We start from the raw sequence: 57,671 nt of genomic DNA on the forward strand, positions 1-57,671 counted from the left end.
AACAAATGGGGAGGTTATTGACGATGACGAAGACTTCTAAAGAACAACCTGAAAAGTTAATTACCAAAAAAGAATTGAATAGTGTTTTCTGGCGGTCTTTCCAAATGGAATTTTCTTGGAACTACGAGCGTCAGATGAATATGGCGTATGTATTTGCGATGATTCCGATTTTGAAGAAATTGTATCCAAAAAAGTCTGATATGGCACATGCATTGAAACGTCATTTAGCTTTTTTCAATACTACTCCCCATATTGTAACGTTGATTTTAGGGATCAATACGGCGATGGAAGAAGAAAATGTACTAGATGAACATTTTGACGAAAGCACGATCGATAGTATTAAAACATCTTTGATGGGACCGTTAGCTGGTTTAGGAGATTCGTTTTTCTGGGGAACATTACGTTTGATTGCAACTGGAGTTGGAACTTCGTTGGCTTTGCAAGGGAATATTTTAGGCCCCATTTTATTCTTGCTGATTTTTAACGTACCACATATTATTTTACGCTATCTCTTTACTGGTTGGGGGTACAAATTAGGGACTGGATTTCTGAAACGGATTCAAGCCAATGGCATGATGGAAAGTTTGACTTTAGGGGCTTCAATCATTGGTTTGATGGTAGTTGGTGCGATGACGGCTTCGATGATCGATATTTCGATCCCAGTCACAATTAGTGGTAGCGGTGAAACGGCTGTAACCGTACAAAGTATTTTTGATGACATTATGCCTAAATTATTGCCTTTAGCGACATTTGGAGTAGTTTTCTATCTTTTGAAAAAAGAAGTAAAACCTCTGGCAATTCTTGGTGGAATGGCAGTCGTTGGAATTTTAGGTTCCTTGATTGGAATTTTTTAAGTGAAAAGTAGAGTGAGGTGAGATTCAGTGGAAACGATGTTGGATTATATCAATGAAGAACAAGAAACGTTAGAAACGATTATCCATTCATTTGATATCACACAAATCAAGGTGAAAAATGTTAAACACTGTTTGATTTTAGCAACAGGTTCTTCTTATAACGCTTGTTTAGCTGCAAAATATTATATAGAGCAAACAGCACCTGTATATGTTCAAATTGAAGAAACCTTTAATTTTCTCCACTATGGGAAAATCGATCCAAGTATTGACTTGATCATCGCGGTTTCGCAAAGTGGTAAAAGTGCATCAACCATTCAGGCAGTACAAAAGCTAACACAAACTAGAAAAATCAAAACGATTGCTCTAACTAGCAATACAAGTAGTCCAATCAGCCAAGTAGTGGATGAAGTGCTAGATTTAAATATGGGAATCGAGACGGTTGGGTTTGTTACAAAAGGTTATTCAGCAACTGTGTTGAATCTAATGTTATTAGGGTTACGTATTGCTTATCAAAGTGAGTCAATGGATCAAGAGATAGTAAAAAGTGAACTGTTGGCATTAAAGAAAGCGATCAGTCAAATCAATTTGGTGATCGGAAAAACGAGTGAATTTTGGTTGGAAAATCAAGCTGACTTAATTGCTGGCTCACGTTTTATTACGATTGGCTACGGACCAAATGTAGGGACGGCTAAGGAATTTGAAACGAAATTTACCGAAACGGTCCGTTTACCATCACAAGGATTTGAACTTGAAGCGTATATGCACGGACCTTATCTAGAAGCAAACTGTAACCATATGCTATTTTTTATTGAAAATGACAATGAACTGCATGAAAGAAGCCAAGCATTAAAGACTTACTTAAGTGAATATGTTGCTGCCTGTTACACGATTACAACGAGTGCAAAATCAGAGCCTAAAACACTAAGTCTATCTATTGAATCACCTGAAAAAATCACTCCACTTTTATTGGGGATTCCCTTCCAATATCTCGCGTATCAGATCGCTACAAATAAGGGAATCGATTTAAATAAAAGAATTTTTGATGATTTTGATCAAGTATTAAAAAGTAAAATTTAAGGAGCGTAAACAATGTTAAAATTTAACGAAACAAAGCAAATCGAAGATATCAAAGGAGCGTTAGCATTACGTCCGCAAGTTGAAAAAATGGTTGATGAAGTTTGGGAAAAAGGGTTTGATTCTATTTATTATCTTGGTATTGGCGGAACCTATGCGTCAGCGATGCAAGCAGTCACTTATATTAATGGGAAAAGTAATTTACCTGCTTATGTACAACATGCTGCTGAATACTATACAACAGGCAATCGTCGCTTAACCAAAGAGTCGATCGTTATCTTGTCTTCTGTAACGGGAACCACCCAAGAAGTTGTCAAAGCGGTAGAAGAAATTAAAACTGTTGGTGCAACATTGATTGGATTTATTGATGCAAAAGGGAGTATTTTAGCAGAGAAATGTGATTACGTAGTAACCTATCCAGCACCAGGAACGGAACAAATCAAATTCTTTATGCTAGCAGATCGATTGATGAAAAATAATGGCGAATTTGACGATTATGAAGAATATTATCAAGAACTAGAAGAACATCTTCCAGTTGGTTTGATTGAAGCAGAGAAAAAGGCAGATGACTTTGGGCTAAAATTTGCCCAAGCCCATCGTCACGATGAGATGCATTATTTCATTGGAGCTGGTAATCAATGGGGCGCAGTTTATTCTTATGCAATGTGTTACTGGGAAGAACAAAGCTGGTTGCCTTCAAAATCGATTCATGCAGCTGAATTTTTACACGGAACGTTAGAAATCGTAGAGGAAACAACTGCGGTAACATTATTTATTGGTGAGGACGAACAACGTCCATTGGCTGAACGAGTAGCAAATTTATTGCCACGTATCTGTGCTAACTATACGATTATTGATTCAAAGGATTACCCAATTGCAGGAATCAGTGAAAAATATCGTGGACGAGTTCTGTCATTCTTGTTGATGCATTGCGTAACACAACGAATTGATGCTCATGTTGAACAGTTGAATTGCCATCCGTTAGATATTAGACGTTATTATCGTCAGTTTGATTATTAAAATGGAAAAACGGAAATCAAGACAAAAGCATTTAGATCGGATAATAAGAAAGAGTTGCTTTTTACCACCGTCTATTCAGATTTAGTTTTGTCTCAGACTCTTTGTTGTATTTTGAAATATAAAAAGTTCTTCCTTTTTCACAATTCGTTTATGTTCCTATTTGGAGTCTTGAGTATCAAGCAAATGAGGTTACGTATGAAGTTTTAATTACTGCCACAGATAAAGGAAATGTAAAATTAGTTGGTGATAAACCATCTATAAATAATTTTCTGGATGACGAGCTTTCAAAAATAAATAGGCAGTACAAGAAAAAATATCGCCTAGGTATAGTAGCTTTTTTAATTTCCTTAATCCTTTTGATGACATATGGTCGAAATAATGAACCTGTTTTTTTGTTTCAATTATTACCCTATCATTATTTATTGGTATAATAGCATCTTGGATCTTCTTTGGTATACAAATCAAACTCGTCAAAAGAGCCTATTTTAAATCAAAAAAGAAATGTTCAGATGATTTAGACATCCGTAATGAGTATTCAAAATTAGTTGAAAAATATAAAAAATAGATAAAGTAGTCCAGTTAGTTTTACTAAGCAATTCATTTTATAATTCAAAAAACTAGTTTAATTTCCCTTCTTCTCACCTAAAATGTTTACATTTATCCAGTGATAGTGTACTATTTAAAGGTATGCATAACATAAATTCATGTATAAAATTAAGTTATTCGGAGGGAAACAAATGTCTGCGAAATGGGAAAAAAAAGGCACCAATGATGGTGTGTTAACTTTTTCAGTTGATCAAACTCTAATTGAAAAAGGCTTGAAACAAGCATTCGATAAAGTCAAAAAAAATCTTAACGTACCTGGTTTCCGTAAAGGAAAAGTATCACGTCAAGTATTTAACCGTATGTACGGCGAAGAAGCATTATATGAAGATGCTTTGAACGCAGTTTTACCAGAAGTCTATGAAGCAGCTATTAAAGAAGCTGGAATCGATCCAGTATCTCAACCTAAAATTGATGTTGAAAGCATGAACAAAGGTGAAGATTGGGTAGTAACTGCTGAAGTGACTGTAAAACCTGAAGTTAAATTAGGCGAATACAAAAACTTAACAGTAGAAAAACAAGACCGTGAAGTGACAGATGAAGATGTTGATGCGCGCATCCAACGTGAATTAGAATCACAAGCTGAACTTGTAATCAAAGAAGACGAAGCTGCTGTTGATGGCGATACTGTCGTAATCGACTTTGAAGGATTTAAAGACGGAGAAGCATTTGAAGGTGGAAAAGGCGAAAATTATTCACTTGAACTAGGCTCTAACTCTTTCATTCCAGGCTTTGAAGAACAATTAGTTGGCAAAAAAGCTGGCGAGGACGTGGAAGTAAAAGTAACCTTCCCAGAAGATTACCAAGCTGAAGACTTAGCTGGTAAAGAAGCTGTTTTCCAAGTGAAAGTTCATGAAGTAAAAGCAAAAGAATTACCAGAATTAGATGATGAATTTGCGAAAGACGTTGACGATTCAGTTGAATCATTAGACGAATTAAAAGAAAAATACCGTAAAGAATTAACAGAATCTAAAGAAGCTGCTGCAACAGAAGCAAAAGACGAAGCTGCTATCCGTCAAGCTGTTGACAATGCTGAAATCGTTGACCTTCCACATGTGATGGTACATGATGAAGTTCACCGTTCAATGGATGAATTCTTAAACAACATGCAACGTCAAGGAATTGCTCCAGATATGTACTATCAATTAACTGGAACAACAGAAGCTGACTTGCACAAACAATTTGAAGCAGAAGCAGAAGTTCGCACGAAAACAAACCTTGTGATCGAAGCGATTGCTAAAGCGGAAGACATCGAAGTATCTCAAGAAGATATGGACAATGAAATTAAAGAATTATCAGAACAATACAACATGCCGATCGATCAAGTGAAAAAAGTCTTGACAGAAGATATGTTGAAACATGATATCCGCATGAAACGTGCAGTAGAAGTGATTACTGAAACGGCAACTGAAAAATAAAAATTTTAAAAGACATTCCTGAGTGATTAGGAATGTCTTTTTTACTCTATTATAGAACAGAGTATGACTATGTTAAAATCAAATAGAGGTTAGTGTTTTATCAAGCCATGCAATTAGAGCTTGATAAACCTGAAGTCCTTCACTTTTAGTTATATCACCATCAAAATCATGAGGGAGATTTTCAACTTCTTCATACGTAACATTTAGGATTTTATTACTGGCAATACGTGATGATTCAACTGGCACATCTTGATCAGCTGAGCTATGAGCTAGAAATACAGGCGGGAGCTCAGTAAGTTCTGCTTCTGTTAGACTAAAGGTTTCTTTTTCACTAGGGGTGTTGACGAGATAACTTAACCAGTTACCAAATTGTCGACCAGATAAATAAAGTGAAAACCGCTCGTTGATAGAAATTTCTGTAATTGGTTTAGGATAAATCATTGCTTGGGCAGTCAGCGGAGCAACTTTAGGAAATTGATTGTAGTAACTGCTAGGTTGACTGAAAGCAGGATTCATCAAATCATAATAGCCATAAAAACTAATCAATCCTTTTTGCTCTGGTAAAGGGGAACGAGCTGACAATAAATAGCTAAGAAAACCACCAGCTGAACGTCCAAACAGAAAATAATCCGAATTTTTTAGTCCTAATGTTGTTTGATAATTTTTTAAGAACCAATCAATTGCTTCTTTTAAACAAGTAAGAATAGTTGGGAGCTTGACTTCAGGTGCTAAAGGGTAATCAATAGTCAATAAGTTGTAACCATTCTCCACTAAAAGCGCACAATAAATTTCTGGTAAATCATCTCTAGTTCCATAAAGAAGTCCACCACCATGAAAATAGAGAAGCGTAGCTTTACTAGAAGACTTATTTGGATTTGAGTAAAAGGTCATGGATAAATCTAAATCTTCTAGCTTACTGTAAAGAAATGTTTGTTTGATCATTAAATGTCCTCCTAATTTAAAAGCGAAGCAGGCTCATTCAGCTCTGACAGAAAAATAAGAAAATAGGTTTGTGACGTTCTTTGTCACAGACAAAGGTTATCTTTTTTCTGAAGATCTTCAATCCTTTAAGCTTTGCTGCTTGGAATTGGTGAGAGCCTGTGTTAGCTTGTTAGTCTAGATAATAGTATGAAACAACGTTTTGTTCAGTTGCATTAAACCAAGATTTTTTGTAACGATTAATCGTAGAAGCAATATCAACGCATAAGTTCGTTAAAAGTATAGTGAGATAATATAGCTTCAAATAGAAAAAATGACTGAGATATTTTTTATCTCACCAGCATTCTACCATTTTTCAAAAAGTAATCCTAGAAATCTAAATAATTTCACTAACTTATTTCCATTTTAACCCAAATAACCTCAGTCTTTATGTTTAATGCGCACAAAGATAGGAGTTAATTTGTGAAATGTGGATAGTGTATGAAAACGGGCAACCGCTTACAATGGTTATGATAATAAAAGAGGGAGATGTATCAAATGGATTTAAAAAAAGTTTTGCAAGAAAATATTGATCAGATATCTAATATTGGTAACGATCCAACAGGTGGAATGACACGTTTATTGTATTCTGACTCTTGGTTGGAAGCACAAAAAACTGTAAAAGAAAAATTAGAAGCAATAGGCATGACCGCTTCATTTGATGAAATCGGAAACCTCTTTGGTAGAGTTGAAGGTACAGAACATCCGGAAGAAACAATTTTATCTGGTTCTCACATTGATACTGTTGTTAACGGTGGAAACTTAGATGGTCAATTTGGGGTTATTGCAGCATATGTTGCAATCCAATATTTATTAGAAACACATGGTAAACCAAAACGTTCATTAGAAGTTATTTCAATGGCTGAAGAAGAAGGTAGCCGTTTCCCTACAGTTTTCTGGGGTAGTAAAAACTTTGTTGGTGAAGCGAAAAAAGCAGATGTTATTGATATCGCTGACTTTGAAGGTTTAAAATTTGTTGAAGAAATGAAACGTCAAGGATTTGATTTCAGAGATGAAAGCAAACCTGCTAGAGACGATATCAAAGCATTTGTAGAAATCCACATTGAACAAGGAACAGTCCTTGAAAAAGAGCAATTACAAATTGGTGTGGTCAATAACATTGCAGGTCAAAGACGTTATACGATCGTATTGAAAGGCGAAGCAAATCATGCTGGAACAACACCAATGGGGTATCGTAAAGATGCTGTTTATGGATTTGCTAAAATTTGTTCACAAGCAATTGATCGTGCATTAGAAGTTGGGGATCCGTTAGTGCTGACTTTCGGTAAAGTTGAACCAAAACCAAATACAGTAAACGTGGTTCCAGGAGAAGTGTTATTCACAATGGACTGTCGTCATACTGATAGCGGAGAATTACATGCGTTTACAAAAGAAATTGAAGAACTAATGAGAAGTATTGCTGCTGAACATGATCTAGAAATCGACATTGATTTGTGGATGGATGAAGCACCAGTTCCAATGAATAAAGATATTGTAACGGCAATCGAAACAGCAGCTAAAGCTGAAAATATGAAATACAAAGTAATGCATAGTGGAGCAGGTCATGATTCTCAAATCATCGCACCACATTTCCCAACAGCTATGATTTTTGTACCAAGTATCAACGGAATCAGTCATAATCCAGCTGAAGCAACAGATATAGATGATTTAGTGAACGGTGTCAAAGTCTTGGCGAGCGCATTATACGAGTTAGCATATAAATAAAAGAAAGTAGGATAAATAAAAATGGGTTATAAAAATAATCAAACAGGCTATCTTGATGGTTTATTATCATCTAGAGCTGTTATTAAAAAAAATAATTACGCTTTGATCCCACATGATGGATTAGTAAATAATGTAATTCCTGGTTTTGAAAATTGTGATTGCTCAATTTTAGGTTCGAAACAACTAGGAGCAAACTTCGTAGATTATATTATCACGATGCACAAAGATGGCAAAAACCAACGCGGATTTGGCGGAGAAGGTATTGAAACAATCGTTTATGTCATTGATGGTGTCTTGAAAGTCAACGATGGCAAAGAAACACATGAATTAACTAAAGGAGGCTATGCTTATCTTCCAGCTAGCACCTTAATGTATTTGGAAAATGGTCAAGACGCGGATACAGAAATTTTCTTGTATAAAAAACGCTATCAACCTTTAGAAGGTTATGAAGCACATAAAGTTGTCGGTAATGTAAACGACATGGAACCAATCGAATATGAAGGCATGAAAGACGTTCTTTTATGGGACTTTTTACCGAAAGATTTAGGTTTTGATATGAACTTCCATATCCTTTCATTTGAACCAGGAGCTAGTCATGGTTATATTGAAACACACTATCAAGAGCACGGTGCTTACTTACTTTCTGGACAAGGCATGTATAATTTAGATAACGAATGGATGCCAGTTGAAAAAGGGGACTATATTTTTATGAGTTCATACGTACAACAAGCAGCTTATGCTGTAGGACGAGACGAGCCTTTAATGTACGTTTATTCAAAAGATTGCAACCGAGATCCAGAAATTTAATTTGAAGAGGAAGTTTAAGAATGAATGAAACTGTTGTAGTGAAACCAGAAGAATTGCATGACCTGATCGAAAAAAAATTAACAAAAGCTGGTTTAAAGCCGGAACATGCAAAAGAAGTGGCGACACATTTGGTATTTGCGGATGCGTGTGGTATCCACTCACATGGCGCCGTTAGGGTAGAATATTATGCAGAACAAATCGATAAAGGCGGCGTAACGCTTGATCCAAAAATCGAATTTGAAGAGACTGGACCAAGTTCAGGAATCGTCCATGGTAAGAACGGTGCAGGTCAATTTGTTGCAGATGTTGGTCTAGGTTATGCGATTGATATGGCGAAAAAATCAGGAGTAGCGGCTGTTGGAATTTCTAAAATCAGCCATAGTGGAGCGTTATCTTATTATGTGAAAAAAGCTGCGCAACAAGATTTGATTGCGATCGCAATGTGCCAGTCAGACCCGATGGTTGTGCCATTTGGTGGAAAAGAAAATTATTTTGGAACAAACCCAATTGCTTTTGCAGCGCCTAGAAAAGGACATGAACCAGTTGTTTTTGATATGGCAACAACCGTTCAAGCCTGGGGCAAAGTGCTGGATGCTCGCTCTAAAAATAAAGATATACCAGATACTTGGGCAGTTGATAAAGACGGTAAACCAACAACTGATCCTCATAAAGTTAATGGATTGTTACCGATTGCAGGACCAAAAGGCTACGGTTTAATGATGATGGTAGATATTTTATCTGGTATGCTATTAGGCTTACCATTTGGGAAACACGTTTCTTCAATGTATGACGATATAAGCAAGGGACGTAATGTTGGTCAAATGTATATTTTGATCGATCCAAAACGTTTCACTGACTTAGAGATGTTCAAAGAATCTGTGGATGGTATGGTAGAAGAGTTACATGCTATTCCAGCGGCTGATGGATTTGAGCAAGTGTATTATCCAGGAGAAATCAATCAAATCAATTATGAAAAATCAATGACAGAGGGTATCGACATCGTTAAAGATATCTATGATTATTTAAAGAGTGATACACTTCATTTTGATCGCTATGAAAATACAAATGCGTTTGGTGAGAAGAAATAAAATTGTTTTGGAACCAAGTTACATCACAAAAGTGTTGTTGGTTTTTATGAGTATTAGTGAAGCGGAGGATCGTTGTCGTATGTTATCTGGCTACGTATACTAGCCACTAAGCTTTGTTTCGAACGCATCAATTCCTAAGAGCTAAAGCTCCAAGTATTGAAGGTCTTCGGAAAAAGATAAAATAAGCCTGTGACAAAAAGCGTCACAAACCTATTTTCTTATTTTTCTATCAGAGCTGAATGAGCCCGTTTCGCTTTAAAATAAGGAGGCGTTTTAAAATGAGAGTAAAAAAAGCGGATTTACATCAACTAATCAAAGATAAAATACAAAAGGCTGGGTTATCAGAGGAACATGCAGGAATCGTAAGTGATGTTTTAACATTTGCAGATGCAAGGGGAATTCATTCTCACGGTGCGATGCGCGTGGAATATTATTCAGAACGAATTGCAAAAGGCGGTATCACTAATGATCCTACTTTTTCTTTTAAGCAAACAGCTCCTAGTTGCGGTATGTTTGAAGGTGATAATGGTTCTGGTTTTGTCGCGGCAGAAAAAGCGATGGATTTAGCGATTGAAATGGCAAAGAAAAATGGCGTCGCCGTTGTTGGAGTCCGCAATATCTCTCATAGCGGAGCGCTTGCCTACTATGTAGAAAGAGCAGCAGAACAAGACATGGTAGCCCTTTCTGTTTGCCAATCTGATCCAATGGTTGTACCATTTGGAGGAAGTGAACCTTACTTTGGAACAAATCCAATCGCATTTGCGGCACCAAGTAATGATGACCGGGTGATTACCTTTGATATGGCTACAACTGTTCAGGCATGGGGAAAAATACTACATGCTCGCTCTAAAAAAGAAGCTATCCCAGATTCATGGGCAGTAGATGCCAAAGGGAATCCAACAACAGATTCTACAGCAGTGAATGCATTATTGCCAATTGCAGGCCCTAAAGGCTATGGTTTGATGATGATGGTTGATATTTTATCTGGTATTTTGCTAGGTGTGCCATTTGGCAAACATGTTTCTTCCATGTATCATGATTTATCTAAAGGCCGTGAATTAGGGCAGCTTCATATTGTGATCAATCCAGATTTCTTCATTGGTTTAGATGTGTTCAAAAAGAATATTTCAACAATGTTGGATGAGTTGAAAGAAATCAGTCCAAGTCCTGGTTTTACAGAAGTTAATTATCCAGGTGAACGAGGACGTGCACGTGAAAAAAATTATGAAGAAAATGGAATTGAAATCGTGGATGATATTTACGAATATTTGATCAGCGATGACATCCATTATGATCGTTACGATCATAAAAATAAGTTTGCGGAATAACTTTTTTACAAAATAAATTCTAACTATGCGGGTTAATCCGCTACACTTTTAAACAAACGGAGGAATTTCAATGCTGCACACAATTATTAAAGCAAATAGCTATCAAGATTCAATCGTCTTGATGCTGTTAACCAACAAGTTAAATACAATCGATGGCGTTCATAATGTTTCAGTTATGATGGGAACACCAGCAAATAAAGATATTTTTAAAACAGGCGGTCTATATACAGATGAGCTAGAGAAAGCTTCTTCAAATGACATGGTGATTGTATTGGACATTGAAGATGATTCATTGATCGATCAAGTCTTAACAGAAATCGATGTATTTTTAGAAGAGCAAACAAAAGGCGGCGGCGATAACTCGGGTGAAGAAGTTGTAAAAACGTGGGATAAAGCGTTTGAACTTGGCAAAGATGCTGGTGTAGTTGTTTTCTCTATCCCAGGTACCCATGCAGCACTTGAAATCGAAAAAGCTTTGGATGAAGGCAAACATGTCTTTTGTTTCAGTGATAATGTTGCGATCGAAGATGAAAAACGTCTAAAAGAAAAAGCGCATGATGCTGGTCTTTTATTAATGGGACCAGATTGTGGAACGGGCATTATTAACGGTATCCCTGTAGCATTTACAAATGCTGTTCGTAAAGGAAAAATCGGTGTGGTTGGTGCTTCTGGAACAGGTATTCAAGAAGTGACGACGATTATCCATAAATTAGGTGGCGGCGTAACAAATGCAATCGGTACTGGCGGACGTGATCTAAAAGCTGAAATCGGCGGAATCACTTTAAAAGACAGTATTATGACATTAGAGAAAGACCCTAATACAGAAGTGGTCGTTGTTATCTCTAAACCACCTGCACCTGAAGTTCGTGATGAAGTCTTAAATCTTTTGAGAAGTATCTCAAAACCTGCTGTAACGATTTTTCTAGGGGAAAAACCAACATCTCACGAAGAAAATCTTTATCGTGCTTATACATTAGAAGAAGCAGCGCAAACTGCTGTTCAATTATTAAATAAAGAAGCAGTCCAAGCTGTGAAAGAAACCTTAACAGTTCCGACACATTCTTTCAAACCAGAACAAAAATTCATTAAAGGATTATACTCTGGTGGAACACTTGCTTATGAAGCAGCAATGTTGATCAAAGAAGGATTATCCTTAACAGGTGATGAACATGCACCAGAAGGCTTTATCTTAAAAAATCAAGGACATGAAATCATTGATTTAGGGGATGACGTTTATACTCAAGGAAAACCTCACCCAATGATTGATCCAACAAAACGTAAAGAAATGTTAGAAGAAGCTGGGAAAGATCCTGAGACAGCAATCATCCTATTAGATGTTGTGCTAGGATATGGTTCGCATGCGAACATGGCGCAAGAATTGGCACCAACGATCAAAGAAATCAAGGCTAAAGCAATAGCTGATGGAAGAGAATTATTTGTGATTGGGACAATTGTTGGAACAGACGAAGATCCTCAAAATATTCATGAACAAGAAACGATTATGAAGGATGCTGGTGTGATTCTTTGTGATAGTAACGCTCAAGCAGTTCGCTTAGCTTTAGCTATTTTGGATCATCCATTGACTCAAACAGAGAAATCAATTGAAGCAACACCAGCAGTGACTCCAGTGGCAATCGAACCAACAGAAGCTATGTTAGCATTATTGACAAATCAAGGATTTATCAACGTTGGCTTGCGTAGCTTCTCTGAAGCAATCATCAATCATGGTGGGAAAGTAGTTCAGTATGATTGGCAACCTGTTGCAGGTGGAAATATCACATTGCAAAAAGCATTACAGTTCTTAAATAAAGTAGCATTAGCTAAATAAGGGAGAATAAATCAAATGGCATATAAAACAATCGATGAAGCAAACCAAGCGGTAGCAGCAAAAATCGTTGCTGGTTCTCCTTTCTTATTAGATGTAGTTCCAGCAAAATCAGTTATTCCAGAATTAAATGAAGGAAAAGTTTTACTTCATGCAGGACCTCCGATCACTTACGATAAAATGGTTGATCCGATTCAAGGAGCGTGTGTAGGTGCAGCATTATTTGAAGAATGGTGTGAAACCGAAGAAGAAGCAAGAAAAATGCTAGAATCTGGCGAAGTAAAATTAATTCCATGTCACCATGTAAATGCTGTTGGACCTATGGGTGGAATCACTTCTGCGAACATGGCCGTTTTAGTTGTTGAAAATAAAACGGATGGCAATCGTGCTTTTTGTACAATGAATGAAGGAATTGGTGCAGTATTACGTTTTGGTGCCTATTCTGATGAAGTAATCACTCGTTTAAGATGGATGAGAGACACGCTAGCACCCGTTTTAAGTGCAGCGTTGAAAACAAAAGAAGATGGCTTAAACATCAATGTATTAGTTGCTAAAGCAATTGCAATGGGGGATGAATTCCACCAACGTAATATTGCGGCGTCATTGGCTTTCTTAAAAGAAATGGCACCGATCATCGTTGGGTTGACTGAAATCGACCAAACAAAACGTGAAGAAGTTGTTCAATTTTTAGCAGATACAGATCAATTCTTCTTAAACATTATGATGGCGTCAGCTAAATCTGTTATGGATGGAGCAAGACAAATTCAAGAAGGAACAATCGTTACTGCAATGTGTAGAAATGGTCATGAATTTGGCATTCGTATTGCTGGCATGGGTGACGAGTGGTTTACAGGACCTGTTAACACACCTCAAGGTTTATACTTCTCAGGATTTAGCGAAGCAGATGCGGCTCCAGACATGGGAGATAGTGCTATCACTGAAACATTTGGTGTTGGTGGGATGGCCATGATTGCAGCTCCTGCTGTAACTCGTTTCGTTGGTTCAGGTGGCTTCTATGATGCCTTGAATACAAGTAATGAAATGACAGAAATTTGTATTGATACCAATCCTAACTTCCCAGTTCCAACTTGGGACTTTAAGGGAATTTGTTTAGGAATCGATGCACGAAAAGTTGTAGAAACAGGTATTCTTCCTGTTATTAATACAGGGATCGCAAATAAAAAAGCTGGTTTAGGTCAAATTGGAGCAGGAACGGTAACACCTCCGATCGATTGCTTTGAAAAAGCAGTTTTAGCTTATGCAAAAAAATTAGGTTTTACAGAATAATAGGTGAAGATAGTGTTTGTTAATGCGTGTTTTATTGATCAAGAGCTTTTTGATAATGATTTTGAAGAACAAAAATGGCATGTTCATAGCAAATATAAAAATAGCTTCAATATTCAAGATGAGAGGAAACAACAGTTAGTGGTCGTAACGACCACTAACTATCCTTTTATGCCAAATGGTATTTATCTGGAAGCAGCTGATTTTTCACAAATATTAGCAACGGTTGAAATAGGTGAGCAAATAACTTGGCAACAAAATAGTTTGCATTTTTCTAAGAATCATCTATTTTTGATGCATGGAAAACGCTATTCATCTGTCATGGAAACCATTGGTGAAATAGTAGATACAAGTCTTGAAAATTTATTTTTATGTTCCAATGTATTGATAAATGAAACAGGGAGCCAGCATACTTTAGCTGAATTTGTAGAAAGTAACAATCCATTTAGTGAAGCGATTCAACAATTGTGTTTAGAAGAGCGATCACAACTAGAATCAGGCTTAGAGTTTCTTTTAGGCAGAGGGTTAGGATTGACGCCATCAGGTGATGATATGATTGTTGGTCACCTTGCTGCAAGACTTTTATTAAGAAAAAAAAGCGCAATAGTAAACGGTCTACTTACTGAACTGTTATCAGAACAAACGCCGACAACAGATATCAGCAAGCATTATTTGTTATGCGCGCTATCGGGGCGTTTTAGTGAACCAGTGTTGAAATTAGTAGATGTATTAACAACCAATAGTACTAAAGAACAAATTGAAAAAGCAGTTAGAACAGTAATTAGCGTAGGACACACATCAGGTGTGGATCTATTAGCAGGCTTACTAACGACTATCAAATTTTTTGAGAGTAAATGAAGGAGGATTTTTATGGCAAATCGTGTCGTAATCGCATTGGGAGGCAATGCAATTTTAAAACCAAATCAAGAAGCAACACTTGAGGTACAATTAGAAAATGTTAAAGTCAGTGCAGAACTGATTGCAAAAATAGAAGAGATTAATTATGAAATCGTTTTAACTCACGGAAATGGACCACAAGTTGGGAATATTTTAAGACAAAATGAAGAAGCAAAAGATGTTGTTCCGCCATTTCCTTTAGATGTATGTAATGCTGAATCACAAGGTTTTATTGGGTACATGTTAGAACAAAGCTTGAAAAATTCATTGGAAAGAAAAGGATTGACGAGTAATGTTATCACGTTGTTAACTCAAACAGAAGTTTCAGCAGAAGATGAAGCCTTCCGCAATCCGAATAAACCAATTGGCATTTTTTATACAGAAGAAGAAGCAAAACAAATGGAACAAGAAAAAAATTGGGTGATGATGGAAGATGCTGGGCGTGGTTATCGTCGCGTGGTGCCTTCACCACAACCTAAAGCAATCCATGGAGTGGATGCTATCGTTAACTTGTTAAACCGCAATACAATCGTCATTGCAGGTGGCGGCGGTGGAATTCCTGTCGTTCGTGATCAAGATGGTTTGTTAAAAGGAATCGAAGCGGTGATCGATAAAGACCGTACAGGTAAAAAATTAGCAGAACAAGTGGATGCTAATGTCTTCATGATGTTGACTGATGTAAGCAACGTTTATATCAATTACGGGAAAGAGAATCAAGAAAAATTAGAAACGATTTCTGTAAAACAAGCACAACAATATATGGATGAAGGGCATTTTGCTGATGGTAGCATGGGACCAAAAATGGAAGCAGCTATTGGTTTTGCGTCACAAGGAAAAACAGCAATCATTTGTTCATTAGAAGAAGCTGACCAAGCTTTACTAGGTAGAGCTGGAACAAGAATTACAGGATAAAATTAGATAAAAACTAGAAGTTGAAAGACATGTTTACCACGTCTTTCAACTTCTAGTTTTTTATTGATGCTGATTTGATCGTTCGGACAATTCTAAGGCTAAACGTAAATTCAAACTATTTGTTGGATCTTGAATACTCTTTCCAAGTAATTTAGCACAATGATCGATTCGATATTTGATTGTATTACGATGTAAATACATTTCTTTAGCGGTTTTTGATATTTCACATTGAAAACTTAAATAACACTGCAATGTTTTTCGGAGTTCAATAAACGAATCTTCAACTGGATAAGCAAGTTCTTTCAGCGTTGTTTCACAGAAATAATGAATATCCTCAAGACTCATTTTTTCGAATAAACTCTTCATTCCTTTTGGGTGATAGCGATGTGTTAAAGAGCCGTTCGTCATTGTTAGCATTTCTTCATAAGCAGTTTTTGCTTCAATAAAAGAGTTGGCAATTTGTTCAACACTTTCGTATAAATTCCCTAAAGCGAATGTTAAAGTAATCGGCAGTTTTTTTGAAAGCTCTAATGATAATTCAGTTAGGATATTTTCTAAATCATCCACTTTACTTTGGATCAAAATAGCTAAGTGATTCGTATTTTTAACTTTAAATATACTGATGTGTTTGATTCTTGGTGGTAAAGTTTCCAGCAACCATTGAAAGGCGACATCACTTTCTTCTTGCTGATATTTTATCTTGGTTGCAGTTGTCGTTGTTTGGCTGCAAACAGCATAAACGACTTGATATTGTGTGCTTTTCTTTAAGCCGTAATTCGTACCTAGATCGAGCCAGTCACGTCTTGATTGGTGAGGCGTTTGCTGATATTCAATCAGCTGGGCTAAGAAATCACTTTTGAGAAAATCTAAAGATTCCTGAACTTTTTGATTTTTGTATAACATAAAAGACAACACTAAACAAGCTTGTTCAACAGCAAATTCTGACATTGGATAAGGAACCTGTTGTGGATTTAAAATTAGTAAATAGTGCGGAAAATAACTGTTTACAGTAACTGAAAACCCAGCAATTTGAAGCGACTCTTGATTCAAATCTTTGATCATAAAGGAAGCGTGACTATCTTCGTTCCAATTATCATATTTATTAACTAGTTGTTCAACATAATACTCTGCTGGTTTTGAAGTCTGCGTAAAGTGTTTTGAATGAGCAATCACCTTTCGATAAGGGCTTAATAAAATCACAGGAGTATTGATCATTTTACCGAAATCAGCAATAAAACGAGCGATGCTCACATCGTGAATCAGTAAATCAGAAAAACGTTTTTGGATATCTAAGGCATAACTTAATTGTTCTGTTTTGGTATCCCATAAATAATTTAGCAATTGATGTAATAAAGCTCCTAGAGGTTGCGTACTTGGCACCAAAACGATAGGAAAATCGATCTGATTTGCATAGTCTATAATCGCTGGGTCAATGGTTTCAATAAAACGACCAACTTTTATACCGATTCCTGCAGCTTCCTGTTCTTTTAAAGAATCAATCAAAGTGATCAGCTCTTTTTGATTATTTTTGTAAACCATTGCAGTAGTTAAAAGAAAAATTTTCTTTGGAATAAAATTGGCCACATCAGGCGTTTCAGAAATCTCGATACTTTCAACGATTGTATCAGCGTTTCTAGGATTTGTTAATAATTTTAGATCGGAAAATCTTGGTATTTTTAATAAATCTTCTAAAGTGGTCAATGGATTCCCTCCTAGTAGTAAAAGCAAAACAAATCAATTGATCCTATAGAAAAAAGAAAATTAATATTGAAACGTTCGTTATTTTCCTGTTCATTTATCTATTTTCGTAAGGATTGATTTGTGTAGCTAGATAAAGCGAAGTATAATGAGCTTGTGTAGTCTTGGTAGGAAAATTGGCTGTAATACTTTTTGTCTCATTCCATACTAGGCTATATTTCTCAACATATCTCTATTCTAAATGATAGCGCATGCAGATTCAAGAAGGGTTTGTATAGAATAACCGAAAATTCAAATTTTTTATTCAAAAGTGACAATGACTTTTTTAGATATAACGGTAGGATGAAATTAAAACGGAAAAGAGGGAATCGTTATGTTTTCAGAAATATCAGTACCAAGTAGAACCATCATGACTCCAGGACCAGTTGAGGCTCATCCTGTAGCATTAAGAGCGATGTCCGCTTCTATTTTAGGACAATTTGATCCAGCCTTTTTACAAATTATGGATGAAGTGAAAGAAATGATCAAGATTCCTTTCGGAACAAAAAATGAACAAGCCTTTGCAGTTGATGGAACATCTCGTTCTGGTTTAGAAGCTGCCTTGATTGCTCTGATTGAACCTGGGGATAAGGTCTTGATTCCTGTGTATGGTCGTTTCGCATATCTTTTAGGTGAAATTTGTGAACGTGCGAAAGCAGAAATTCACTATCTTGAAAAAGAGTGGGACGCACCTTTTGAACAAGAAACAGTAATCGAAGAAATCAAAAAAGTTCAACCGAAAATTGTTGCGATGGTTCATGGGGAGACCGCCAATGGACAAATGCAGTCAATGGAAAAAATTGGTCAACATTGTAAAGAGAATGACATTTTCTTCGTTGTAGATATGGTTGCAACGTATGGTGGTGTGCCTCTTGAAGTAGACGCTTGGGGCGTAGATATTGCAATTGCAGGCACACAAAAATGTGTGAGTGTCCCTTCAGGTTTATCATTGATTACTTATAATGATCGGGTAGAGAAAGTTCTTACTAGTCGTTATCAAAAAGAATTAGGATTAAGTAAAGATATCCGCAATAAAAATCATATCAGTAGTAATTATCTTGATTTAAGCCAGTTACAGCGTTATTGGAGTGAAGAACGAATCAATCATCATACAGAAGCCACAAGCATGATCTACGGGTTACATGAAGGCTTACGCATGATGATCAAAGAAGGTATGGAGAATGTTTATGCTCGCCATGCTCAAAATGATCAGGCTATTGTTGCAGGGATAAAAGCAATGGGACTAGGCTTTTATGGAGATTTAGCAACTAAAATGCCAACTGTTACACCAATTATGATTCCTGAAGGAATTGCTGGCGAGCAAGTTCGGGCTTTAATGTTAGACGAGTTTGGTGTTGAAATTGCCTCTTCTTTTGGAGCTTTACAAGGAAAAGTTTGGCGTATTGGGAATATGGGCTATAGTAGCAGAAAATCAAATGTTCTTCATGTACTATCAGCTTTAGAAGGTGCGCTTAATTATTATGGAGCAGACATTGCTAAGGGAGAAGCGGTCAAAGCAGCATTAACTATTTACAAAAAATAGAAAAAGAAATAAAATTGTTTGTGTGAAAGAACAAGTGATTGTTCGCTTTGCACAAACTTTTTAACAAGTTTGTGAAAAATAATGATGCGTGAAAGTTTGCTACCGCTTACAATTGTTAATGAATAAGAAGTTATTTAGTATAAGTTTGACGTGAAATTACACAAAGATTTTACTTATCAAATTTATAAAAAATAACATATGGAGGAAAAGACATGGATACAAAAAGTAAGGGTTCAGGAATGGATTATTGGAAAAAAATTGTTATTTTGTTATGTGCTGGTTGGGTAACAATCTGGGTATATCGTTCAGCGTTATCACCTGCATATCCGCAGATTAATGCGTCTCTTGGCGGAAATATCACTGATACAGCATTGGGATTTATTTCTACTTGTTATTTCTTTGGCTACGTAGCAATGCAGATTCCAGCAGGATTTTTGGTAGATAAGATTGGGAAGAAAAAAGTCTTGATTCCAGGCTTTATTGTGTTTGGATTAGCTGCTTTATTGATTTCTCAAGCAACAAATATTCAAATGATTTATATTGGTAGTGTTTTAGCAGGTTTAGGTTGCGGTTCTTTCTATGGATCAGCGTATTCTTTAACTTCTCAAAACATTCCTAAAGAAAAAAGAAGTTTTTCTACTGCTATTGTAAACAGTGGTTCAGCAGTTGGTTCAGGATTAGGGTTGATTTTATCTAGTTTCTTAGTTGTACAATTACAATTCCCTTGGCAAACAATGATGTATATCACAGTGGCCTTGATTGTTGTAATGCTGATAGCGTTTATTGCAATTATTCGTAATAATAAAGAAGATGCTGAATTTTTAGCACAATCTGAAGCAGCAGAAGCTGCTAAAATTACAGAAGAAGCACCTGTTGTTGAAAAAGAACATGTGTCAATCAAAAAATTATTTTCACCAAAAATGCTATTTGCTTATATTTTATACTTTGCTACTTGTTATGGTTATTATATGACGGTTACATGGTTGCCAAACTTTTTAGGAACTGAAAGAGGATTTGAAGGAGCTGCTATTGGATTTTCTGCATCATTGGTGGCCTTTGCTTCAATTCCAGGAGCATTGTTCTTTAGCCGTTTAGCTGATAAATATATGCATAAAAAAGTACAGTTTATTGTAATTTTAGAACTTTTAGCTGCAGCGATGTTATTGTTTACAGTGCAAGCTACTAATTCAACATTTTTATTGATTAGTTTGATTATGTACGGTTTCTTAGGAAAACTTGCAGTAGAGCCAATTATTATTTCATGGCTTGGTGAAAATGCACCTAAAGTAGGGATTGGTACGACACTTGGTGTATTCAACTTTTTCGGAATGATGTCGTCTGTTATTGCACCAACATTAACTGGTTCAATTTCTGATGCGACTGGATCAAAAGTAATGGGCTTTTATATTTCTGTTATATTATTAGTTGTAGGAACGATTCTATTTTTACTAGCTAATCTAAATAAAAAGAAAAGTGCGTAAGTTAAACAAAGAGTAAGTTATCAGTTGGTATCTTAAAGTGAGGAAGCCAATCATGAAAAAAATTCGCAACGTAAGTATGACAAATCAGGTAATGATTGCCACAGTATTCGGAGTTGTGGTAGGAATCATCTTCCAAGAAAAAGTGGAATCACTCAAAGTCATAGGAGATTTATTTCTGCGTTTGATTCAAATGTCTGTAGTCGTTTTGATTATGGGCGCGGTGATCGAAGCTGTCGGCAGCTTAGCAGCAAAAGAGCTTGGAAAAATTGGTTTGAAAGTATTTATATGGTTTATGGGATCAACAATCTTGGCTGCTGTTATAGGTGTTTTGTTTGGACTGCTGATACAACCAGGTAAAGGTATAAAGGTCAATGGCTTTGAGGCTGAAAATATTAAAGCGAGTACACAAAGTTTACAAGAGATCATCGTTGATTTTGTTCCGAAAAATATTATCGAAGCAATGGCCCAAGCGAATATGATACAAGTGATTATCTTTTCATTATTATTTGGTTTAGCTCTGAGTTTGATTAAGGATAAAGATAAAAATGCCATTTTACTGGATGTTGTTTCAGCTTTTAATAATGTGATTTTGAAAATGGTGACATTGATCATGAAAGTTGCCCCAATCGGTATTTTTTGTTTGATTGCTCCAGTTATTGGAACTACTGGCATTGGTGTGTTGATTACATTAATGAAATTTTTATTGACACTTGGGATCAGTGCATTCTTATTTTTGATTGTTTGGTTACTGATAACAGCATTATACTGTAAGGTCAGTGTGAAAAAACTAGCACAAAATATGTGGAGAATGTCAGTTGTTGCATTTACAACAACCTCCTCAGCGATTACGTTACCGATACAAATCGAAGATGGTCGAGATAAATTAGGAATCAGCGATCGTATTTCAAAATTAGTTATGCCTTTAGGGATGACATTAAACAGTAATGGTTTAGCGATGTTTTTATCACTGGCCATCGTAACGTTTGCTCAATTTTATAATATTCAAATGGGCATAGGAGAGTTAATAAAAGCCGTATTATTATCAACCTTAGCTTGCTTGGGAACTGTCGTTGTTCCTGGTGGAGGCTTGGTCGCCCTTGCGACGGTGATGCCTATGTTAGGTTTACCAACAGAAAGCATTGCGCTTTTGGCAGGAATTGACTGGTTTTCTGGTATGTTTCGAACAGTATTAAATGTTGATGCTGATACAACGGTAGCGTTGATTATTGCTGCGGATGAGAACGAGCTAGATTATGATGTATTTAATATGTAGCTAAGATAGTAGATAAAATGAAATACACCCTTGAAAATTGGATTTATTAGCTGATTTTCAAGGGTTATTTTACACTCATTGTCTTTTTAGCCAATAGACAGTTATGAGTTGTTTCTGGTTATATTTTGAATTAAAATCAATTTATATATATGTAAGCGCTTAAAAGGAGGCGAAATAATGGAAAACCAAGATTATCAAATAACAGAAGAAGAGCTTCAACGTTTTCGAGAACGTGGCTATAATGAAGATCTTCTTCCAAAATCGTTATCGAAGAGAATGATGGGTAAGCTGAATTATTTTACTTTATGGATGGGATCGGTTCATAATATTCCAAATTATACAGCGGTAGGAGGATTTTTATTTCTAGGACTTTCTCCAATCAATATTATGCTGGCTTTGGTAATCAGTGCATTAGCTGTTGCTTTGTTTATGACATTTAACGGTCGAGCAGGATCAAAATACGGCATTCCTTTTGCTATTCATTTACGTTCAACCTATGGAGATATCGGAGCAAAGTTGCCAGGATTTCTTAGAGGATGTGTGGCTGCGATTGCTTGGTTTGGCTTACAGAATTATACTGGTTCATTAGCTTTGCTGATTTTGATTGGTAAAATTTGGCCAGGATTTTTAACGCTTGGAGGAGATACGATGATCTTGGGGATTTCGATTCCTGGATTGATCGCGTTCACGTTATTTTGGCTTGTAAATATGCTGATCGGGTTTGGTGGAGGAAAGATTCTTAATAAGTTTACAGCAATCTTAAGTCCGATGATTTATATTGTTTTCGGTGGCATGGCAATTTGGGCGATCGGTGCAGCTGGTGGATTGGGGCCTATTTTATCGTATGATGTTGCGGGTGCAGCCCATAACCTATCACCAGTCTTTGTTTATTTTATGATTATTAACTCTGTGTTGGCAGTTTGGGCGGCACCTGGAGCTAGTGTTTCAGATTTTACTCAGAATGCAAAATCAACAAAAGATCAGATGATTGGGCAAACAGCTAGTTTTTTAGTTGGGTATGGGATATTTGCTTTTTCTAGTGTAGTGATTCTAATCGGTGGTTCGATTCGCTATGGAATTCAAGAGTGGAATATACTAAATATCGTTGATCGTTGGGATAATTCATTTGCAATTATTGTCGCAATGCTCGTATTCTTATTAACGACGGTTTCAACAAATGCGACAGGAAACATTATTCCAGCTGCTTACCAGTTATGTGCATTATTTCCTAAGAAAATCGACTATAAAAAGGGTGTCTTGCTTGCAAGTGTAATTAGTTTTCTAATTATGCCTTGGAAATTAATGGAAAATGCAGCGAGTATTTTTATTTTCTTAAATACGATCGGTGCAGTTTTAGGACCTGTTGCTGGAACAATGATTGCCAATTACTATTTTGTTCAGAAACAAAAGATTGATTTGAATCAGTTATACATGGATCCAAAGGTGGACAATAGCCAAAACATTTATAAAGGTTTGAATAAACCAGCGTATATTGCAACTATTGTGGCACTAGTCATTTGTTTAAGTGGTAATTTTATTCCTGCCTTAAAAATGATTTCAGACATTTCTTGGATTTCTGGATTTGTGTCGGCATTTATTTTATATTTAGTATTAAGAAAACTTTTTGATAAAAAATAATAAGCTTTGCGGGTTATTCTCTCCGAAAAAAGATGAAATCTGTCTGTGTCTAGAATGTTGCACATTATTTTTTATTTGGAATTAGAAGAATCCACTATGCTTTAAAATTTAGGAGGAAAGCAAATGAAACATGATTTAATAATCAAAAATGGTTTAGTGATTCTGGAGTCGGGAGAAGTTGAAACCGATGTTGCGGTGAAAAATGGTTTGATTGTAGCGATTGGAAGTGATCTTGGTGAAGCTGACAAAGTTATTGATGCAAAAGGCTTAGTCGTTAGTCCTGGAATGGTAGATGCTCATGTGCACATTACCGATCCAGGTGGCGGTTATCGTGATCAATGGGAAGGCTACATCACTGGAACTGCTTCATGTGCTAAAGGTGGTGTTACCTCATTTATGGAGATGCCTTTAAATCAAGTACCTGCGACAGTTGATGGTAAATCCTTGGAAATTAAATATACTGCTGGAAAAGGAAAATTAAAATCGGATGTTGGATCTTTTGGTGGTTTAGTACCATTCAATCTTACTGGTGGAATTCAAGAGTTAAATGATGGTGGCGTTGCGGCGTATAAATGTTTTATGGCGACTTGTGGTGATCGTAGCATCGATGGCGATTTTATGAATGTTGACGACTACTCACTTTATGAAGGGATGAAACAAGTTGCTAAAACTGGTAAAGTTCTGGCAATTCATGCAGAAAATGCTGCAATTACAGATAAATTAGGTGAAATTGCCTATAAAAATGGTGAAACAACGTTAAAAGCTTATGTTGCTAGTCGTCCTGTCTTTACAGAAGTTGAGCCAATTCGTAGAGCGATTCTATTTGCGAAAGAAACTGGCTGCCGTATTCATATTTGTCATATTGCTTGCCCAGAAGGTGTAGAGGAAGTAACCAAAGCAAGAAGAGCTGGTATAGATGTAACGTGTGAAACATGTACACATTATCTGTATTTTGATACGGATGAATTAGATGCGATTGGACCTGTAGTGAAATGTTCTCCGCCAATTCGTGACAAAGAAAATCAAAATGGTATGTGGAAAAAGATCTTGTCTGGAGAAATTGATTTTGTAACGTCTGATCATTCACCATGTACGCCTGATTTAAAAGACAAAGAAAATGCTTTTGAAGCGTGGGGAGGGATTTCTGGTGTTCAAAACAATGTAGATGTCCTTTTTGATGAAGGCGTTCAAAAAAGGGGAATGTCATTAAAACAATTTGCAGACATCATTGCTACCAATCCAGCCGATCGCTATGATTTAAATCAAAAAGGTCGAATCAGTATTGGGAAAGATGCTGATTTTGTATTGATTAAACCGAACGCACCATATACGTTAAAAGCAGAAGATTTGGAATACCGAAATAAAATCAGTCCTTATATTGGGCGTGAAATTGGTGCTCAAGTTGTACAAACCGTTCTAAGAGGTCACGTAATCTATGCAAAAGAATCAGGGGTTTCAACTGATTTTGTTGGTACATTTATCAAGAAATAAATAAATTAATAGAGTAGCTGGAAGATCAGACATAAAAATAATTATTTTTATTGTCTGATCTTTCTCGTATTTGGGATAGAAATAACTAAGCAAATGAGTTTAGTAGTTTAACCTGAAAAAGGAGAAAAGAATATGGATGAACTTAAAGGTAGAAATAGACAAACTCCTTATTGGAAGCAAATTATCTATATATTAACGATTGGCTGGATCGTTATTTGGATTTATCGCACAGTCTTAACCCCTATTTATCCAATTATTAGTGAATATTTCGGAGGTGCATCAGATGCGCAGTTAGGTCATATATCAAGTTTTTATTTTTTAGGTTATGTTTGTATGCAAATTCCGTCAGGCATATTAGTAGATAAAGTAGGTAAAAAGCAAATTTTGATTCCTGGTTTTCTATTGTTTGGCTTTGGTGCACTGATTGTTGGTTTGGCGCAAAATATTGGGATAGTATTTATCGGAAGTGTTATAGCTGGCTTAGGATGTGGTACTTATTATGGCGTAGCTTATTCATTAACTGCACAATATGTGCCTATCTCTAAAAGAAGTTTATCAACTGCGATCGTGAACAGTGGGACCGCTATTGGGAGCGGACTCGGGCTGATTTCTTCTAGCTATTTAGTTGGAACTGGAAAAGTACCATGGCAAGCGTTGATTTTCGCAACGATCCTGTTGATTATAATCGCTGTAGGCCTATTTTTACGCTATATTCGTTTTGAAAAAACAGGCAGGGTAGTAAATGTGAATAAAAATTTTGAAGGAAAAAAACAAGTGTCACTTAGTTCCTTGTTCAAACCTCGAATGATTTCAGCTTATATCTTATATTTTTCAACTTTATACACCTATTATTTGATCGATACATGGCTACCCAATTTTTTAGAAACAGAAAAAGGCTTTTCAGGAACTTCAGTAGGGCTAGCTTCATCGCTGGTATTTTTTACTGCAATACCAGGTGCGTTGATTTTTAGTCGTCTTGCAGATCGTATTCCAAAGAAAAAAATACAATTAATTATCCTGCTTGAACTGTTAGCTGCTAGTGTTTTGTTTGTAACGGTAGTTACAACGAACCAAACGATTTTAGTGATCGGTATTATGTCCTATGGTTTTTTTGGGAAGTTGGCTGTTGAACCGATCATCATTTCTTGGTTAGGGGAATCAGCACCTAAGGGAAGTGTTGCAACGATGTATGGAGTGTTTAATTTTTTCGGAATGTCTGCTTCAGTGATTGTTCCATCGTTAACTGGTAAAATTTCTGATCTTACTGGGTCAAAACTTTATGCGTTTTATTTAGCAATTATGATCATTGGTATCGGAACCCTTTTGTTTTATGTGATCAACCGAATAGTTGATAGTAAAAGTAAGGAGTAAATGAATATCGATAAATAAAAAGACACTTTATTTCTCTCAACGTTTTTCTGATTTGAAAGAAATAAAGTGTTTTTAAGTTTGATTGAAATCGTCATTTTTCTAGTATTTTTAGTAAAATATATTTTTTTAAGGTCTTTTTTCTTATAATAACTCAAAAAACGACCGCTTTTATGATTTCATAAGTATATTAGATGAAGTCTCTCTTTTTTTTCGTTATACTTAGTTTAAGGAATGAGGTGGAGCAAATGAAAAAAACAAAGAAAATCTATATGGTGACGGCTCGAGCGGGTCTTTCTTTAAAAGAGTTGAAACAAGATGTTTTTGATTGGGTAAGTTTTTTACGTATCGTTGCAATACCTGAAAGCTATCGCTTTGGTGATGAAGAAGTGCGTGCGTTTGACTTACAAATAATCACACATCAAATTCAGCAATTGACTGAAAAAGAAAATTTATGGATCAAAGTAAACGCTCAAGACGGCGAATTTCAGCTCCATGTCTCAAAATTAACACTTCATGAACGAACAATTTTGGATGGTGCTGTCTTTTTAGCCAATCAAGCCATGATCGAAAACTATTGCGATACTCGAATGGTTAAAAATGGTGTGTACGGTTATATTCGCTCATTCGATGAATATTTGTATAATAATGTTGAAATTATTGGAAAAAGAACTTTCGAATCAAGCGACGAAATTAAACAATTACCTAAACGTTATGATCGTGAAAAAACAGTGATTGTTGATTGCAATCAACTGGCAGGGTATGATATTTACTTTAAAGGGTTATGTTTGACTTCTTGTTGGAAGATGTATTATTCAAGTTTATATACTCAAGTTATACCTAAATCGATTTTCATGGAAGTACAGCAAGTTCAAGCGGTTGAGGAACTGAGGAATCAAGTGGTCAAAATAACATTATTTAGTAATCCGTTCAATTGGGATGTTCCTGTCAATCAAAAATATCAGCGTTTATTTAGAGATCAGATGGGATATGATCAATTAGCTTGGAATAATGGAACTGGTGTATTAAGACCACCTTTTATTGAGTATGCCTTTGTCGAAGAAGTTATTCAAACGGTACAATACCAAAATAGTTACTATCAACCAGTTGAAAAGAAAAATGCTACATATTTTGTGACAAGAAGTTACGATAAGATTCGGCAAAAATATGTTGTGAACCGTACAAAAGGGATTTTAAATGCACAAGCTTATTTTCCTTGGATCGATGAGAAGAGTCGCAAGATGATGAATTATCGTGTGCTAGATCCAAAGATGGCGATTGATGACGGTCTTTCAGCTTATGAATTTTATATACGTCAGTTTTTAGAAATCGAAGTGTTGGATGAAAAATATGATGAATTTGTCTCTGTTCTGCGTTTTTACTTACCGAAGGAAGCAATACAACAGCTCCCTCTAGAAGCTTTATGGGACAAACTTTTCGATGTAAATATCAGCAATCTAAAACAAAAGGAATCCTCTACGCGATTTGATCTGGAAAAAGCCAAAAATCATTTACGGGTCGTTTTTTTAGATTCTAGCTATTTGGAGACGATCAATCAGACGATCGATATTAGTGAATAGATAAAGTGAAGGGCATGAGAATAGTTTTCGAGTGGCATTAATCTGGTTGGGACAAAAGAGTTTAGTGCTGAAAAATAAGCAACTACTGTTCTATAGCAACCTCTGCTTATTTGATAGGACTGAAATAGAGAGTGTACATTACTTTTTACACTGTTATTCAGATTTTAAGGGTGAGTGGGACATAACTCTTCGAGTCATATCCCACTCACGTGAAATCATGATAAATGGTGGGAGTAGAAGAAATTTTTTTGGAAATAAGCTGAAATTCACGAAAATTTGAAGAGCAATTTTCGTGAATTTCAGCTTATTTCTCAGGATTAAACACTTCTGTTCCATCCTCCTGTTTGACAAGTTTTGAATTGATATCGTTTACCAACAGTGACAAAACTAAATCGCGCTATTTTGATTACAAAGCAACTCTATCTCCATTGATTACTAGCTCAGCCCCAGTAACAAAACTGGCTTCATCACATGCTAAATAGATGATTCCATTAGCGATATCTTCTGATTTTCCTATATAAGGAAATTGGATATTTTTCTTATAGCAAGGACTTATTTTGGGAAATGTTGTCTCTATCAAAGGTGTCTCGATCGTGCCTGGACAAATTGAATTTATGCGAATATTATGTTCGGCATATTCAAATGCAATATCAAGTGAAAGCGAACGGAGGACATCTTTTGCTGCAACATACGGATTGTTGTCAGCAAGACCGACTAATCCTTGGATAGATGAAACGTTTATGATCGAACCACTACCATTTTCTATCATAAAAGGAATTACTTCTTTTAAACCATATGTAAGACTATTTAAGTCGATTTCTTGAATTTTTTTCCAGTCTTGTACGTTTAGGTCCAAAATCATTTTGGGTGAAGAGATGCCCGTATTATTAACTAAAATATCGATTTTTCCATATTTTTTAATCGTTTCAGCGATCACATTCTTCCAGCTAAGGATAGAACATATATCGTGCTTAAAAGCAGTTGCAATACCGCCTGCTTGGATAATAGCTGAAACAAGAGCTGTCATTTTATCCACACGTTTACCTGTACATACAACAATAGCTCCTTCTTTAGCAGCTAATTTAGCTGTTGCAGTGCCAATACTGCTTTGTCCATCTGTGATTAACATTACTTTACCTGATAATCTATTCATAATAAAAAAACCGCTATAATGAGTCCTCATTATAGTTATCCTTTCTAAGTATTCTAAAAAAACGATCATCTTGCTAGTGAAAAAATTTAAGGTGTAAAGAATGCGCATTTCTTATATACAAGTTTAATATAGATTTTTTTTTAAAGCGAATGATATCAATCCAAAACAGCATTTTTATCAAAAAATCCCCTCAAGCAACTGAGAATAAGTCTCTGTACTTGAGAGGCAACAATCATGATTATTGTGGAACTGGTTTTTTCACAATACCTAAAACAAGGGCAGACACAACTGCACCAATCGCGATAAATACTAAATATAAAAGTGGGTGACTTAATAGTAGTGCTACAAAGATACCACCATGAGGAGCTAACAAACGAATTCCAAATCCGCCAACTAGTCCACCAGCTAATGCTGAGCCGACGACAAAACTTGGGATAGTCCGCAAAGGATCGGCAGCAGCAAAAGGAATTGCTCCTTCGGTAACGAACGACAAGCCCATTACTAAGTTTGTTAGACCCGCATCTTTTTGATCTTTTGTAAATTTATTTTTAAAAAGCAATGTTGCGATAAAAATAGCTAAAGGAGGAACCATACCACCAGCCATGACAGAAGCCATGATGATACTGCCGCCTTCTGTAACTGTTGCAGCAATCGAAGCTGTACCAAACACATAAGCAGCTTTGTTGATCGGACCGCCTAAGTCGATAGCCATCATACCGCCAAGTAAAGCACCTAATAGTGCCGCATTTGTACCATCTAAACCTAATAAGAAGCTATTTAAACCATCATTGATGACTTTCATCGGAATATTGATTAAAAGCATTAACCCGCCAGTGATTAATAAACCAAAGACTGGATAAAAAAGAATTGTTTTAATTCCGTCTAGTGACTTTGGCAATCCTTTGAAAATTTTCTTCAAGAAAATAATGACATAACCTGCTAGGAAACCACCAACTAAAGCACCTAAGAAACCTGCTCCTCCAGTATTGGCTAAAGCACCTGCTGCAAAACCAGCAACCAGTCCTGGTCGATCAGCAATACTTGATGCAATAAATCCAGCTAAAACAGGTAACATAAATCCAAAAGCTGCACCGCCGATTTGATTAAACCAAGAAGCAGCTTCATTATAATTACCAAGCATGCTTAGTTGATCTTGGGGAACCCCAATAAATTGGTCGATCATAAATGAAAGAGCAATTGCAATTCCGCCGCCAATAACAAATGGCAACATGTGGGATACACCGTTCATTAAATCTTTATAAATTCTTGATCCAACAGAACCTTCTGCAGAGCCATCGTCCTCACTAGAATCAGATTCAGAACTATGAAAAATAGGAGCAGAACCGTTTGTCGCAATTGTAATCAGTTCTTCAGTTTTACGAATGCCGTCACTGACTGGCCGATTGACAAGTTCTTTCCCATCAAAACGATTCATTTCTACTTTTTTATCAGCTGCAACGATTACCCCATCAGCTCGAGCAATGTCTTCTGCAGTCAAACGATTTTTGATTCCTTCAGAACCGTTTGTTTCTACTTTTATTTCAACGCCCATTTCTTTCGCTTTTTTCTTCAAAGCATCCTCGGCCATGTAAGTATGAGCGATTCCAGTTGGACAAGCAGTAACGGCTACAACAAATTTACGATCTGCATTCGCTGTGGTTTCACTTGCCGTTTCTTGCTGTTCTTCCACTTTTTTTGCTTCTTCGGCAGATTGAAACAAGTTTTGCACAGCTTCAGGTGTTTTCGTTTCTTTTAATTGTGCAACAAAATCTGGATCGATCAATAATCGTGATAAAGCGGCTAATGCTTGAAGATGTGTATCATTAGCGCCTTCTGGAGCTGCAATCATAAAGAATAAATAAGTTGGCTGCCCATCTAGAGCTTCGTAATCGACCCCTTTATTGCTTTTTGCAAATAGAACTGTTGCTTCTTTAACAGCACTATTTTTTGCATGGGGCATAGCGATTCCATCACCAAGACCAGTTGAAGTTTGTGCTTCGCGTGCTAAAATTCCCTCTTTATAGAGTTCAATATCAGAAATTCGACCACCGTCGTACATTTTTTGCACCATTTCATCGATTGCGCCTTTTTTATCAGTCGCTTGCAAATCCATGATCATCACGTCTTTGACTAATAAGTCTTTGATGTTCATTGTTTTTCCTCCTAATTTTAAAAGCAAAGCGGAGTAGTCAAGTGTTGACAGGAAAAGAGAAAAAAATAGTTGAGATGATCTTTACAGCAGTTATTTTTTCTTTTCCCTGAAAGACTAGCTCGCATCGCTAGGTATGATAGAGTAACAATATTCTACTTTGCTACACTTTGTAGTAATGGAAATCATTGTATTTCTTAACATATTTATTTTTTCTGAAAAGTTAGCAAGTAGAGCTAGAAAATATAGAATTACCTAATTTTTTCAATTATGACTTCATCAATCAGCTCATTGATCAGATCAGCAGAGGCCAAATCATCTGAAAATGCAGTAGCACTTCCACAGGCAACTCCCCATTTGAATGCGTCGATAGGATCGTTCTTTTTAGCAAATGTTCCTACAAAACCTGCGATCATGGAATCACCTGCGCCAACAGAATTTTTTAAAGGTCGTTTCAATACATTTGAGCGATAAATCCCCTCTTTGGTAAATAATAAGGCACCATCTCCAGCCATTGAAATAATCACATGTTGAGCACCATCAGCTAATAAACGCTCTCCAAATGGTAAAATATCTTCCATTGTTTGAAAATCAACATCAAACAGCTCAGCTAATTCATGATTATTAGGCTTGATCAATAGAGGTTTTTGAGGTAACGCATTGAGTAAATCTTTACCCGTTGTATCAATGATAAATTCGGCATTTTTATCTTTAATGATTTGAATTAATTCTTCATAAAAACCTTCACGGAGTGTTGCTGGTGTACTACCAGATAAAACCACACTATCGCCAGCACTAATCATGCTCAGCGTTTGTTTTAGCTCTTGCATTTCTTCATTACTAACTGCAGGACCTAAGCCGTTGATTTCTGTTTCCGTTTCCGATTTTAGTTTGATATTGATCCGTGTATCTTCACTAACTGACGTAAAGTTTGTTGCAATTTTTTCTTTAGCCAACCAATCGGAAATAAACGTACCTGTAAAACCACCTAAAAAGCCAAGCGCAGTAGATTCTGCTTGGATTCGTTTTAAAATGCGAGAAACGTTGATCCCTTTTCCACCAGGTAATTTTAAGTCGTTGGTCATTCTGTTCAAGTCACCTAATTTTAGCTCTTCAACATGTACAATATAGTCTATTGAAGGATTTAGAGTTACTGTGTAGATCATTGCATTGCCTCCTTGATGGTTGTTTTTTTCTGAAATTGTTCTAATACCTCAGGTGAACAATGGTTTGTAAGAAGTATTACCTTATCAAGATCAGTTACTTTTGTGAAGGTTACTTTGTTTAATTTAGTTTGATCAATCAGAATATATGCTTCTTCCGTTTGTTCAATTGCTAAGCGTTTTAAGGCAGCTTCCTCAGGATCAGGTGTTGTTAAACCAAATTCAAGGTGAGCGCCATTCATTCCCATAAAGGCCTTATTGAAGCGAAAATGACTAAGTTGTTCCATACCAGCTGCTCCTATGATTGCTTTTGTAGAAAGTTTTAGAGATCCGCCAAGAATAATAGTCTTGATGTTCAGGTCACCAAGTTTTGCAGCATGATGAACTGAATTCGTAACAACAGTGATATTCTTATCAACTAAAAAAGGTAGCATTTCTAACGTGGTAGAGCCTGCATCTAGGTAAATAACATCGCCTTCATGAACAAATGTAGCTGCTAATAAAGCGATTTTTTGTTTTTCTTGCGTGTTTTTGGTTGATTTTTCAGACATGTCTTGTTCAAAGCCTAAATTTAATATTTGTTTTGCCCCACCATGAACACGTTCTAATAATCCGGCATTCTCAAGTTCCTGTAAATCACGTCGGATTGTTGATTCTGAAGCGTTTAGAAGTGCAGATAATTCATGTGATTTAACAACTGTTTGTTGATCTAATAAACGTAAAATTGCTTGATGTCTTTCTTCTGTAAGCATTTTCACCCCTCTTTTCACTGATTATAATAGCATATTCAAATGAATGATGCAATGCAAAACGATCAAAAACGATCAAAAATGTTTATAAACGGTCATTGAATCTGCCTGATCTTTAGAATTCTATCATTTGACAAAGATGTTTATACTTTGGCTTAATGAAGATAGGGAAAATCGGAGGGATAAGTATGAATAATCGTACAATATTACAAGGGTTTGAGTGGTATTTGCCAGCAGATGGCAAACATTGGCAACGAGTGAGTGAACTAGCAGAAAAATTACATGAATTAGGAATTGATAGTGTATGGCTTCCGCCAGCTTACAAAGGTGCTAATGGCATAGAGGATGTTGGCTATGCTCCTTATGATTTGTATGATTTAGGCGAGTTTTATCAAAAAGGAACGGTTGCAACAAAATATGGGACTAAGGAAGAATATTTAGCGTGTATCAAAGCATTGAAAAAAGCAGGGATGGATGTTTTTGGAGATATTGTTTTTGATCATTTTATGGGAGCGGATGAAGAAGAAACTGTATCTGCAATAAAATACCGCCCTGATAATCGGACGGTTGCCGTAAGTGGTGAAGAAGAGATTTCTGCTTGGACGAAATTTACTTTTCCAGGAAGAAATCGTCAATACAATGACTATATTTGGACGTGGAAAAATTTTTCTGGTGTGGATTATGATGACCGAAAGAAAGATCATGGTATTTTCAATTTTAGTGGAAAAGGCTGGGAACAAGAAGTTGACAATGAAAATGGTAACTATGATTATTTGATGGGGTGTAATTTAGATATGGAATACCCTGAAACAGTTCAACAGTTAAACAAATGGGGGCAGTGGTACCAAAGTTTGACTGATGTTGATGGTTATCGTTTAGATGCGGTTAAACATATTCAATTTAATTATTTTGTAGAGTGGTTGTTAAATAGAAGAAAAGAAAAAGGGAGAGAGTTATTTGTAGTTGGAGAGTATTGGAATGGCAATATTGAAAAATTAACGAGCTATATCGATAGCTCCGGAACGTTGATTTCTTTATTCGATGTTCCCTTACATTATCGATTTTACGAGGCGGCTAAGTCTGATGGTCGGTTTGACATGCGGTACATCTTCGAAGGAACATTGGCAAAAGAACGTCCAGAATGGGCAGTGACATTTGTTGATAATCATGATACCCAAAAAGGCCAAAGTTTAGAATCATGGGTTGATGGATGGTTCAAAGTTCATGCTTATACATTGATTTTATTACGAAAAGCAGGAACACCAGTTGTTTTTTGGGGAGATCTATTTGGAATTCCTTCGCAAAATGTAGATCCTGTAGGAAAAGATTTAGAGTTATTGTTAAAAATTAGAGAAAAATTGGCTTATGGTAATGAAATGGATTATTTGGATGATCCAAGTGTGATTGGCTGGGTAAGGACAGGTACTTTTGACCGTGAAAAGTCGGGTTATGCTGTTATTATGACGAATGCGGAAGCAGGGGAAAAAAATATGACAATCAGTGCAGTTCATGCTGGAAAAACATTTGTTGATATTTTAGGAAATAATCCAACAAAAGTGGTTTTAGATGAAACTGGAGGGGGAACATTTCCAGTGAATGGTGGAGGAGTCTCGGTGTATGTAAATGAAGAGATTGTGGAAAAATTAAATCGAGGACTTATGGATGAACGAGCTTAAAAATAAGGACTTTGTTGATTATTTGTTAGTAAGGTATCACTTAAATTAGTACGTGACTTTTGCAGAATAAGTATTTATACTAAATGTAATGGATTAAATGTTGAAAGAGATAATTTTGGTGCGACCCATAAGTGCACATGAAAATACTGAGGGATCCGCACCAAATTTAAGGGAAAATAAGGATGAAAACAGCTCTTTTTCTCATTGATTTCACATTTTACAGAATTATAGTGTGGAAAATCGACGAAATAGTAATGTTTTTGTTGCTTTTTCACGGTCTCACTCTTTATTGAGTGAGTGGATTGAAATTTGAAGAACTTGTTCAGGTAGTTCCTGAATCGAGTCTCACTCTTTATTGAGTGAGTGGATTGAAATATTTAAATCTAAAGCTACTGTTACCACTAGTGCAAACGTCTCACTCTTTATTGAGTGAGTGGATTGAAATATGATGATAATTACGCAAGTTTTCAAGTTGGAGAAGTCTCACTCTTTATTGAGTGAGTGGATTGAAATAATAATAATCAATTAACATTTTTTAATGATAGTTTGTCTCACTCTTTATTGAGTGAGTGGATTGAAATTCAGCTTCTTTTTTCTCTTGTTGCTCTTTTTTTAGTCTCACTCTTTATTGAGTGAGTGGATTGAAATATAAAACCTGAGCCCATCATTTGAGGTCCACCTAAGTCTCACTCTTTATTGAGTGAGTGGATTGAAATTAAGCATGTGGCGTTTATGAAGAAATAACTAAATGTCTCACTCTTTATTGAGTGAGTGGATTGAAATAAAAGAACATGCTACTATTATCGCAAATGATCTTTGTCTCACTCTTTATTGAGTGAGTGGATTGAAATGTTCCTTTTTTGCTTGCTGCAGCGTGAGATCTCAGTCTCACTCTTTATTGAGTGAGTGGATTGAAATGAATACAAGTCTTATTGTCTTAAAAAGAAAAGCCGTCTCACTCTTTATTGAGTGAGTGGATTGAAATTTATGGATTCTTTACGTGCTGAATATCAATCCTTGGGTCTCACTCTTTATTGAGTGAGTGGATTGAAATAAGATCGAGTTGAGCAGCTGTTGCTGGGTGGATAGCGTCTCACTCTTTATTGAGTGAGTGGATTGAAATCTTTAGGATTTAACACGGATACAGGAAAAACGGTCTGTCTCACTCTTTATTGAGTGAGTGGATTGAAATGGTCCTCGACATCTAAACTTAATACCAGCAACCGTCTCACTCTTTATTGAGTGAGTGGATTGAAATGCCACAATAACTTTTCGGCATTCCCAAAGTAAACCGTCTCACTCTTTATTGAGTGAGTGGATTGAAATATTGATCCGATTAATGTAATCGTGATGTTTTCGCGTCTCACTCTTTATTGAGTGAGTGGATTGAAATAGGATTTGCAGAATGTAGTAGAAGAACTGAAAGCAACGTCTCACTCTTTATTGAGTGAGTGGATTGAAATGCCTAAATTCGAATTCATCGTTAAACGTCCATCGTCTCACTCTTTATTGAGTGAGTGGATTGAAATTTTTCCTGCTCCAACATTAGCTTTTAATACTTTGGTCTCACTCTTTATTGAGTGAGTGGATTGAAATTATCTGTTTTTCGTTTTGGTCCATCTTGCTTGAGAGTCTCACTCTTTATTGAGTGAGTGGATTGAAATAAGCCCCATATTAGCTAACATGGATATTTTCGACCGTCTCACTCTTTATTGAGTGAGTGGATTGAAATCCCCCCGACGTTTCAATCATTAAGAGACAACCTCGTCTCACTCTTTATTGAGTGAGTGGATTGAAATTAATTGCGCCTTTTGCGACGGACTCTGAACCATCGTCTCACTCTTTATTGAGTGAGACATTTTTTACTTACCGATTAATTCCATAAAGCTATATTTCTAATAAATCAGTTGCAATAAATTTCCGGTAAACGAAAAGGAAAGCTATTCCACAAAATTCCATCATTATTAAAGAATTTTCTTCCTATTTTTGGTATAATGTATAAGATTGAAAAAAGAGAGAGGACGTTGATGATGGCACAAGAAAACGCCTTGATCCAAGGTATGAATCCGAGACAAAAAGAAGCCGTTCTACATACTGAAGGGCCTTTATTAGTTATGGCAGGAGCAGGCAGTGGGAAGACAAGAGTATTAACGCATCGTATTGCCTATTTAATTGAAGAAAAAGATGTTAATCCATGGAATATTTTAGCGATCACATTTACCAATAAAGCCGCAAAAGAAATGAGAGAGCGGGTTGGCAAATTATTGGAAGTTGGCGGAAACGACGTTTGGGTATCCACATTTCACTCAATGTGTGTACGTATTTTACGACGAGATGTTGATCACATCGGCTATAATCGCAATTTTACGATTATTGATACTTCTGAACAACGGACATTGATGAAACGGATTTTGAATGAGCTGAATATTGATGTAAAAAAATATGATCCTCGCTCGATATTAGGAACGATCAGTAATGCTAAAAATGAGTTGCAGACACCTGAAAAAGTTGCGGAATTACAAGGTACACCTTATGAAGAGGTTGTTGCAAAATGTTATAAGCTGTATCAAAAAGAATTAAGAAACAATCAGTGTATGGATTTTGACGATTTGATCATGAATACGATTCGTTTATTCAATGAACATCCTGATTCGTTGAACTATTATCAAAATAAATTCCATTATATCCATGTAGACGAGTATCAAGATACCAACCATGCTCAGTATACGTTAGTCAATATGCTAGCGGCACGTTTTAAAAACCTATGTGTCGTAGGAGATGCTGACCAAAGTATTTATGGCTGGCGTGGGGCAGATATGCAGAACATTTTAGACTTTGAAAAAGATTATCCAGATGCTTCTGTTATTATGCTAGAACAAAATTATCGCTCAACCAAAAAAATTCTGGATGCAGCGAATAATGTCATCAAAAATAACCGTAATCGTCGTGATAAACAATTATGGACAGAAAATACCGACGGAGAAAAAATCGTTTACTATCGTGGTGATAATGAACGGGATGAAACGCAGTTTATCGTGGGTCAGATCCAAAAAGAAATCCGTGACAAAGACCGAATTTATGGTGATTTTGCCGTATTATATAGAACGAATGCCCAATCGCGTGTAATGGAAGAAATGCTGTTGAAATCAAATATTCCTTATACGATGGTCGGTGGACATAAATTCTACGATCGTAAAGAAATCAAAGATATTTTGGGTTATTTAAATATTATCTCTAATCCAATGGACTCACTTAGTTTTGAACGAGTAGTCAATGAGCCAAAACGTGGAATTGGTAAAAGCTCTGTTGAAAAATTACGAAATTTCTCTCAGATGCACGGCTGGTCATTGCTGGAGGCTTCACAAAATGTGGATCTAGCAAATATCTCAGGAAAAGCTGGTAAAGAATTGGGTAGCTTTGGTATGATGATCCAAGATTTAACCCAGATGATTCCATATTTAACGATTACGGAGTTAGTTAAAGAAGTGTTGGAACGCAGTGGATATCGTGAAGAACTAGTTAGACAAAATAATTTAGAATCTCAAGCACGTCTAGAAAACTTGGATGAATTTTTAACCGTTACCCAAGAATTCGATAAACGTTATGAACGTCAAGATGTTGAAGATGCAGATGCGCCAGATGAAAAATTAGCAGTATTCTTAAATGATTTAGCGCTCGTTTCAGACTTAGATAATTTAGAAGAAAGCACTTCTCAAGTGACGCTGATGACGTTACACGCAGCTAAAGGACTTGAATTTCCTGTAGTATTCTTGATTGGATTAGAAGAAGGAGTTTTCCCGCTATCTCGTGCAATGTTAGAAGAAAGCGAACTAGAAGAAGAGCGTCGTCTGGCGTATGTAGGGATCACTCGTGCTGAAGAAGTATTGTATATATCCAACGCTTTCTCCAGAACACTATATGGGAAAACACAATACAATCGTCCAAGCCGATTCTTAGACGAAATAGATGAAGAGTTATTAGATTTACAAGGTTCGATCGCTTCACCTAAAGCACCAGCAAGAACGTTCGAACCAAAAGTATTTAAACCAGCTTATGCACAACCAACGAAGCAACCTGTAACAGATAAAGTCGCAAGCGGTGGAGAATCAATGGCTTGGCAAGCAGGAGATAAAGTCAGACATAAAGCGTGGGGAACAGGTACAGTGGTTCGAGTTGGCGGTACTGCTAAAGACTTGGAATTAGATGTAGCTTTCCCAGAAAAAGGCATCAAGCGCTTATTAGCAGCATTTGCTCCGATTGAAAAAATATGAGTGTGGTAAAAGGAGCTTAATCCTATTTTTCTGTCGAGATAAGGAAAGCCCACTACGCTTTTAAAGTTATCTAGCTACACAAATCAATCTTTATGAAAAGAGAGAAATTAGCAGTGAAACAAAAAGCATTTCAACGCTAATTTCCTGATTTTCTACAGGATTAACCGATTTGTTTTGCTTTCACTATTAGGAGGGATCATTCATGACACAAGCGCCGTTAACATTAGCCGAAGCAACAGATAAAGCAAAAGAACTACGAGCTCAGTTAAATCAGTATTCCCATGAATATTACGTTGCCGATAAACCGACCGTAGAAGACTATGTATATGATCGCTTGTATAAAGAATTATCAGACATAGAAACCGAATATCCAGATTTGATTACTTCTGATTCACCAACGCAGCGAGTTGGCGGTAAGATTTTACAAGGATTTGAAAAAGTTACCCATGAAGTGCAAATGTATAGTTTGAATGATGGTTTCAGTAAAGAAGATATTTACGATTTTGATGAACGTGTCCAAAAATTAGCTGGTAAACAAGTCACTTATTGTTGTGAGCTAAAAATTGATGGGTTAGCTATTTCATTAAAATATGAAAATGGAAAATTTGTTCAAGGTGCGACCCGTGGAGATGGAACTGTCGGTGAAAATATCACAGAGAATCTAAAAACGGTAAAATCAATTCCTTTAGAGCTGAAAAAACCAATTTCAGTTGAAGTCCGTGGCGAATGTTATATGCCAAAACAATCATTCGTCAACCTGAATAAAGAACGGGAAGAAGCAGGACAAGATGTTTTTGCGAATCCAAGAAATGCCGCCGCTGGAAGTTTACGTCAGTTAGATACAAGCATGGTTGCCAAAAGAAATCTCAGCACTTTTTTGTATACAGTTGCTGATTTTGGGCCAATGACAGCACAAACGCAATACGATGCATTGAATGAATTATCAGACATCGGTTTTAGAACCAATCCTGAGAAAAAACTATGTCAAACGATTGATGAAGTTTGGGCTTATATTGAAGAATACCATGAAAAACGTTCAGAATTACCTTATGAAATTGATGGAATCGTGATCAAGACCAATGAATTCACAATTCAAGATGAATTAGGGTTTACGGTTAAGGCACCGCGTTGGGCGATTGCTTACAAATTCCCACCAGAAGAAGCACAAACCATCGTCGAAGAAATCGAATGGACGATTGGACGTACGGGTGTCGTAACGCCGACAGCTGTAATGCAACCAGTTCGTGTGGCTGGAACAACAGTTAGCCGTGCAAGTCTACACAACGCTGATTTTATTGCGATGAAAGACATCCGCTTGAACGATACAGTGATTATTTATAAAGCAGGCGATATCATTCCAGAAGTGGCGCAAGTCTTGACGGAAAAACGTGATGAAAACAGCCAACCATATGAAATTCCAACCCATTGTCCAGTATGTAATAGTGAATTAGTTCATCTAGATGAAGAAGTTGCATTGCGTTGTATCAACCCGAAATGTCCTGCTCAGATCAAAGAAGGATTAAATCATTTTGTCTCTCGAAACGCAATGAATATTGATGGGTTGGGTCCACGTGTGTTAGAACAAATGTATGATACTGGATTAGTGGCTGATGTGGCTGATTTGTACTTTTTAACGGAAGAGCAATTAATGACTTTAGAAAAAATCAAAGAAAAATCAGCAAACAATATTTATAAAGCAATTGCTGCAAGTCGTGATAATTCAGTTGAGCGTTTGATTTTTGGTCTTGGAATCCGACATGTTGGGTCTAAAGCGGCTAAAGTTTTAGCTGAACATTTTGGGGATCTTTGGACGATCAGTAAAGCAACAAAAGAAGAAGTTGTCGCTTTAGATTCGATAGGTGAAATTATTGCTGATAGTTTAGTGACTTATTTTGATAATGAAGAAGTGCACGAATTACTGGATGAATTAACCAAAGCTGGTGTGAATTTTGACTATAAAGGCATTCGTACAGCGCAACTCGCAGCAGTAGAGTCTCCATTTAAAGATAAGACGGTCGTGTTAACAGGAAAACTGACCCATTATAATCGAGAAGAAGCCAAAGAAAAAATCGAAAATCTTGGTGGTAAGGTGACAGGAAGTGTTTCTAAAAAGACCGATATCGTTGTGGCAGGCGAAGAGGCTGGCAGTAAATTGACGAAGGCACAAGATCTAGGTATTGAAGTTTGGAATGAGGAACAGATGGTCGCGGCATTGGATAATAGCTATACAAATGAAGAGACCGAGTAGTTTGAAGTTGAAATAAAGTGAGTTTTCAGCATTATTTTTACTTTTACAGTCTATTTTCTTTCATCTCTTTCAAAAATTCTTAGATTTTTATGATAGAATAAGAAAAAAGCTGTTTTCTTAACGTGAAACATCGTTTAACAGTATAAAAAATGAACTAGTGAACTCTTGATTGAGTTTTTCTAATGGAAAGAAGGGTACCCATGGCAATCAGTGAAGAACAAGCAAAACATGTAGCCAAGTTGTCTAAATTGTCTTTTTCCGATGGAGAATTAAAAGACTTTACCGATCAATTAGGTAAAATTATCGACATGGTAGAATTATTAGAAGAAGTAGATACAGAAGGTGTTCCATTTACTTCAAACGTTGCGCAATCAATTAACGTAATGAGAGAAGATGTCATAACACCAGGTATGGATCGCAACGAATTAATGAAAAACGTACCTGAATCAGAGAATGGCTATATTAAAGTGCCAGCGATTATCGACAATGGGGAGGCTGGTGCATAATGGAAAAATTATATGATAAGTCACTAACAGAATTGCATGATTTACTTGTTTCTAAAGAAATCACTGCAACGGATTTAACGCAAGCTACGTTGAATCGTATTAATGAAACAGAAAAAGACGTTGATTCATTTATTACGATCAGCGATGAAAAAGCTTTAGAACAAGCAAAAGCAATTGATTTAAAAGGAATCACTGAATCAAATCCTTTAGCTGGTATTCCGATTGGAATCAAAGATAATATCGTAACCAAAGATATTTTAACAACAGCAGCGTCAAAAATGCTACACAACTTTAATCCAATTTATGATGCAACAGTAATGGATAAAGTCTATCAAGCAGATATGATTCCTGTTGGGAAATTAAACATGGACGAATTTGCGATGGGTGCAAGTACAGAAACATCATACTTCAAGAAAACGAAAAATGCCTGGGATCATTCGAAAGTTCCTGGTGGTTCTTCTGGCGGTTCAGCAGCAGCTGTCGCAGCAGGGCAAATTCCAGTTTCTTTAGGAAGCGATACTGGCGGAAGTATCCGTCAACCTGCATCGTTTAACGGAATCGTTGGGATGAAGCCGACTTATGGACGTGTGTCTCGTTTTGGCTTGATTGCATTTTCTTCAAGCTTAGATCAAATCGGTCCAATGACAAGAAATGTTCAAGATAATGCTTTAGCTTTAAATGCTATTAGCGGATTTGATGAAAAAGATGGTACCTCTGCTGGAGCTTCTGTTCCTGATTTTACTGCTGGTTTAACTGGTGATATTAAAGGAATGAAAGTGGCTTTACCTAAAGAATATTTAGGTGAAGGTGTGGATGCTGGTGTTCGGGAAGCCGTTTTGAAAGCAGCAGAAACATTTAAATCGTTAGGCGCAACAGTAGAAGAAGTTAGCTTACCGCATTCTAAATATGGGGTTGCTGTCTATTATATTATTGCTTCATCAGAAGCAAGTTCAAACTTACAACGTTTTGATGGTATTCGTTATGGTTACCGTTCAGAAAACGTAAAAAATCTTGAAGATGTGTATGTAAACTCACGTTCTGAAGGATTCGGTATCGAAGTAAAACGTCGTATTATGCTAGGGACATTCTCTTTAAGTGCTGGGTATTACGATGCCTACTTCAAAAAAGCTGGACAAGTTAGAACCTTGATTAAACAAGATTTTGATACTGTTTTTGAAAAATATGATATCATCATTGGTCCTGCTTCACCGACTGTAGCATTTGGTTTAGGGGAGAATATCAATGATCCAATCACAATGTATATGAATGACTTATTAACGATTCCAGTCAACTTAGCTGGATTACCTGGTATGTCAGTACCAGCAGGATTTTCAGAAGGCTTGCCAGTGGGCTTACAAATCATTGGGAAACCATTCGATGAAAGTACGATGTACAAAGCAGCCTATGCATTTGAACAAGCAACAGATTTCCATACGAAAAAACCTGTGATCTTAGGGGGGAATGACTAATGAACTTTGAAACTGTCATCGGACTTGAGGTCCACGTAGAATTAAAGACAAACTCTAAAATCTTTTCACCTGCACCTGCTCATTTTGGTGCGGAACCAAATAGCAATACAAACGTAATCGACTGGGGATATCCAGGTGTATTACCAGTTATGAATAAACAAGCGTTGGAATTTGGTATGAAAGCAGCGCTTGCGTTAAATTGTGAAATCTCTAAAGATACGCATTTTGACCGTAAAAATTACTTCTATCCAGATAATCCCAAAGCCTACCAAATTTCTCAGTTCGATCAACCAATCGGTCATGACGGCTGGATCGATATTGAAGTCGAAGGCAAAACAAAACGCATCCGTATCGAACGTGTGCATTTAGAAGAAGATGCTGGGAAAAATATCCATGGTGATGGCGGCTATTCATATGTTGACTTAAATCGTCAAGGAACACCTTTGATCGAGATCGTTTCAGAGGCGGATATGCGTTCACCAGAAGAAGCCTATGCTTACTTAGAAGCAATTCGTTCAATCATCCTTTTCACAGGTGTTTCTGACGTGAAAATGGAAGAAGGTTCAATGCGTTGTGATGCCAATATTTCTTTACGTCCGTATGGTCAAGAAGAATTTGGAACAAAAGCGGAACTTAAAAACTTAAACTCAATGAGTTTTGTAAAAAAAGGTCTAGCTTTTGAAGAAAAACGTCAAGCGAAAGTGTTATTATCTGGTGGAGAAATCCAACAAGAAACACGCCGTTTTGATGAAACAACCAACAAAACATTATTGATGCGTGTTAAAGAAGGGTCAAGTGATTACCGTTACTTCCCAGAACCTGATGTGCCTCGTTTTGCAATTGATGATGAGTGGATCGAACGTGTTCGTCACAGCTTACCTGAAATGCCGGCTTCTCGTCGTGCTCGCTATATCAAAGAACTAGGCTTACCAGAATACGACGCAATGGTTCTAACATTAACAAAAGAAATGTCAGATTTCTTTGAAGAAGCATTAAATGAAGGTGCCGATGCGAAACAAGTTTCTAACTGGTTGATGGGCGAAGTTTCAGCATACTTGAACAGTGAAAAAATTGAGTTACCAGATACAAAATTAACACCTGCCAACTTAGCTGGTATGATCACCTTAATTGAGGATGGTACAATCAGTTCTAAAATTGCTAAAAAAGTCTTTAAAGAGTTGATTGAAAATGGGGGAGATGCGAAAGAAGTTGTCGAAGCCAAAGGTCTAGTTCAACTATCTGATCCATCACAATTATTACCGATTATCAATGATGTATTAGATAACAATCAACAATCTGTAGATGATTTCAAAAATGGTAAAGACCGAGCAGTTGGCTTCTTAGTTGGTCAAATCATGAAAGCAACCAAAGGCCAAGCCAATCCAGGCGTTGTGAACAAATTGCTCCAAGAAGAATTGGCAAAACGATAGAAAGCAGCGAAAGATTATGAAAAAAGCAAGAGTGATTTATAATCCAACTTCAGGTAAAGAGTTAGTCAAGAAAAACTTAGCTGATATTCTTTCAGTTGTGGAAGAATGCGGATATGAAACAAGTGCTTTTGCTACAACTCCGCAAGAGAATTCCGCTAAAAATGAAGCACGTAGAGTTGCTGAATTAGGGTTCGACTTAATTGTAGCAGCTGGTGGCGACGGGACGATCAATGAAGTCGTCAATGGCATTGCTCCATTAGAAAAAAGACCGTCTATGGCGATCATTCCTGCTGGAACAACCAATGATTATGCAAGAGCATTAAAAATTCCTAGAGACAACATTCTTAAAGCAGCAGAAGTTATCAAAAAAAATCAAACGGTCAAAATGGATATTGGTAAAGCGAAAGATAGCTATTTTATCAATATTGCAGCTGGCGGTCATTTAACTGAATTGACCTATGAAGTCCCTTCAGAACTTAAAAGTATCTTTGGTTACTTAGCCTATTTAGCAAAAGGAGCCGAAATGTTACCCCGTGTCAAACCAATCAAAATGCGGATGGAGTACGACGAAGGAGTTTATGAAGGCAATGCTTCAATGTTTTTCTTAGGATTGACTAATTCAGTTGGTGGTTTTGAAAAAATTGCACCTGATGCAAAACTCGATGATGGCAAATTTTCACTAATCATTGTAAAAACAGCGAATGTGTTTGAAATTTTACATTTAGCAGCACTCATGTTAAATGGTGGTAAACACATTGAAGATAGTCGTCTGATTTATACGAAAACTAGTCATCTATATGCTGAAACTCTTGAGTCAAATAGTCGTATGATGATCAACTTAGATGGAGAATATGGTGGAGATGCACCGATGGAATTCACTAATTTGCATCAGCATATTGAAATGTTTGCCAATGCGGATGCGATTCCATCAAATGCAATCATGGGTTCTGTTTTAGATGATTACAATGAAGAAGCTGATGAAGAAGATGAATATCTTGAAACAAGCAAAGAATTTGTAAAAGAAGTGGAGCGTTTGACTGAAGAAGACATTGATAATAATGGAAAAATTGGTTAATCGTTCAAAACAATAAAAAAATGAAGGTGGGAAGGAGTTACTTTTGCTCCCACCATTTATTCAGATTTCTTGTGGCTAGAATATGACTCGTAGAGTTATATCTTAGCCACATTTTCTTTATGCTCTTAGATATATTGAAGATTAGAAATACAATATATAGATTTTGTAAAATTAAAAAACACAATATGTTGTATAAAAAATGTCTCATAATCAATAATTGAGAAGGATTCTCATTGACTTGTTATTGAAACAGAGGTAAATTAAATAAGTCATCATCTTTGCAGAAAATGATAAATAGGACAAGTGAAAGGTTTGTTTGAAGTGCATTCCAATTTTATTATAAATGATTTTAAAGGTTGGCAAAGAAAGAACTATCTTTTTTTGTTCATGATGATTTTTGTTCAATTAGTAGCGTTTATTTGTAATCCTTCTAGTTGGATTACATTAGTAGGTGGTTTATCGGGGATTATCTGTGTTAACTTAATTGCTCAAGGAAAGGCTAGTAATTATATTTTTGGTTTTATTAGTGCCCTGATCATTGGGTATTTTGGGTTCAAAACGCGTGTATATGCTGAAGTTCTACTTCAAAGCTTTTATATTATAATGGATATTACAGGTTTGTATGCATGGTTAAAAGTCAGCGCGGATGGTTCTGGAAATGTGACAGATGTAAAAACCTTAAAAGGAATTCAATGGTTATATGCTGGATTTCTTTGGCTAATGATTGGCGTTATTGCGTATGTTACTTTAGGATTCGTTAATGATGCACAACCTTTGTTAGATGCGGTAACATTCAGTGTATCTGCAACAGGGATGCTATTGATGATCAAAAGATACCAGTCACAATTTGTCTTTTGGTTATTAGGAAATAGTTTCTCTTTAGTCTTATGGTTTAGAGCTGGGACACATGCTGGTGGTGATTATGCTTTATTTGTCATGTATTGTATGTATACACTTAATTCAATTTATGGCATGATCCATTGGTTAAAATTAAAAAAATAAACAAAAATAGGTAGGGAGTTTGATGGCAGTGATCGTTTTGGCAGGTACAATTGGTGCAGGAAAATCTAGTTTAACAGAAATTATTTCAGAACATTTAGGCTCGGAGGCTTTTTATGAATCTGTTGAAGATAATGAAGTATTACCTTTATTTTATGCAGATCCTAAAAAATATGCATTTTTACTACAAATTTATTTTTTAAATAAGCGATTTGATAGTATTAAACAAGCCCTTACGCATAAAAACAATGTCTTGGATCGCTCGATCTATGAAGATTCGTTATTGTTTCATTTAAATGCAGATTTAGGTAGAGCAAATGAGACAGAGGTAAAAGTCTACGATTCTTTATTAGAGAATATGTTACAAGAATTACCTTATGCGGCTCAAAAAAAGCGCCCAGATTTGTTAGTGCATATTAAAATATCGTTCCCAAAAATGTTGGAACGAATCCAAAGACGAGGACGTGCTTATGAGCAAGTAGAGCAAGACCCAGCCTTGTATGATTATTATAAAGAATTAAATAGTCGTTATGAAAAATGGTTTGAAGAATACAATGAGAGTCCAAAAATTCAAATTGATGGCGATAAATACGATTTTATTGAAAGTGAAGAGGCCAAAAAACAAGTAATTCAAATGATTGAAAATAAACTAGCTGACATTGGCTAAATGGGCAAAAAAAGAAGAATCGACCAGTATGATGAATTTTTCCATTCTTTTCGTTGTAGAAACAAACTCTCTATTGCTTTTCTAGCATTTTTTCATTAGAATGGGAGAAGCGCATTAAAGAAGGAGCGACTTATGAATAATTTTCCAGTAAACAAAAATGAAACAATCGAAGTTGATATTATTGACCTGACACATGAAGGAATGGGTGTTGCCAAAATTGATGGCTACCCACTTTTTATAGAAAATGCTTTACCAGGTGAAAAAATCGAAATAAAGGTACTGAAAGTCGGAAAAAGTTTTGGTTATGGTAAAGTTGTAACGATCCTAAAATCAAGTGAAGATCGCGTACCAGTTAAAGATGCAAACTTTACTAAAGTTGGAATCAGCCCATTACAGCATTTAGCCTATGGCGCTCAATTAACTTTCAAAACAGACCAAGTGAAAAATGTTATGCAACGTGTTGCAAAGCTACCTGACGTTCCTGTATTAGATACTCTGGGCATGAATAATCCGTGGGGCTATCGCAATAAAGCTCAAATTCCAGTAAGAAAAATCGATGACAAACTGCAAACTGGTTTCTTCAGAAAAAATAGCCATGATCTAATTCCATTAGAACATTTCTATATTCAAGATCCTAAAATCGATGAAGCAGTTCTTAAAATTCGTGATATCATGAGACGTTATAGCATCAAGCCTTACAACGAATCCGATAACACCGGAAACTTACGTCATATCGTCGTTCGTCGCGGCTATCATACAGGAGAGATGATGGTTGTTTTAATTACAAGAACACCAAAATTATTCCCAACAAGTAAAATCATTCCTGATATTTTAGAAGCTTTACCAGAAGTTGTCAGTATTGTGCAAAATGTTAATCCGAAGAAAACCAACGTAATTTTTGGAGATGAAACGATCTTGTTACACGGGGAAGATAAAATGATTGATACCATTTTTGATTTGAAGTTTGAAATTTCTTCTCGTTCATTTTATCAAGTTAATCCACAGCAAACAGAAGTAATGTACAATAAAGTCAAAGAATATGCAGCATTGACAGGTGATGAAATCGTTGTTGACGCTTATTGTGGAATCGGCACGATTGGTTTGACGTTAGCAAAAGATGCGAAACATATTTATGGTGTAGAAGTCATTGAAGAAGCTGTGAAAAATGCTGAAAGTAATGCAAAACTGAACAATATCACAAACGCAACATTTACAGCTGGTTTAGCAGAAGAAGCATTACCAAGAATGATCGAAAATGATATCAAACCAGATGTCGTGATTGTTGATCCACCTCGTAAGGGCTTAGAAGTAAGTTTAGTGGAAACGTTGATCGAAACCAAACCTGCACGAATTGTTTATGTGAGCTGTAATCCAGCCACTTTAGCACGTGATCTTGCCTTACTTGTTGAAGGTGGCTTTGACGTGAAAGAAGTCCAACCAGTAGATAACTTCCCGCAAACAACACATATCGAGTCAGTTACTTTGTTAACAAGGACGGTGTAAAATGGATACAAAAAAGAAAATGCTTGAACTAATCAAGAAAAAACAAGGCGGCGGTAGATCGAAACAAATGGAAACGCCTAAAAATGATCGTAAAAATATGCGTAAAGGTCCGAAAATTTATAATAAGTAGATTAAGGAATTGTGCATGAAAACAAATTTTAAAGGGACTGAGATATAACTCTTAGAGTTATATCTCAGTCCTTTTAAATTCAACTAAATAGTTGTAAAAATCCAACTAAATAGTTGTAAAAATCCAACCTAGCCAGAAATCAGTTTAAAATCAAAAAAGCTGAATAACATTGTTCGTAAACCTCTTCTTATTTCTCAACGTTAGGTATGTTTGTTACACGCTCTTTTTAGTTTCCCTGTACTCTTTTTGTATAAACATTGATTTTATAATCAAGCATATTGATTCCTTCTTGAATTTGCTTCATTTCGTTTAGAGCAATTTTTTTTTGCTTCTTTAATAAATCCAATCGATTCTGATTGGTAGAATCTCCTTCATGCCACCAAACTAAGTATTGTTTTAAATCCACGATTGTCATACCAGTTTTTTTTAAATGCATAAAAAAATCAATCCATTCCTTATTACGATCATCATAAATCCGAATATTATTCTGATCTCTTTTAACACTGATCAAGCCTTCTTTTTCATAAAAGCGTAGAGTATAGGGCGTGAGACCAGTCATTTTTGAAAATTCATGAATTTTATAAGCCAATGAACATTCCTCCCTTGGTATCGTTAGCTTAAGTTTACCACTTAGAGTTAACTCTAGGGCAAATGAAAAAGGAATGAATACGTTGTAAAATACAAAATAAATACTGAACAAGGAGCTACCAAAAGTATTTCCTGCTTTATCATTTTATGTTAACATTAAGGAGATAATAAATATATAAAAGATAAGAAATATATACTTTTTAAGTGAGGAAAGGAGAGCATATCATAATGGCGAAAAGTAAAATAACTGATGTACATATAGGGAATTATCGGTCAAAAGCTAAAATATCTCAATATGAACTTGCAACTAAAGTTGGAGTTGTCAGACAAACAATCATTAATTTAGAAAAAAATAAGCATAATCCATCGTTATTGTTGATGCATGCTATTTCAAAAGAATTAGGAACGACGATTGAGGAACTGGTTACTTTTGGAAAATTAGAAGAGGAAGAGTTGAAAAAATGATGTATTCACCTCGTTTGTACGTCATAAAAGACTAGTATGTAGGTAGAAAGATACGTCGTTTCTAGAAATGCATAATTGTAGATCAAGAGTATCTTCACTTACTTGTTGTAATTCTAATCAATACTATTTTCTGGTGATAGAATTGATTAGAATTCTCGCTAGTAAATGAGCATATACCTTTTTTTCATTTCTAGAGAATAGAAAATAGATGCAAGGAGAACAACATTGATTGAAACAAAAAGATTAATCATTCGAAAAATTGAAAAAACTGAAATCGATTTAAGTGCCTTATACACACTATTATCTGATGAAGATGTAAATAAATATCTACCATGGTATCCTGTAAAGAATATGGAAGAAACTAAGACATTTTATACAGATCATATTGAATCAAACTATTTAAAACAGGCAGGCTACTTTTTTTTAATCTGTCTTAAAGAAGATACTCAGCCAGTTGGTTATATCGCAGTAAGTGGTGCAAAAAGCCGTGATTTTGGCTACGGTTTACTTAAAGAGTATTGGGGAATGGGAGTGATTACAGAAGCAAGTGAGGCAGTCATCAATTTTTTGAGGTTACTGGGGTGGCAGTATATTACAGCTACGCATGATATTCACAATATTGGCAGTGGAAAGGTAATGCAAAAAATAGGTATGAGCTACAAATATTCCTATAAAGAACAGTGGCAACCTAAAAACCGTAAGATCACCTTTAGATTATATCAATTAAATTTAGATAATAATCATGAAAGAGTTTATACCGACTATTGGGATAAATATACGGAACATTTTATAGAAATTTTGTAGGAAATGAAAAAGAAACACAACGCTTGAATTCGAAGCAAAAATACATAGTGCTTTAGGCGTTTTGATTTTTCTAAGTTCTTTTTTATACCAGACTACGCTTAATCATGATTTGAAAAATAGTTCTTAATTCTATAGTGGTGTAAAGAATCATATAGAAAACAAACAGCTGTTTATCCTTATGTTGGTAAAATGGTTGGGTTGGTAGTTTACAAAAAGGAATAGCATTTTGGATAAACAGCTGTTTGAACGAACTGGCTCTGCTAACCTGTTCGTTTTGAGAGTTAGAATCCTTCATCCGCCAGAGGGATTCTAACTATTACTGGTGAACAAGGAATTGTTCGTTACTTTTGTTTACTCAGTCTAGTAGATCTCGGAAATTATTTGTTTGCATGTTTTTTATTGGTTGGTGTACGCATTGACTTGGCAACCTTTTTTTAGACTGAGTAAAAAAGCATGGTAGAAGAGCAATTCCAGCAATACCAGCTCGTAAACACCAAGAAATTACGTTAGAAAAGTAACTAGAAAAAGGAGAACTTGGTGTTTACTATTTATAAAAAGAGCGAAAAAAATACGGTATTGGTCACCAACCAATACCGTGCAAAAGTGCAATGAATAACCATCGACTATCCGAATTACAAAAATTTTGTAAAAAACACTAGTATTTCTTACAAAAGTTAGGTAAAATGAATAAGTCAATGCATTGACTGGGCAACTTGTATTGTCAGTTTGTGCTGACGATACAGGGCTCTGTAAGAGGATTTGCGGTCTTCTTGCAGAGTGCCTGTTTATTTTGTTTTTCGCTCTAATTATCTGATAAGCAATACAAAACTAAAAAAATGGTATTAGTCAGCAACTAATACCATGAAGCGTTCGCTAAATAAGTACCAACTAAACACATTGAATTTCCAAAAAAGACTAGTAATCTTTTCTTACTTTTAGTACAATGAGAATAGTCAATAAACTATTGACGGAGGCAACTTGTATTATTAGTTTGTGCTGATAATACAGGGCTCTGCGGGATGATTTGCGGTCCTCCTGCAGAGCGCCTTTTTTAATTTAATTTTGTAATATTATCTTAACTTAAAGATAGGAGTTTCGTCAATACGTTTTTCAAAATAGTAAAAATTAAACGCAGTGAGTAAAAAATAAGCTTAGTGTTATAAGCATGAGTGTATTTTTCTCTAAAGGAATTCTTAACCTTTTGTTCGGCACGATAAATTTCTAAGTGTAAGAAGCTTGTCAGTATTTTTTGAGAGTGGGATGTTCTTATGAGACGCATGATTTCTTAAAGACGTTATAATGAACGATCTGCTATTGCTAAAGGTTTCAAGTAGTACTTGAGTATTCCAAGTGGATTTTTAGAGAATCATGCAGCGAATGACTTCTTTTTTTGTAAATCATTAAATGGCTTACAATTCGCCATAGTAACAAAAAAATCCCATCTCAATCAAGATGGGATCAATTCTTATTTTATCTTTGGGGAAGATAATTAAGTAACTCTCTATGTCTAAATAATAATAGATTGCGTTAGTTTTTACCACTTCAATAATTTCTTATCGATAAAACTTTTTTGAATAAAGGGGGTTATCTATAAATTATTCTCGCCAAAACTTCGTGTAATCAATTTTTTCTTGAACATTGTAATCAATGATTTTTTTCAGCAAGGAATAGTCGATAGGCTGGTCCCAAGTGATTTTAATGATGTTATCCGTATGTTGATACCCAGATTTTTCAATCTCCTCTTTGAATGTTAAGATCGTGACAGTTTCTGGCGCAATTGAAAGGTGCTTTTTAGAAGTGCTGTATGCGATAATAAATGTCCCATGATCGGTAAACATAGGCTGATTCCATTTGATGACGACGCTAAATTGTGGGTAGGTTTTCATAGTCCAGTCAAAAAGTTCTTCCAACTTCTCGCGATGTTCAGGTTCACTAATTTTTGAAAGAAAATCATGTAAATCTTTCATCTTTCTCTCCTCTTTTCTTTCTCGTTATTGTTTTCTTTATTATAATATAAGAGTATCGTTGAAGGAAACATTTGCCTTAAGTAAAAGTAGTTGAATAGGTAGGAGGGATTTTATATGGTAATGTACATTGCTTTATTACGCGGCGTTAATGTCGGCGGGAAAAATCGAGTGGTTATGGCAACCTTAAAAGAGCGCTTTGAACAGCATGGATTTACAAACGTTAGCACTTATTTGAATAGTGGAAATGTTATTTTTTCTAGCGAAGAAACCGATGATTTACAACTGAAAGAGGTTTGCGAAAAGCTAATAAAATCAGAGTTTGAGCTTGATATAATGGTTACGATTGTACGAGGAACTGACTTGTTAGCAGCGCTAGAACAGATGCCAGAATGGTGGAACACAGATAAAGAATCAAAACACAATGTCATTTTTGTGATCCCACCAACGACAACTGAAGAAGTGATCGCATCTGTTGGTGAAGCTAAAGCAGAATATGAAAAAGTAGCCCATCATGAAAGAGTTATTTTCTGGTCAGCACCAATCAAAACATTTTCCAGAAGTCGTTGGTCAAAAATCGTTGGAACTAAGATGTATAGCCGAATTACAATCAGAAATGCTAATACAGTAAATAAGCTTGCGGAGTTAGTGCAAAAAAATAATTGAAACAAATGCTTGTCTTGGAGGTACCCCCAAGGTTTATACTTTCCTTGTTGATCGATCAAACAATAGCTGTTAAAAATTTAGTAATAGAATAAAAAAACCGTACAGTGCTTTTTATATATTGTACGGTTTTTTGTGGATTTTTGAGGAGCTTTTTCCAGCCACCTTCTCTTGCTATATTGAATCTTGCCCATTTTATGCTTATAATGAATATTACATTAAAAAGATGGAAATGTGTTGGGAGAAAAGAAAATTGTTGACGTTTATTAAAAATAATCTATTTATGATCAAAAGGTCAGGCTTGCTGTATAATATGAAACCTAGGAATACTTTTTTCTTACTTTGATACTTGGAGCAACTGGGATTCCTAGATTACTAAACAAAAATTTTATCTCTGGCGGACTGTTACTTTTCGTGTTTATCCTTACTAGCGATTGGGACAATGATGTGCTCATTTGGATTGGTGTTTTTGATGCTGTTACAAGCCTTTTTTATAGGGAGCCAGAGCCAAAAAAGAAATCTGTTGAGGATAAGCATAAGGTAACTAGGGCAGCGGTGATAAAAGAGGTTCAAAAAGAAACAGCAAATGAAACACCGAAGAAAACGATCAAAATAGGAAATAAAATCTGTCTTTTTTGCGGAGCACCAATGCCTTCAAATGAAACAGTTTGTTCTTATTGTAGAATGGAAAGTACACAGTAGAAAGTTGAGAAAATAATGAACTTAAAAAAAGCGCTTAAAATCTGTCTAGGCATTTTAACCCTCTTTATCGCAATTATTCTAGCCTATGTCGGCTATGTTTATTTCAGTTATTCTAGAATCGCTGATAATTTATCTGTAGAAACGATTCAAAAGGCAAAAGTAACACAAGTTTCAACGAACAAAGAATACAAAATCACAACTTTTAATATCGGATATGGTTCGTATACACCAGATTACACATTCTTTATGGACGGTGGAAAACAATCGAAAGCAGTCAGTAAAGCAAGTGTTGTCGAAAATATCTCTGGGGTCATTGATACAACGAAAATGATCGATCCAGATTTTGCTTTATTCCAAGAAGTTGATAAAAAGGCTACTCGTAGCCGCGGTGTGGATGAAGTGACTCAAATTACGCAACAGTTTAATGACTATTCAAGTGTATTTGCCACCAACTATGATTCAGCGTTTCTGATGTATCCTATTTTAGATCCAATTGGTAAGTCTCAATCGGGTATTCTTACGTTGAGTAATAGTGAAATTGAAGAGACTACTCGCTATAGTTTGCCAATTGAAACAAATTTCAATAAATTTTTTGATTTAGATCGTGCCTTTACAGTGTCCAAAATACCAGTTGAGAATGGTAAATATCTAATGCTGTACAATGTTCATTTATCTGCCTATATTAAAGACCAAAAAATCCAAAAAGAACAAGTCCATAAATTATTCGATCATATGAAAAATGAATACAAAAAGGGGAATTACGTTGTTGGCGGTGGTGATTTTAACCATGATCTGCTCGATTCTTCGACTGAGACATTTAAAAATGACACAAAAGAGGAATATACTTGGTTGCAACCTTTTCCTAAAAAAGAGCTGCCGAAAAATTTACATGTAGCAACATTGAACGAGACGGAAACACCTGTACCGTCAGTCCGTAATTTAGATAAGCCTTATAAAAAAGGGGAGTCATTTGTAGCATTGATCGATGGGTTTATTATTTCAGATAATGTAGAAAATATCGGTGGAAAAGTGATTGATGGTGCATTTAAAAATTCAGATCATAATCCAATTCAGCTGACATTTAAGTTAAATAAATAAAAAGAAACGAAGCCAAAACAAGGGGCTTCGTTTCTTTTTTTTAAGTTAACCTTCCGTTTTTACGACAGTTTCTTTGCCATCATTCATAATTAGCGCAGTATGGCTGACAACTTTGACACCATCTGCATCGTAATCAGTATTTGAGAAATTAGCAATGACAGACAATTTCTCACCAAATTCCGTTTTTTGAACCAAACGGTCATCGGTCAATACTTTAAAATCAGTCATTTCATGTTGCAATGCTGCTTTTTGGAAAGGACTCCAGTTTTTAGCATTTTCTGAGATATCTTGTTTATGTTCTTCCCAAGCGGCTTTGTCGATATGCATCATTGGTGGAGTGTTGTATAAATACTCTTTCATTCGACGTTCACCAACTTGATTTTTGATTTTATAACTATCCCATTCCCATTGATGAGAAGTGATGACAGAACGGTTGTAAACAAGTTTATAAAGAGGGAGAGAATAAACAGGATCGGTATAAATTGGTTTATATTCTTCCTTGATCGGTACAACTTTTTTGTATTTTGTTGGAATTCCACCGTCTAATGCAGCGTAACTTCCTACATAGTATTCACTTTCTTTATTTTCACGCATATCAGGATCGGACCACATAATGACAGGTGTTTCGATTCCGTGAGCAAAAACCATATTTTTTGACGCAAAATCATTCCCGCCTTCAGACCCGACAACTAAACCATTTTGATTGAAATAATTCATTCGTTTCAAGCGTCCTGCAACGTCTTCACTTTGTGTTGTCAGATGTTCCGGACTATAGTCATTGTAAATTTCACCTGCGGCGTCTGTATCTATAAACCAAGAATTGAATGGAATTTTATTTTGCATGATGCCAGTAAAACGTTCTTCTACATCAGGAAAAATTTGTGTTGGGTTAAGTTTACGTCCTTTTCCTAAGAAACCAGCAACTTTTTCACCATTTTTCTTCGTAACTGTGGCATTTTCGTATAGATTTTTGTTAGGGAAAGAAGCAGTATTCCAATCGATGCTAGCATTTTCTTGAATCGATTGATAAGAATCATAAGGACCAATCAGGTAGCCTTCATCCGCTGCAGTTTTGACCATTGTTGGATTCATCAGTCCATTCGCCCAGTTTGGTAGACCAATCCAAGCGTTCTCAACACCTGAGGCTTTCATCTCTTTGAACACATCTGAAGAAGTTGCTTGTCCCCATTGTTCAATAGGCGGAGTTAACTCACCTAACACACTAGCTAGAAGATGTTTATTTAATGTGTACCGTTCTTGTTCACTAAGTGTATAGATCCCTTTATCAATCAGTTTTTGAGCTTGTTCATCTGGCTTTTTGAAGATGTCTTTATTATAAAATTGAGGATAAAGTAGTACGTAATTAATCGAAGTTAAGAACGTATTTTTTTCATATTTATAACCTTCATTAGTTTTAAACGCTTCTAAAGCCTTTAAATATTCTTCAGAACCATCTTCACCATATTGAGTCAATAATTCGGCAATCCATTGAAAAATTGGTTGATCAACCATAGAGGGGAGTTTCCCCCATTTGATATCTTCTGTTGTTAAAATACGGCTATTCCAATAGTAAACTTGGATGGCACCACGCATTTTTTTGATTTCAGGATTTTCTTTTTCCTTTTCATCTAGTGTTTTGAATTCACCTAAATTGATGCGATCCATTTGATACGTTTTAGCGATTGCAACAGGGTCATTATCGGTAACATATAGTCGGTAATTCATTGTTTTATTTTTGTCGAAACCAATAAAATTGTGACTGGCTTCCAAGGTCAGGTGAGGCTCTGTCTTTGCTAGTAGCTCACTATTGAATGGGTTATCCATTACAAAAGTTGTGGCAAATGTTTCTTGATTGGTTGTAAAAAAGCTCATTGAAAAAGCTTCGCTCATCGATAATTCTTCATTTTGTTTAAAATAGGCAAGCCATTCTTTTTGATCATTGGGAATCGTTTTTCCTTCGGCAATGGGTAGTACATAATTCTTAGCATCTAGTTTAGGCCAGGTAAAAGAGTTATCTTCATTCGATAAACTGGTAAGAGCAATAGCGATATGATTTTTTTCTCTTTTCAGTTTTACTTTAAGTTGCTCATTGGGGTAAGTCCAGCTAACTTCTTCTTTGCTTTTTTTTAAATCGGTGACTTCTTTTGGAGCTTGAGGTTTTGAAACTTCTGCTGTTTCGCCATTTTCAGTAATAGAAACAGTGAATGTTGCAGGATCAACATCGAAAGAAAAATCAGTTTTGGCATAGGTTTTGTTTTTCTCGATTTCATTGTTG

The 57,671-nt window shown here is 35.9% G+C and carries 45 protein-coding genes, 1 pseudogene and 1 CRISPR repeat array (2 of these 47 only partly in view); of the genes and pseudogenes, 36 read left to right on the forward strand and 10 right to left on the reverse strand.

Translation table 11 applies throughout. The features are described 5' to 3' along the window. From I580_RS00800 to tig, 5 genes are all read left to right on the forward strand, one after another. A protein-coding gene (locus tag I580_RS00800) for a PTS mannose/fructose/sorbose/N-acetylgalactosamine transporter subunit IIC (RefSeq protein WP_010773224.1) crosses the window boundary here: on the forward strand, positions 1 to 40 show its 3' portion. Its footprint begins 749 nt before the window's first position; the window shows 40 of its 789 coding nt (coding positions 750-789); the start codon falls outside the window, past its left edge; its stop codon occupies positions 38 to 40. After that, positions 24 to 854, forward strand: coding sequence for a PTS system mannose/fructose/sorbose family transporter subunit IID (locus I580_RS00805; protein WP_010773223.1), 831 nt, complete (start codon positions 24 to 26; stop codon positions 852 to 854). The genes I580_RS00800 and I580_RS00805 overlap by 17 nt, the downstream gene beginning before the upstream one ends. Positions 855 to 881: 27 nt before the next feature. Next, on the forward strand, positions 882 to 1,931 hold the full coding sequence (locus I580_RS00810; RefSeq protein ID WP_010773222.1) for an SIS domain-containing protein: 1,050 nt from the start codon (positions 882 to 884) through the stop codon (positions 1,929 to 1,931). Positions 1,932 to 1,943: 12 nt separating this feature from the next. After that, positions 1,944 to 2,948: an SIS domain-containing protein gene (locus tag I580_RS00815; protein ID WP_010773221.1), complete on the forward strand. Its 1,005-nt coding sequence runs from the start codon at positions 1,944 to 1,946 to the stop codon at positions 2,946 to 2,948. A 737-nt stretch (positions 2,949 to 3,685) separates the two neighbouring features. Beyond that, positions 3,686 to 4,969, forward strand: coding sequence for a trigger factor (gene tig / locus I580_RS00820; protein ID WP_010773220.1), 1,284 nt, complete (start codon positions 3,686 to 3,688; stop codon positions 4,967 to 4,969). Positions 4,970 to 5,047: 78 nt separating this feature from the next. Here the strand turns inward: tig and I580_RS00825 are convergent, their stop codons facing one another. Continuing rightward, a complete protein-coding gene (locus I580_RS00825) occupies positions 5,048 to 5,911 on the reverse strand; it encodes an alpha/beta hydrolase (RefSeq protein ID WP_010773219.1) in 864 nt (287 codons plus the stop codon). 534 nt (positions 5,912 to 6,445) lie between these two features. Here I580_RS00825 and allC point away from each other — a divergent pair. From allC to arcC, 8 genes are all read left to right on the forward strand, one after another. Beyond that, complete coding sequence (allC, locus tag I580_RS00830; protein WP_010773217.1) at positions 6,446 to 7,672, forward strand: allantoate deiminase; 1,227 nt, start codon at positions 6,446 to 6,448, stop codon at positions 7,670 to 7,672. A 21-nt stretch (positions 7,673 to 7,693) separates the two neighbouring features. Next, complete coding sequence (allE, locus tag I580_RS00835; RefSeq protein WP_010773216.1) at positions 7,694 to 8,479, forward strand: (S)-ureidoglycine aminohydrolase; 786 nt, start codon at positions 7,694 to 7,696, stop codon at positions 8,477 to 8,479. Between the two features lie 20 nt (positions 8,480 to 8,499). Continuing rightward, complete coding sequence (gene allD / locus I580_RS00840) at positions 8,500 to 9,567, forward strand: ureidoglycolate dehydrogenase (protein WP_010773215.1); 1,068 nt, start codon at positions 8,500 to 8,502, stop codon at positions 9,565 to 9,567. 278 nt (positions 9,568 to 9,845) lie between these two features. After that, the gene (gene allD / locus I580_RS00845) at positions 9,846 to 10,895 is read left to right on the forward strand and encodes an ureidoglycolate dehydrogenase (protein ID WP_010773214.1); all 1,050 of its coding nucleotides are present in this window, start codon (positions 9,846 to 9,848) and stop codon (positions 10,893 to 10,895) included. Between the two features lie 70 nt (positions 10,896 to 10,965). Beyond that, positions 10,966 to 12,723, forward strand: coding sequence for an acyl-CoA synthetase FdrA (fdrA, locus tag I580_RS00850; protein WP_010773213.1), 1,758 nt, complete (start codon positions 10,966 to 10,968; stop codon positions 12,721 to 12,723). A 15-nt stretch (positions 12,724 to 12,738) separates the two neighbouring features. Next, positions 12,739 to 14,007: a YlbE family protein gene (locus I580_RS00855; protein WP_010773212.1), complete on the forward strand. Its 1,269-nt coding sequence runs from the start codon at positions 12,739 to 12,741 to the stop codon at positions 14,005 to 14,007. A gap of 12 nt (positions 14,008 to 14,019) precedes the next feature. Continuing rightward, positions 14,020 to 14,862, forward strand: a complete 843-nt coding sequence (locus I580_RS00860) for an oxamate carbamoyltransferase subunit AllH family protein (protein ID WP_010773211.1) — start codon at positions 14,020 to 14,022, stop codon at positions 14,860 to 14,862. 12 nt (positions 14,863 to 14,874) lie between these two features. Next, a complete protein-coding gene (arcC, locus tag I580_RS00865; protein ID WP_010773210.1) occupies positions 14,875 to 15,813 on the forward strand; it encodes a carbamate kinase in 939 nt (312 codons plus the stop codon). Between the two features lie 60 nt (positions 15,814 to 15,873). Here the strand turns inward: arcC and I580_RS00870 are convergent, their stop codons facing one another. Then, positions 15,874 to 17,514, reverse strand: a complete 1,641-nt coding sequence (locus I580_RS00870; protein WP_010773209.1) for a PucR family transcriptional regulator — start codon at positions 17,512 to 17,514, stop codon at positions 15,874 to 15,876. Between the two features lie 370 nt (positions 17,515 to 17,884). Here I580_RS00870 and I580_RS00875 point away from each other — a divergent pair, with 370 nt between their 5' ends. The 7 genes from I580_RS00875 (at position 17,885) to I580_RS00905 (ending at position 27,924) form a co-directional block, all read left to right on the forward strand. Beyond that, positions 17,885 to 19,093, forward strand: a complete 1,209-nt coding sequence (locus I580_RS00875; RefSeq protein ID WP_010773208.1) for a pyridoxal-phosphate-dependent aminotransferase family protein — start codon at positions 17,885 to 17,887, stop codon at positions 19,091 to 19,093. Positions 19,094 to 19,305: 212 nt separating this feature from the next. Then, positions 19,306 to 20,574: an MFS transporter gene (locus tag I580_RS00880; protein WP_010773207.1), complete on the forward strand. Its 1,269-nt coding sequence runs from the start codon at positions 19,306 to 19,308 to the stop codon at positions 20,572 to 20,574. Between the two features lie 49 nt (positions 20,575 to 20,623). Next, the gene (locus I580_RS00885; RefSeq protein ID WP_051091079.1) at positions 20,624 to 21,847 is read left to right on the forward strand and encodes a dicarboxylate/amino acid:cation symporter; all 1,224 of its coding nucleotides are present in this window, start codon (positions 20,624 to 20,626) and stop codon (positions 21,845 to 21,847) included. Between the two features lie 177 nt (positions 21,848 to 22,024). After that, entirely contained in the window at positions 22,025 to 23,485 is a 1,461-nt protein-coding gene (gene allW, locus I580_RS00890; RefSeq protein ID WP_010773205.1) for an allantoin permease, read from the forward strand. Positions 23,486 to 23,608: 123 nt separating this feature from the next. Beyond that, positions 23,609 to 24,976, forward strand: coding sequence for an allantoinase AllB (gene allB, locus I580_RS00895; RefSeq protein ID WP_010773204.1), 1,368 nt, complete (start codon positions 23,609 to 23,611; stop codon positions 24,974 to 24,976). 132 nt (positions 24,977 to 25,108) lie between these two features. Next, complete coding sequence (locus tag I580_RS00900; RefSeq protein ID WP_010773203.1) at positions 25,109 to 26,347, forward strand: MFS transporter; 1,239 nt, start codon at positions 25,109 to 25,111, stop codon at positions 26,345 to 26,347. A gap of 245 nt (positions 26,348 to 26,592) precedes the next feature. Continuing rightward, a complete protein-coding gene (locus I580_RS00905) occupies positions 26,593 to 27,924 on the forward strand; it encodes a hypothetical protein (protein ID WP_010773202.1) in 1,332 nt (443 codons plus the stop codon). A gap of 213 nt (positions 27,925 to 28,137) precedes the next feature. Here the strand turns inward: I580_RS00905 and I580_RS17355 are convergent. The 5 genes and pseudogenes from I580_RS17355 to I580_RS00925 form a co-directional block, all read right to left on the reverse strand. Then, positions 28,138 to 28,260, reverse strand: a pseudogene (locus I580_RS17355) (DUF3788 family protein); the annotation flags it as partial. A 70-nt stretch (positions 28,261 to 28,330) separates the two neighbouring features. Continuing rightward, entirely contained in the window at positions 28,331 to 29,077 is a 747-nt protein-coding gene (locus I580_RS00910) for an SDR family NAD(P)-dependent oxidoreductase (protein WP_034860487.1), read from the reverse strand. Between the two features lie 238 nt (positions 29,078 to 29,315). Further along, positions 29,316 to 31,229, reverse strand: a complete 1,914-nt coding sequence (locus I580_RS00915) for a PTS fructose transporter subunit IIABC (RefSeq protein ID WP_010773200.1) — start codon at positions 31,227 to 31,229, stop codon at positions 29,316 to 29,318. 248 nt (positions 31,230 to 31,477) lie between these two features. Beyond that, on the reverse strand, positions 31,478 to 32,392 hold the full coding sequence (gene pfkB / locus I580_RS00920) for a 1-phosphofructokinase (RefSeq protein ID WP_010773199.1): 915 nt from the start codon (positions 32,390 to 32,392) through the stop codon (positions 31,478 to 31,480). Further along, complete coding sequence (locus I580_RS00925; protein WP_010773198.1) at positions 32,389 to 33,141, reverse strand: DeoR/GlpR family DNA-binding transcription regulator; 753 nt, start codon at positions 33,139 to 33,141, stop codon at positions 32,389 to 32,391. Before I580_RS00925 ends, pfkB begins: the two co-directional genes overlap by 4 nt. A 185-nt stretch (positions 33,142 to 33,326) precedes the next feature. Between I580_RS00925 and I580_RS00930 the strand changes: the two genes are divergently transcribed. The 11 genes from I580_RS00930 to I580_RS17305 all read left to right on the forward strand — a co-directional run bounded on the left by I580_RS00930 (position 33,327) and on the right by I580_RS17305 (position 49,112). Further along, the gene (locus tag I580_RS00930) at positions 33,327 to 34,814 is read left to right on the forward strand and encodes an alpha-amylase (protein WP_010773197.1); all 1,488 of its coding nucleotides are present in this window, start codon (positions 33,327 to 33,329) and stop codon (positions 34,812 to 34,814) included. A 276-nt stretch (positions 34,815 to 35,090) separates the two neighbouring features. Further along, positions 35,091 to 36,613: direct repeats of the CRISPR family, unit length 33 nt; unit sequence GTCTCACTCTTTATTGAGTGAGTGGATTGAAAT. 231 nt (positions 36,614 to 36,844) lie between these two features. Continuing rightward, positions 36,845 to 39,085, forward strand: a complete 2,241-nt coding sequence (pcrA, locus tag I580_RS00935) for a DNA helicase PcrA (protein WP_034860399.1) — start codon at positions 36,845 to 36,847, stop codon at positions 39,083 to 39,085. A 202-nt stretch (positions 39,086 to 39,287) separates the two neighbouring features. After that, positions 39,288 to 41,333 carry an NAD-dependent DNA ligase LigA gene (gene ligA, locus I580_RS00940; protein ID WP_010773195.1) on the forward strand — a complete coding sequence of 682 codons (2,046 nt, stop codon included), beginning with the start codon at positions 39,288 to 39,290 and terminating at the stop codon, positions 41,331 to 41,333. A 200-nt stretch (positions 41,334 to 41,533) separates the two neighbouring features. Next, positions 41,534 to 41,839, forward strand: coding sequence for an Asp-tRNA(Asn)/Glu-tRNA(Gln) amidotransferase subunit GatC (gene gatC, locus I580_RS00945; RefSeq protein WP_010773194.1), 306 nt, complete (start codon positions 41,534 to 41,536; stop codon positions 41,837 to 41,839). After that, complete coding sequence (gene gatA / locus I580_RS00950) at positions 41,839 to 43,308, forward strand: Asp-tRNA(Asn)/Glu-tRNA(Gln) amidotransferase subunit GatA (RefSeq protein ID WP_010773193.1); 1,470 nt, start codon at positions 41,839 to 41,841, stop codon at positions 43,306 to 43,308. Before gatC ends, gatA begins: the two co-directional genes overlap by 1 nt. Next, entirely contained in the window at positions 43,308 to 44,738 is a 1,431-nt protein-coding gene (gene gatB / locus I580_RS00955) for an Asp-tRNA(Asn)/Glu-tRNA(Gln) amidotransferase subunit GatB (RefSeq protein ID WP_010773192.1), read from the forward strand. The genes gatA and gatB overlap by 1 nt, the downstream gene beginning before the upstream one ends. A 16-nt stretch (positions 44,739 to 44,754) precedes the next feature. Next, entirely contained in the window at positions 44,755 to 45,813 is a 1,059-nt protein-coding gene (locus I580_RS00960) for a diacylglycerol kinase (protein WP_010773191.1), read from the forward strand. A 387-nt stretch (positions 45,814 to 46,200) separates the two neighbouring features. Beyond that, positions 46,201 to 46,815, forward strand: a complete 615-nt coding sequence (gene pnuC / locus I580_RS00965) for a nicotinamide riboside transporter PnuC (RefSeq protein ID WP_390621149.1) — start codon at positions 46,201 to 46,203, stop codon at positions 46,813 to 46,815. A 22-nt stretch (positions 46,816 to 46,837) separates the two neighbouring features. Next, positions 46,838 to 47,479 (forward strand): deoxynucleoside kinase, encoded by a 642-nt coding sequence (locus I580_RS00970; protein WP_034860398.1) that lies wholly within the window; start codon positions 46,838 to 46,840, stop codon positions 47,477 to 47,479. Positions 47,480 to 47,611: 132 nt separating this feature from the next. After that, the gene (rlmD, locus tag I580_RS00975) at positions 47,612 to 48,982 is read left to right on the forward strand and encodes a 23S rRNA (uracil(1939)-C(5))-methyltransferase RlmD (protein ID WP_010773188.1); all 1,371 of its coding nucleotides are present in this window, start codon (positions 47,612 to 47,614) and stop codon (positions 48,980 to 48,982) included. Between the two features lies 1 nt (position 48,983). Next, on the forward strand, positions 48,984 to 49,112 hold the full coding sequence (locus I580_RS17305; protein WP_010773187.1) for a hypothetical protein: 129 nt from the start codon (positions 48,984 to 48,986) through the stop codon (positions 49,110 to 49,112). Positions 49,113 to 49,338: 226 nt separating this feature from the next. Here I580_RS17305 and I580_RS00985 read toward each other — a convergent pair whose 3' ends face one another. Then, positions 49,339 to 49,701: a MerR family transcriptional regulator gene (locus I580_RS00985; protein ID WP_010773186.1), complete on the reverse strand. Its 363-nt coding sequence runs from the start codon at positions 49,699 to 49,701 to the stop codon at positions 49,339 to 49,341. 227 nt (positions 49,702 to 49,928) lie between these two features. On the opposite strand from I580_RS00985, the gene I580_RS00990 reads away from it, so the two are divergent. Beyond that, a complete protein-coding gene (locus I580_RS00990; RefSeq protein WP_010773185.1) occupies positions 49,929 to 50,165 on the forward strand; it encodes a helix-turn-helix transcriptional regulator in 237 nt (78 codons plus the stop codon). A gap of 225 nt (positions 50,166 to 50,390) precedes the next feature. After that, on the forward strand, positions 50,391 to 50,969 hold the full coding sequence (locus tag I580_RS00995) for a GNAT family N-acetyltransferase (protein WP_010773184.1): 579 nt from the start codon (positions 50,391 to 50,393) through the stop codon (positions 50,967 to 50,969). Positions 50,970 to 52,564: 1,595 nt separating this feature from the next. On the opposite strand, the gene I580_RS01000 is transcribed toward I580_RS00995, so the two are convergent. Further along, complete coding sequence (locus I580_RS01000) at positions 52,565 to 52,936, reverse strand: iron chaperone (protein WP_010773183.1); 372 nt, start codon at positions 52,934 to 52,936, stop codon at positions 52,565 to 52,567. 114 nt (positions 52,937 to 53,050) lie between these two features. Between I580_RS01000 and I580_RS01005 the strand changes: the two genes are divergently transcribed. The 3 genes from I580_RS01005 (at position 53,051) to I580_RS01015 (ending at position 55,396) form a co-directional block, all read left to right on the forward strand. Then, the gene (locus I580_RS01005; RefSeq protein WP_010773182.1) at positions 53,051 to 53,599 is read left to right on the forward strand and encodes a DUF1697 domain-containing protein; all 549 of its coding nucleotides are present in this window, start codon (positions 53,051 to 53,053) and stop codon (positions 53,597 to 53,599) included. 339 nt (positions 53,600 to 53,938) lie between these two features. Beyond that, entirely contained in the window at positions 53,939 to 54,298 is a 360-nt protein-coding gene (locus I580_RS01010; protein WP_034860395.1) for a hypothetical protein, read from the forward strand. 15 nt (positions 54,299 to 54,313) lie between these two features. After that, positions 54,314 to 55,396 (forward strand): hypothetical protein, encoded by a 1,083-nt coding sequence (locus tag I580_RS01015; protein WP_010773181.1) that lies wholly within the window; start codon positions 54,314 to 54,316, stop codon positions 55,394 to 55,396. Positions 55,397 to 55,441: 45 nt separating this feature from the next. Here the strand turns inward: I580_RS01015 and I580_RS01020 are convergent, their stop codons facing one another. Then, positions 55,442 to 57,671 carry the 3' portion of a glycoside hydrolase gene (locus I580_RS01020; RefSeq protein ID WP_010773180.1) on the reverse strand. The gene runs 107 nt beyond the window's last position, so only the last 2,230 of its 2,337 coding nucleotides appear in the window; its start codon lies off the right edge, out of view; its stop codon occupies positions 55,442 to 55,444.

Source organism: Enterococcus caccae ATCC BAA-1240, from assembly GCF_000407145.1.
GTDB classification, from domain to species: Bacteria; Bacillota; Bacilli; order Lactobacillales; family Enterococcaceae; genus Enterococcus_L; species Enterococcus_L caccae.

Bases quoted from the DNA above. Each gene is read 5' to 3' on its own strand.
- rlmD (WP_010773188.1), top strand. From the start codon at position 47,612: ATGAATAATTTTCCAGTAAACAAAAATGAAACAATCGAAGTTGATATT.
- I580_RS00855 (WP_010773212.1), top strand. From the start codon at position 12,739: ATGGCATATAAAACAATCGATGAAGCAAACCAAGCGGTAGCAGCAAAA.
- I580_RS00880 (WP_010773207.1), top strand. From the start codon at position 19,306: ATGGATACAAAAAGTAAGGGTTCAGGAATGGATTATTGGAAAAAAATT.
- I580_RS00915 (WP_010773200.1), bottom strand. From the start codon at position 31,229: ATGAACATCAAAGACTTATTAGTCAAAGACGTGATGATCATGGATTTG.
- I580_RS00925 (WP_010773198.1), bottom strand. From the start codon at position 33,141: ATGCTTACAGAAGAAAGACATCAAGCAATTTTACGTTTATTAGATCAA.
- allW (WP_010773205.1), top strand. From the start codon at position 22,025: ATGGAAAACCAAGATTATCAAATAACAGAAGAAGAGCTTCAACGTTTT.
- tig (WP_010773220.1), top strand. From the start codon at position 3,686: ATGTCTGCGAAATGGGAAAAAAAAGGCACCAATGATGGTGTGTTAACT.
- allD (WP_010773215.1), top strand. From the start codon at position 8,500: ATGAATGAAACTGTTGTAGTGAAACCAGAAGAATTGCATGACCTGATC.
- pnuC (WP_390621149.1), top strand. From the start codon at position 46,201: ATGATGATTTTTGTTCAATTAGTAGCGTTTATTTGTAATCCTTCTAGT.
- I580_RS00930 (WP_010773197.1), top strand. From the start codon at position 33,327: ATGAATAATCGTACAATATTACAAGGGTTTGAGTGGTATTTGCCAGCA.
- I580_RS00875 (WP_010773208.1), top strand. From the start codon at position 17,885: ATGTTTTCAGAAATATCAGTACCAAGTAGAACCATCATGACTCCAGGA.
- allD (WP_010773214.1), top strand. From the start codon at position 9,846: ATGAGAGTAAAAAAAGCGGATTTACATCAACTAATCAAAGATAAAATA.
- pcrA (WP_034860399.1), top strand. From the start codon at position 36,845: ATGGCACAAGAAAACGCCTTGATCCAAGGTATGAATCCGAGACAAAAA.
- I580_RS00970 (WP_034860398.1), top strand. From the start codon at position 46,838: ATGGCAGTGATCGTTTTGGCAGGTACAATTGGTGCAGGAAAATCTAGT.
- I580_RS01015 (WP_010773181.1), top strand. From the start codon at position 54,314: ATGAACTTAAAAAAAGCGCTTAAAATCTGTCTAGGCATTTTAACCCTC.
- pfkB (WP_010773199.1), bottom strand. From the start codon at position 32,392: ATGATCTACACAGTAACTCTAAATCCTTCAATAGACTATATTGTACAT.
- allB (WP_010773204.1), top strand. From the start codon at position 23,609: ATGAAACATGATTTAATAATCAAAAATGGTTTAGTGATTCTGGAGTCG.
- I580_RS17305 (WP_010773187.1), top strand. From the start codon at position 48,984: ATGGATACAAAAAAGAAAATGCTTGAACTAATCAAGAAAAAACAAGGC.
- arcC (WP_010773210.1), top strand. From the start codon at position 14,875: ATGGCAAATCGTGTCGTAATCGCATTGGGAGGCAATGCAATTTTAAAA.
- ligA (WP_010773195.1), top strand. From the start codon at position 39,288: ATGACACAAGCGCCGTTAACATTAGCCGAAGCAACAGATAAAGCAAAA.
- I580_RS00825 (WP_010773219.1), bottom strand. From the start codon at position 5,911: ATGATCAAACAAACATTTCTTTACAGTAAGCTAGAAGATTTAGATTTA.
- fdrA (WP_010773213.1), top strand. From the start codon at position 10,966: ATGCTGCACACAATTATTAAAGCAAATAGCTATCAAGATTCAATCGTC.
- I580_RS00990 (WP_010773185.1), top strand. From the start codon at position 49,929: ATGGCGAAAAGTAAAATAACTGATGTACATATAGGGAATTATCGGTCA.
- allE (WP_010773216.1), top strand. From the start codon at position 7,694: ATGGGTTATAAAAATAATCAAACAGGCTATCTTGATGGTTTATTATCA.
- I580_RS01000 (WP_010773183.1), bottom strand. From the start codon at position 52,936: ATGAAAGATTTACATGATTTTCTTTCAAAAATTAGTGAACCTGAACAT.
- I580_RS00960 (WP_010773191.1), top strand. From the start codon at position 44,755: ATGAAAAAAGCAAGAGTGATTTATAATCCAACTTCAGGTAAAGAGTTA.
- I580_RS00900 (WP_010773203.1), top strand. From the start codon at position 25,109: ATGGATGAACTTAAAGGTAGAAATAGACAAACTCCTTATTGGAAGCAA.
- I580_RS00905 (WP_010773202.1), top strand. From the start codon at position 26,593: ATGAAAAAAACAAAGAAAATCTATATGGTGACGGCTCGAGCGGGTCTT.
- gatC (WP_010773194.1), top strand. From the start codon at position 41,534: ATGGCAATCAGTGAAGAACAAGCAAAACATGTAGCCAAGTTGTCTAAA.
- I580_RS00815 (WP_010773221.1), top strand. From the start codon at position 1,944: ATGTTAAAATTTAACGAAACAAAGCAAATCGAAGATATCAAAGGAGCG.
- gatB (WP_010773192.1), top strand. From the start codon at position 43,308: ATGAACTTTGAAACTGTCATCGGACTTGAGGTCCACGTAGAATTAAAG.
- gatA (WP_010773193.1), top strand. From the start codon at position 41,839: ATGGAAAAATTATATGATAAGTCACTAACAGAATTGCATGATTTACTT.
- I580_RS01005 (WP_010773182.1), top strand. From the start codon at position 53,051: ATGGTAATGTACATTGCTTTATTACGCGGCGTTAATGTCGGCGGGAAA.
- allC (WP_010773217.1), top strand. From the start codon at position 6,446: ATGGATTTAAAAAAAGTTTTGCAAGAAAATATTGATCAGATATCTAAT.
- I580_RS00910 (WP_034860487.1), bottom strand. From the start codon at position 29,077: ATGAATAGATTATCAGGTAAAGTAATGTTAATCACAGATGGACAAAGC.
- I580_RS00805 (WP_010773223.1), top strand. From the start codon at position 24: ATGACGAAGACTTCTAAAGAACAACCTGAAAAGTTAATTACCAAAAAA.